The organism is Pseudomonas lopnurensis (assembly GCF_015070855.1).
Classification (GTDB): domain Bacteria; phylum Pseudomonadota; class Gammaproteobacteria; order Pseudomonadales; family Pseudomonadaceae; genus Stutzerimonas; species Stutzerimonas lopnurensis.
Genome location: NZ_JADDIX010000017.1, coordinates 1 through 40,838, shown reverse-complemented (window position 1 = coordinate 40,838; position 40,838 = coordinate 1). Strand labels below are relative to the sequence as shown.

Below are 40,838 nucleotides of genomic sequence, written 5' to 3'. Positions count from 1 at the left end.
GGTGATCAAGCGCATGGCCTACGGCTTCCGGGACTCGGACTATTTCTTCCTGAAAATCAAGGCCGCCTTCCCCCGGAAAGGCGCGATGAACCTTTTATATGCCTGGACAAGGACGAGGCCGAGAAGGAACTGGTGCGCCTGCGCCGGCAGTGGTTCGCCAAGCGCAAGGGCGTCCTGGCGCTGCTGCGCGAAGCGATCTTCCAGCAGGAAAGCCCATTGCTCGACGGCGACGCCGCGAACAAGGCCAGCGACGCCGACGCGGCGCTGCAGGAACTAGGTGCCGACCAGGTCGCCGACGAGAAGCTGCGCCGGATCGAGCGGGTGATCCAGGGCCGCGGCTTCGTCACCATCGCCGAGAGCCTCAACGCGGTGGAGGCCTGGCTGTCGTCGATCCCCGGCAACGCCTACGCCAATGTCCGCCAGCCGCTGATCTCCACGCTCAATCTGGCGCACCTGATGCCGATCTCGGCAGTCTGGGCCGGCCCGGCGCGGAACGAACATCTGGACGGCCCGCCGTTGGTGATCACCCGCACCGATGGCGCCACACCCTTTCGCCTGGTCACCCACGTCGGTGACGTCGGCCATACCCTGGTGGCCGGCCCCACGGGCATGGGCAAATCGGTGTTGCTGGCGACCCTGGCTCTGCAGTTTCGACGCTACCCGGGCTCACGCCTGTTTCTGTTCGATATGGGGCGCTCGCTGCGCGCAACGGTGCTGGGCCTGGGTGGCGAGCACTACAACCTCGGAGGCGACAGCGACCTGGCCTTCCAGCCTCTCGCGCGCATCGATCAACCGGGATACCGAACATGGGCCGCCGAGTGGCTGGAGGCGCGCCTGCTGCAGGAAGGCGTGGGCGTCGGCCCCGAGCAGAAGGCCGCACTGTGGACGGCACTCGACAGCCTGGCCGGCGCGCCCGAGGCGCAGCGCACACTGACCGGTTTGTCCGTGCTGCTGCAGGACAACGCCCTGCGCCAGGCGCTGCAACCCTACGTACTGGGCGGTGCCCATGGCCCGTTGCTGGATGCCGATCAGGATCGGCTGGGCAGTGCCGACGTGCAGTGCTTCGAGATGGAGGAACTGATGCACAGCAAGGCGGCGGTAGCTGCGGTGCTGAGCTACCTGTTCGCCCGCTTCGAGGAACGTTTCGACGGCGCGCCGACCCTACTGATCCTCGACGAGGCCTGGCTGTTTCTCGACGACCCGCTGTTCGCCGCGCGCATCCGTCAGTGGCTCAAGACCCTGCGCAAGAAGAACGTCAGTGTCATCTTCGCCACCCAGTCACTGGCCGACATCAAGGACTCCAGCATCGCTGCGGCAATCATCGAGAGCTGCGCCAGTCGCATCTTCCTACCCAACCCGCAGGCGGGCGAGCCGCAGATCCGCGGCATCTACCAAGGCTTCGGCCTCAACGACCGACAGATCGAGATCGTCGCCCAGGCCACACCCAAGCGTGATTACTACTACCAGTCGCGCCTGGGCAACCGCCTGTTCGACCTCGACCTGGGGCCGGTAGCGCTGGCCTTCGCCGCCTCGGCCAGCCCGGCCGAGCAGCGCGAGATCGACCGCATTCTGCAGGCTTACGGCACCGCCGGTTTCGCCCCTGCCTGGTTGCGTCACCGCGGCCTGGACTGGGCCAACGCCTTCACCGTAATCGATCCAACCAACCTGGTGCAGAACACCCTGACTGCGGTGCGCACCCTGGAGATGGCGAACAACCAGGTTCGCCAGTTACAGAACGAGACCCAGATGCTGCTGAACCAGGCCCGTCACCTGCAGCGCCTGGACTACAACGTGGTCAACCAGTTGCGCGCGAGACTGGCCAATACCGAGCGGCTGCTCGCCGAAGCACGAGGGCTGGCCTACGAAGTGCAGCGCATGGATCAGGAGTTCAGCCGCCTCTACCCGAACGAGTACACCGGCGACGTCAGCAGCCAACGCCTGGCAGAAGAAGCACGCGAACGCTGGCAGCAGGGCCTCGACGGGCTGCATACGGCGCTGCGTGTACAGGCTCAGGTGACGCAGAACCTGGCCGAGGATGAGAGCGCCTTGGCCGCTCTGGTGCAGCAGAGCCAGTCGGCGGGTGGCGCCTTGCAGGCTGCCCAGGCCACCAACCAGTTGCTGGCCCTGCAGGCCAAGCAGTCGATCCAGGCGCAGCAGCTGCAGATCACCCAGAACCGTGCCGTCGCCCTGGAGCTTGCCCGTCAGTCTGCAGCGGCCGAGGAGGCACGCGAACGGCGGCGTCGCTTTATGGGCAACGGCACGCCCTATACCCCCTACCCCGTGCAGTTCTATCGGTAGGGAGGCGCCCTCATGAGATTCCTGGCACTGCTGCCGCTGCTGGTGCTGGTCGCCTGCGGGCAGGACGACAACGGGGTCATGGCTCGGCAAGACGATGCGACTGAGCGCTTCTACTCCGGCTGTGCTCGGCCCGGCGAGTTTCTGCGGCTTACCGACTTGCCCGCGATCCCGCCCAGCTTCGACGAGGACGTGCAATGAACGACGTCAGCGTAATTGACCGTTTCCTCGAGGTGTTCGGGCTGTATATCGACACCGGCTTCGGCCTGCTCGGCGGTGAGGTGGCCTTTCTCACCATGACCCTGGTGGTGATCGACATGACCCTGGCCGGGCTGTTCTGGGCCATGGGTGGCGAGGACGTCAGCGCCAAGCTGATCCGCAAGATCCTCTATGTCGGTGCCTTCGCGTTCATCATCGGCAACTTCAACATGCTGGCCAAGATCGTCTTCAACTCCTTCGCCGGGTTGGGTCTGCTGGCCTCAGGCTCCGGGTTGAGTCATGCGGAGTTCCTGCAGCCAGGGCGGTTGGCCGCGATTGGGGTTGATGCCGGAGGGCCACTGCTTGAGCAGATCAGCAAACTCAGCGGTTTTCCCGAAGTATTCAGTAACCTGCACAGCATCCTAGTGCTGTTTCTCGCCTGGCTGGTGGTGATCGTCAGTTTCTTCTTCCTGGCCATCCAATTGTTCGTCACCTTGGTCGAGTTCAAGCTGACCACCCTCGCCGGCTTCGTGCTGGTGCCCTTTGCGCTGTGGAACAAGACGGCCTTTCTCGCCGAGAAGGTGCTGGGCAACGTGGTTGCGTCCGGCATCAAGGTGCTGGTGCTGGCAGTGATCGTCGGCATTGGCAGCGGGTTGTTCGCCGAGTTCCAGCACATGCCGGACGAGCCCTCCATCGACCATGCGCTGGTGGTCATGCTCGCCTCGCTGGCCCTGCTCGGCCTGGGCATCGTCGGGCCGGGCATTGCCACCGGGTTGGTCTCCGGCGCACCGCAACTGGGTGCTGGTGCAGCAGCCGGTACTGCACTCGGCGCGGCGGGCATGGCTGCTGGTGCTGCTGCAATCGCCGCAGGTGTCGGGGGCGCGGTATTGGCCGGCGCACGTATGGCACCAGGTGCAGCACGCTTGGCAATGGGCGGCGCTCGCTCTCTGGCAGGAGCTTCTTCCAGCGCTGCAGCAAATGGCGCCGCAGCAGCTTCCGATCCTGCAACCGCCCCAGCCAAACAGCCCGACTGGGCTAAGCGCCTGCAGCGCAGGCAACAACTCTCACAGGCCACCAGCACGGTCACCCACACCCTGCGCGGTGGCGATGGCGGTGGCTCATCTCCCGGGCCGCAGGTCCGCGACCCATCGAATTCGTAAAGGAGGACGAGGATGCGATTCAGACGTCCACGGGTGCGCTACAGCGACACCCCTCAACCTGTCACCCCTTACCAGGCAGCGGCACAGGCCTGGGATCTGCGCATGGGCAGCAGCCTGGCGCAGGCGCACAACTGGCGGCTGATGGCCTTCGGCTGTCTGGGCCTGGCGCTGCTGATGGCCGGCGGGCTGGTCTGGCGTTCGGTGCAGTCGACGGTGACGCCCTATGTGGTGGAGGTCGACAACCTCGGCCAGGTGCGCGCCGTCGGCGAAGCCGCCAGTCCCTATCAGCCCCAGGATGCACAAATCGCCCATCACCTGGCGCGCTTTATCGAGCAGGTGCGCTCGCTGTCGATCGATCCGGTGGTGGTGCGACAGAACTGGCTGGAGGCCTATCACTCCACAACCGACCGCGGCGCAGCCACCCTCAACGACTATGCCCGCGCTAACGATCCCTTCACCCGGGTCGGCAAGGAGTCGGTATCGGTGGAAGTCACCAGCGTGGTGCGTGCTAGCGACAGCTCGTTCCAGGTGCGCTGGACCGAACGCCGTTTCGTGAATGGTGCGGCCGCCGGCCTGGAGCGCTGGACCGCGGTGATCTCGCTGGTGCTGCAGCCTCCACGCACCGAGGAAAAGCTGCGCCGCAACCCGCTCGGCATCTACGTCAACGGCCTGTCCTGGAGCCGTGAGCTAGACACTACGGAAGGAGCCAAGAAACCATGAGAACTACCCAGAGCATTTACATCTGCCCTCTGCTGCTGAGCGTGCTGGCCGGCTGTGCCAGCCAGCAGCCGCCAGTGATCGAGCTGGATGAACCGGTAGAAGCGCAGCGCCTGCCGGAGCCGCCCAAGCCCATCGAGGTAGTGGAAGTACCCAAGCCCCTGGCCCTGCCCGCACAGCTCAAGCCACTGCCGGAAACTCAGCGCAGCAAATCGGCCAAGGAACCGGCCGACGAGCGCGTCCGGGTCTCGCGCGCCAATCGTGACGCTCGGGTGGCACCGAGCCGGGAGGGCTATATCAACGCCATCCAGGTCTGGCCTTACTCCGATGGCGCGTTGTATCAGGTGTACGCCAGCCCGGGTCGGGTGACGGCGATTAACCTGCAGCCCGGCGAAGAGTTGATCACCGTGGCCGCCGGCGACACCGTGCGCTGGATCGTCGGCGACACCACCAGTGGTAGCGGCGACGAGTTGCGCACCAGCGTGCTGATCAAGCCGACGCGGGTCGACCTCAAGACCAACCTGGTGATCACCACCACGCGCCGCACCTACCTGATCGAGCTGAGTTCCACCGAAAACGCCTGGATGGCTTCGGTGTCCTGGGACTATCCGAAGGATCGAATGCTCGCCCTGCGCCGCCACGCTAGTGCCGCCCAAGCCGCAGCTCCGGTGGACGCCGGCCTGGCGCTGGAGCAGCTGCGCTTTCGTTATGCAATCAGCGGCGGCAACCCGCCCTGGAAGCCGCAGCGCGCCTTCGATGACGGCCGCAAGGTGTATATCCAGTTCCCCGCAGGCATCGCCCAGGGCGAGCTGCCGCCGCTGTTCGTGATAGGCCCCGAAGGTGACGGACAGCTGGTCAACTATCGCTTCCGCTCGCCTTATTACATCGTCGACCGCCTGTTCGGCGCGGCCGAGCTGCGCCTGGGTGCCGACAAGGGTGACGTGGTGCGTATCGAACGCACCGACGGCGTGACACGGAGGCCTTGAGCATGACGGCCAAGGACGACAAACAAACCGCGGCAACCTCGCTACCGCCCAAGGAGGCGCCGGAGTCGCTGGAGCTGCGCGCCAAACCTCGCCCTGTCACCCGCCTCAACCCACGCATGCTGGCGGTAGTGGTGGGCGGCCTATCGGCTGCGGTACTAGGAGCCATGCTGTGGTCGCTGCAACCGCAGCAGCGCCGCCAGGGCACCGAGCCGAACGAGCTGTACAACGTCGACCGCGTTGCGCGCTCCGAAGGGCTGGATCAGCTGCCGGCAGACTATTCGCAGTTGCCGACTCCACCTGCGCCGGAAGTGCCGCAACTGGGCCCACCGCTGCCCGGCGATCTGGGCGGGCCAATCCTCAGGGCGGAGCAGCAGGCGCAAGGTTATGGGCATGGGCCAGATGCCGCCGAAGCAGAGCGCCTGGCCCTGCTCAAGGAAGCCGAGGAAGCAGCGCAGTCCTCGGTGTTTTTCCAGACCAGCAACGCGCGGAAATCGAGTATCGCATCTGGTGGTGGCGCTCAACTCGATTCCCCAGCTCTGGGTATGGCTTCGTCAGGCGCAGTAGCCGCCGCAGGAACACCAACGCAGCAGGGGCGGAACGAGGCGTTTCTCAGTAAATCCGTAAACGCACAAATCCGTAATTCCGGATTGCTGCAGATGCCTGAGTCGCCTTACCAGGTGATGGCCGGCACCGTCATCCCGGCAGCACTGGTAACCGGCATCAAGTCGGATCTACCCGGCGATGTGATCGCTACGGTGACTGAACCGGTCTACGACAGCGCCACCGGCCAGCACGTGCTGATTCCGCAGGACTCGCGCCTGCTGGGCCGCTACAACAGCCATGTGAGCTACGGACAAAGCCGCGTGCAGGTGGTGTGGCAGCGAGTGATCCTGCCGGACACCTCATCCTTCCAGCTCGACAACTTGGTCGGTACCGATGCCGCCGGCTATGCCGGTCTCGAGGATGGCGTCGACTGGCATTGGGATCGGATCGTCGCCGGCGCGGCCATGACCAGCCTGCTGGGCATCGGTGCCGAGCTGGCGGCACCGACCAGTCGCACCGATGGCAACCGCATCATCATCGCCGGACGCGACAGCCTGCAGGACACGGTGAATCAGGTCGGCCAGGAGGTCACCCGCCGTAACCTCGATATCCAGCCCACGTTGACCCAGCGCCCTGGCCTACCCCTACGCGTGATCGTAAACCGCGATCTGGTGCTGCGTCCCTATCAGCCTTTCTCCACTCAACAGAGGAACCTGCAATGAGCACGACCAAGCTGCGTCTCGGCCCACTGCCGAAAACCGAAAACATAAAGCTGACCTTCACCTGCCCCGCCAGCCTGAAGGCCGACCTCGAGCGCTACGCGGCACTGCATTCGCATACCTATGGCGAAGAGGTCGACGCCCTGACGCTCATCCCGCACATGCTGGAAGCTTTTATGGCGAGGGATCGGGTGTTCAGGAGAACAAATACACAATCTTGCACCGGCAATTGATAAGCCTGCATCCCCTCCCAGCTGCCGTGGTGACAACGGCAGAAAACCCACACACGGTTGAAAACCGTGACCTAATACATCACACTTATCACCATGATCGTAAGCTTCCGGCACAAAGGTCTACGCATTTTCTTTGAATCTGGCTCAACCAAAGGCATCCGGGCCGACCACGCAAAGCGCCTGGGCCGAATGCTGAGTTTTATGGATAGAGCCAATGAACCCGCCGACCTCGACATCCCCGGTTGGCGGCTACATCCCCTCAAAGGGGAACTGGAAGAGTTCTGGTCACTCACCGTCAATGGAAACTGGCGAGTGATCTTTCGATTCGTGGGTAGCGACATCGAGCTCGTCGACTACCTTGACTATCACTAAACAGGAGGGGGTTATCCATGACCATGTTCAACCCACCGCATCCTGGTGAAACCCTGCTTGAGGACGTGCTCCCCGAACTGGGCATCAGCATTGCCGAACTTGCTCGCCGCCTTGGTTTTGCGCGGGAATCCCTGTCTCGCATCTTGCACGGCCATGCGCCGGTCAGTCCGGATTTGGCCGTTCGCCTAGAGTTGGCCGGCATCGGCAAAGCTCGCACCTGGCTCGGAGTGCAAGCCGACTACGACCTTTGGCAAGCTAGGCATCGCGAACAGCCGCACATCGAGCGCTTTGCTGCGATTGCTTAGTTCCGTATGGAAGAACGAGGGAAGCGACTTCGATGAAAGGAAAAGCTCTTGTGCGCAATTCAAGCCCGCTGTCGACTTTCTTCAGGAGCAGCTCTGATACAGCCAAGCGCACTGCTTACGGTGCAGCAGTTGAACGCGCCATCGAAAGTCAGCGCAAGGTACTCGAAGAAGCGAAACGCATAAGAGAGCTGACTCTATCAGCTCAACCGGCTTGAGGCCGACCTAGAGCGGTATGCGATATTGAGCTCAAAACCCTTTGTCAAAAACCAGCCATATATCGGGGCCTGAACTGCCGTTCTAGCCAAAGGTTTTTAAGAACGGCTCAGCGCAATGTCTGATTGCCGCGACCACGTGCGGTGCTTGCTCGCTCAGTTCAGTTGAGCGCGCCAGTACGCGCTCAAGCGCGCTCAACTGCCCGCGGATTACTTCTTCTGGCCGCACTACATCACAGACTTGGGCGAAGTCCAGCAGCCCTTGGCGCGACGCAAAGAGCGATTTGTTGCCCACAAGATCCAGCGCTAATACGTCCTCAGGAATATAGGCAGTGGTGTTGACGATATCGTAGGCTGGGGCGAGCCGTGCGTCGCGCCGGGTAGGGTCGGAATACAGCAGGCCGAAGTTTTTCAGATGGGCGTCACCGTTACCAACGATGCAGCTCAAGGTCACGATGGCGAAAAGTTGTGCCAGCGATTCTTGCACCTGCTCAGGCGCGCAAAATAGGCGGATTGCTTTGGCAATAGCCGAATAGCTCTTGCTGTATTTTTGCTCCGCAGCTAACCCCATCAATGCTGCCATGTCCTCGAAACCGATAGGGTTGAGCTGCTTATCCCGGTCGAAGCGACGCATGACGAAGAGCTTGGTATTGTCGGAGAGGTAGAATTCCGGCACGGCAATGCCAACCTCCTTTGCCACGGACATGCAAAGGAACTCGTTGATCGCCAGCCCGGGAAACTCATCCCGACCGCTCTTGATGATCAGATCGGAGGTTTTTGAGGTGAAGCGTTGTGGCACCGAGTCCTGATGTTCTGGCACCAGCACCTTTGGCTGAACGCCCGATATACCGGCACGCAGGATGTAACGATCCACTAAGCCGGCAAAAATATCTTCTGCTCCGTCCCAGGCGAGGATTTCTTCCAATTTTTCTCCGGGGAACTGCTGCCTGCGTAACAGCGCATCGACCTCAGGCGAACTGACCGCCACCCGCCCGATAGGCGAACTGCTCCCAGACAGTGCCAACAGCAACATCGGGTCAACGTTGGCCACCTTGGCCAGACGGTTGCGCAGTTGCTCCAAGACGTAGCCTTCCGGCAGGTTCATCTGGAAAATGGGGTGCAGCTCCCGATGGCGGTATTCGTCCAATCGCACCGGCATGAGCAAACTGATCGCTGCCTGCGCCTTGGCGTTCTCGTGGTAGCGGAACAGATAGTCTGTGCCGCTGGAAAGAATCCTCCCACTGCCACCCTCAGGCGTTGCAACCTGCAGCACGGCTGTCATCAGTCGAATACTCCATGGATTTCGTCCAGAGTGGGCATGGCTGCCGGCACCACATTGAATTCAGAGTCGAGGGCGGCCAGTACTCGCGCATAGGCACTCATCCCCACCGAGAGGTCGCCCTTCTCGATGGCGATAACCTTCTGCCGGGTGATGCCCGCGAGGGAAGCGAGCGCGGCCTGCGTCAACCCACGATTCAGACGGCGCTGCCGAAGCTGCTCGCCAAGTCGCAGTGTGATGAGGGAATAGTCCATGTTCCGTATACGAGACAAATTGCGATAGATGTAACGTATACCGAACGAGCACAGAGATCAAATACAGCGGGCTAATAAATCCAAAAATCGATTCATTCACCGGATTGATGCCTAGCTCAGACTTATGACAACGCAATCCGCTTACGCATGAAGATCAGGGCATGCGATCTCCGCCCTAGAGCAATCCAGGCCAGCAAAATACAATAGGTCATATTTGAACCAATAAAGTACTTTATGGCGCATAATGGACCAGAAGTGAACCATTAAATAAGGTCTTCCCTTGGCCCTAACCCACTCTCTGCTCGCTCCAGACGAACTGGCCCAGAAGATCGGTGCCAACGCTCGAGAAGCGCGACTCGCACAGAACCTCTCCCGCAAATCCTTGGCGAAGATGGCGGGTATTTCCGAATCGACCATTAAGCGGTTCGAGTCCAATGGTCAGATCACCCTCGATGCTCTGGTGCTAATCGCTACAGCACTTGGTGCCACACGCCAAATCGCTGAGCTGTTCACGCATGAACGACCTGTCTCGCTTGAAGAAATCAAACAAACAGGACGTACCCGGGGGCGCCGATGAAATCCATCAATACTTGTAGGTATCGCTCGCAGCCACACCGGTCGGCGTCACGGACGTTGAACAGGGAGCCTGCAATGAGCACGACCAAACTGCGTCTCGGCCCACTGCCGAAAACCGAGAACCTGAAGCTGACCTTTACCTGCCCGGCTAGCCTGAAGGCCGACCTCGAGCGCTACGCGGCGCTGCACTCGCAAACCTATGGCGAAGAAGTTGACGCTCTGACGCTGATACCGCACATGCTGGAAGCCTTCATGGCGAGGGATCGGGTGTTCAGGAGACTTGGTAAAACGAGCTGACAACCGAATCGGTTTACCCTGGCTGGCCGCCCGTTAAGCCCTTGCCTCCGAAGAGACTAATAACAAACGTGAGCGCGAACCTTCGCCCCAAAGGCACTCGGACGAAATCGGCCTGAATAAATTAAGAAAAAATCAGTAGAATCGGAAAAAATGAAGATTTTCTTGTCTCACTCAAGAAAATCTGGGGGCCAGAGCCAAGCTAAAGGAATTTTTGACATGCACCTAGTCGGTTACGCTTGGCTACGCGAAGCCATGCAACTGTCCGCATTCCCCTTGCATCTGCCAGCAATTGTGCAGCCTGTCACTCGTTTGAAGAAGATAGGCCAGACCTTGGCTGTACCATCTGCCATCGCACCGGCTGCTGATGACTTGCTGGGCCATGTCCTCTTCGCGCTGAAGCATGAGGGGGTCAATCTTGCCATTCTGGCTCAGGCTCTCCCCAAGATACCAGTCGCAGCCCTGGAGAATGCCCTGCAGGAGGCGCCCAACGGCATCTACATTCGCAAGGCGTGCTATCTGAGAGAAGCGTTCACCGGCGAGGAGGTTCCTCAGCATGCTCCGGTTCGGGGGGCTTTCGTGCCGCTCTTCGATCCCAAGCGCTACGTGACCCGCCCGGGAACAAGAAACTCCCGGTGGCGGGTGGAATTCAACGGCCTTGGCGACGTGGGCTACTGCGCCACCGTGGAAAGAACCGCCAGGCTGATCGAACTTCAGGAACACGACATACTTGGCCGGGCGAAAGCCTTCATGGAGTCCCTGCCTCCGGTCATGATGGATCGGGCGATCAACTGGGCCTATTTGCATGAAACCAAGGATTCGTTCGCTATCGAACGCGAAGCGCCGAACGAGGACAAGTCGCGGCGATTCATTCACTTGCTACGCCAGGCACACGAACGCCAGCCGCTGACCGAGGAGTATCTGGTGGCGCTGCAGAACGCCACGGTATCGAACCCTTATGATCTAGCTGCGGCATTCAGGCATGAACAAAACCACCTCGCAGGAGCCCTTCAAGGGGCTGCCGGGGTGACTTACGTTCCCCCACCACCAGAGCTGTGCCGCGAGCTGATGGAGCACCTCATGCAGTTTGCGAATGAGGCCCCCACCCAGATCGACCCGCTGGTAGCAGCTGGAATCATTTCCTTTGGTTTCGTATTCCTCCACCCCTTTATGGATGGAAACGGACGCCTATCCCGATTCCTGATCCACCAGGCACTTTGCCGCGCAGGCGCCTTGGAGAACGGCCTGCTACTGCCAGTGTCGGTGGCAATGAAACGTGAGGAGCGCCTGTATCTGGAGGCCCTGCAGGGATTCTCCCGCCCAGCCCGGGATTTCTGGGATGTGCAGTGGATCGACTTTGGCAAGTTGGCTTTCGACTTCCGGGGGGATGCGGCGATCTACCGCTACTGGGACGCAACTGCCTGCGTCATCTTCATCATGGAAATGGCTCAGCACGCCCTGGAGGTCGAACTCCGGGAAGAAGCCGCTTTTCTGGAGTGCTACGACGCCGTCTACAGGGCTGTGGATGAGCGATTCGACATCCGCGGCAGCGACTTGGCGAATCTGGTGATGATGTGCCTAACCAATGATGGCTTTGTTTCGAAGCACCGTCGTAAACAATACCAGTACAGGGTACCCACTGAAGCCTTCGACTACATAGAACAGATTGGCCAGCAGGTTCTTAGCGAGCAACACGCGGCTCAAGAAAAACGTCAATAGCCGCATCTTTTTATCGTGTAGGCAAGCTAGACAAACGAATGCATTCAGAGCAAGCAACAGGTTTAAGAAATATAAAAAATGCTCACCATCAGTGAGCATTTTTTATATTTCTTAAACCCAGACAGCATCAGTCTCAGCGCTCTTGAGGCCCCTTCCATTCCAGCAACGCCTGTAGCGGATCCAGCTCGCCAACAAGCTCACGCGCTTGGGCGAGCTTATCCATAACAATGCATCGCGCGGCTTCGGGCAGATCGAAAGGGAGCTCTCCGCATCACTGAAAAAGGCCTGGATCCGCTTTATGTCATCCCACTGCTTGATGGCACTCAACAAATCAGCCCTCGCCTGCTCTCTTGCCTCATTCTGCCGTCGAACTTGCTGCCTCTCCTCGAGGCGGCACATCTGCTCCTTCCACTCCTGCTGCCGAATTCTGGCCTGTTCCTCGGCCTCCTCTACCAATCCGGCAATTACAGGCGCGGCGTCTGTGAGCTGCTGCACGATCTCATCAAGCTGGCCACGTAGCGAGCCTTGCTTAGCCTCCTTCCAGCTCTGAGACCAATCAGTCCACGGATATGGCGAGAACGCCCTTATACATAGGCGGCCGGTCGCAAAGTCCATGCGCGTCGACCAGTTCCAGGTTGAGCTCAAGCGGCGCATCTGCTGCGACGGTATCTTGGAGGTGGGGATGTACTTGCCATCGATGTAGCGGGCCTCCAGTTCCTCAGTCATCTCAAATAACGTCAATCCAATGGCAACCGTCCCGACGAAAACCACTGTGGGCTTAGATGGTGACCACAACGCCGGATGCCGGTGCCTTGGCTTCTTGGGTGGGTGCTCATGCTCATCAAACGAGGCCCGGGCATAGGTTCGGTCACTCGGTGCAAACATCACGCTATGGCCAGCAGCCTCCAGCTTGAGAAACAGCTGATTCGCCAGTTTCAGGGCAGGCTCAAGCTGAGGCTTGGTCACCACGACATCCACCAGACGCTGTCTCCCGGGCTTGAGGAACCCCTGGTCGATGACGCGTCCCTGCTCAAAGACCTCATACGCCCCCGCGACAACAGGGTGCTGCCTTGATCGCGATATGCGGAGCTGTTCGGGTTTGATTTTGCGCGGTGCAGGTGCCTTCGGTACCGGTCGAGGAACAGCACCAAGAGCATCTCCCCTGCGCCAGACCTGAAGATCACCAGGCCCAGCCTCAGGCAGCGGTGGCTGAGGACTCGGTATTCCATTCTCCAGCTTTACCCAGTGCCCACGCGGCGGCCGCGGGACATTCATGCGGGTACACACGCGCGCCAAGAAGCTGGAAGAAACACGATGGTGATCCGCGATCTTGGTCATGGGACGCCGCCACACCTCTGCGTACATCTCCTCACGACTGACTGGGCCACCAGGGCTGGAACCAGGTTGCTGGGCTACCTCTTCGGAAGACACGTATCAATCCTCAAGCCTGATATCGCCGACCAGCCAACGGCTGGCCATACGCCACGATCTATCAGGTCAAACCGAACCAAAAAGGTTGTTGTACCAAACCCTCCGTAGCTCCCTCCACCACGTTGTTCGCCCGGCGAGCAGGGGACAGCATCTGCAGAACGGATCAGGGTCGATAAGGAGGCGATATTCATGCCCGCATCATCTGAGCAGATAGCCGCACGCTTGATCACCTGCCCATCCCGAATCCTGCGAGCCAGTGCGGCCCCCGCCTACCTCGGCATGTGCCGCACAGAGTTCAACAAAACCGTCCGGCCTTACGTGCGGGAATTTCGCGTTGGCGTGCAAGGCATCGGCTTTGATCGCGAAGAGCTGGATGCCTGGGCAGACGCCTACATCGACCGGGCCATCATTGAAAAGGAAGGTGCCAAGGGACATGATCACTCCCGCAGCGAGCGCCAAGGAGAAAAACCATGGCGCGAAAAACCATTAGCGGCCTCTACAAAAGGAACGGGACCTGGCACATCGACAAGGTCTTCAGAGGTCAGCGAATTCAGGAAAGCACTGGATCAAGCGATAGGAAGGAGGCAGAGCAGTACCTGATACACAAGCTGGAAAAGCTCCGGGAACAGAAGATCTACGGCGTCCGCACGATCAGAACCTGGCGGGAAGCCGCTACGCGTTACCTGATCAGCCGTCGATAGGCCTCACAGCCATCTATCTGGAGCAGTTGGACCCGTATATTGGCGACCAGCCTCTGACTCATGTCGACGACGAGACCCTGGCTCCCTACATAAGGGATCGACTCAAGAGCACCAGAACCCGCGATGGCAAGTTGAAACCTGGCGTCTCACACCGCACGGTGAACATCGCCCTAGAGCGCGTCATACGCATCCTGAACCTGTGCGCCCGAAAATGGCGTGATGAGCAGAAGCGTCCCTGGCTCGACGTAGTGCCAATGATCACCAAGCTGGAAGAGAAGAAAACCAGACGCATGCCCTATCCGATGTCCTGGGAAGAGCAGTCGATTCTCTTCGCGGAATTGCCGGATCATTTGCGCCGCATGGCCCTGTACAAGGTCAACAGCGGCTCACGCGAGCAGGAGGTCGTGAAGCTTCGCTGGGATTGGGAGATACCGATTCCTGAGCTCAACACCAGCGTCTTTCTCATACCGGCGGATTTTGGTGGCCGACATGAGAGCTCCGGGGTCAAGAACGGCGACGAGCGCCTCGTTGTGCTCAACAACGTAGCCAAGTCGGTCATCGAGGGACAGCGTGGGCTTGATCCGGTTTGGGTATTTCCTTACGGACAACCCGATCGAAACGGCAAGGCCACTCCAGTTCACCGGATGAACGATTCGGCATGGAAGAAAGCCAGAGTCAGAGCAGCGAAGAAGTTCCAGGAGCGCTTCATGCGCCCTGCTCCACCTGGGTTTGCTTCGATCCGTGTTCACGATCTGAAGCACACCTTCGGTCGAAGACTTCGGGCATCTGGTGTGACAGAGGAAGACAGGAAGGCTCTGCTGGGCCACAAGAACGGCAGCATCACCAGTCACTATTCAGCCGCCGAGCTGGGCAAACTGATAGATGAAGCCAACAGGATTTCGGCTACCGACTCGCGTGGGCCGGCCCTGACAATTTTGAGGAGGATGGCAGGATGAAAAAAGTCCCGCAAAAGTCCCTGACACAAAAAAGCCTGGTCATCACTGACCAGGCTCTAATGTAGGGATTTTTTGGTCGGGACGGAGTGATTCGAACACTCGACCCCTTGCACCCCATGCAAGTGCGCTACCAGGCTGCGCTACGCCCCGACTAGTGTTGTCAGCACTGCTGAAAACGGATCGAACTATACCTTAAGCAACTGAAAATGTGAAAGTTTTTTAGCACCTTATCGGATTATTTCCGCAGGACTTGCAGCACTTCCTCCAGCTCCGAAATCATTTGCCGGATCAGTTGCCTGTACTGGGTGGTGTCGTCGCGCGCTTCTTCGCCGGAGAGGCGCTGCCTCGCGCCGCCGATCGTGAAGCCCTGGTCGTACAGCAGCGCACGGATCTGACGGATCATCAGTACGTCTTGCCGCTGGTAATAACGCCTGTTGCCGCGTCGCTTCACCGGGTTGAGCTGGGGAAATTCCTGTTCCCAATAGCGCAGCACGTGAGGCTTCACCGCGCAGAGTTCGCTGACCTCACCGATGGTGAAATAGCGCTTGCCCGGAATCGACGGGAGTTCGTCATTATGACTTGGTTCCAGCATAGGCCTCGACCCTGGCTTTGAGTTTCTGCCCCGGACGGAACGTCACGACACGTCGCGCCGTGATCGGGATTTCCTCGCCGGTCTTGGGATTGCGCCCTGGGCGCTGGCGCTTGTCGCGCAGGTCGAAGTTGCCGAACCCGGACAGCTTGACCTGCTCGTTATGCTCCAGCGCCTGGCGAATCTCCTCGAAAAACAGCTCGACCAGTTCCTTGGCTTCGCGCTTATTCAAGCCTAGCTCTTCGTATAGACGTTCGGCCATTTCAGCTTTCGTCAGAGCCCCCATACGCTATTTCCTTAACGTGGCGTTGAACCTTTCTTCCAGGGAGGTGAGGATTTGCTGCATCGTACCGTTCACCTCGTCGTCGTTTAGAGTGCGCGAAGGGTGCTGCCAGGTCAAGCCGACTGCCACACTTTTGCTAAGCGGATCAATACCTTTTCCCTGATAGACATCAAATAGCTTGAGGTCCGTCAGATGCTCGCCCGCCGCGTCACGAATGCATTGCAGGACGGCTTGCGCCGACACTTCCCGCTCGACCAGCACGGCAAGGTCACGACGGACTTCGGGGAAACGCGACAGTTCGCTGAATGCCGGCAGGCGTCCTTCGGCGATCTCGCCAAGCGCCAACTCGAACAGGTAGACCGGCTGGTCGATGCCCAGGCTGGCCGCCAGCTCGGGGTGCAGGCTGCCGACGAAGCCGACCAGGCGCCCCTCGCGCTCGATGCGCGCCGTCTGCCCCGGGTGCAACGCAGGATGCTCGCCCGCCACGAAACGGTATGCCGCGCCATTTCCGGCAAAAGCCAGCAGCGCCTCGACATCCGCCTTGACGTCATAGAAGTCCACCGCCTCGCGAGCGTTCGCCCAGCTCTCGGGCAGACGGCTGCCGGTCACGACGCCGGCCAGCATGCTCTCCTGCTTCAGCTCGTCCAGCTGGCCGACGAAACGCAGCCCCGCCTCGAACAGACGCACGCGCGACTGCTGGCGATTGAGGTTGTACTGCAGCGCCTTGACCAGCCCCGGCCAGAGCGACGCCCGCATGGCGGCCATGTCCGCGGAAATAGGGTTGGCCAGCTGCAGCGGCTTGATGCCGGGAGTGAACTGCTCGAACAGCTTGGGATCGATGAAGCTGTAGGTGATCGCTTCCTGATAGCCGCGGGCGACCAGCAGGCGCCGCAGCAACGGCAGCTCCGCGCGGGCTTCCGGCTTCGCTTCGGGCGCCAGGCGCGCCTGCGGGTAGCGCACCGGCAGGCGGTCATAGCCATACAGGCGGCCAAGTTCTTCGATCAGGTCGACTTCCAGGCTGATATCGAAACGATGACTCGGCACACCGACCTGCCAGCGCCCCGCGGACTCTTCGCTCACGCTGAGGCCCAGCGACGTCAGCAGGCGCACCACCTCGGCGGCGTCCATTTCCAGGCCCAGCATCTGCTCGATGCGCTCGGCACGCAGCGTCACCGGCGCAACCTTCGGCAAGTCCTCTTCGCTGACTGCCTCGACGATCGGCCCAGCTTCTCCTCCGACGATTGCCAGCAGCAGACCGGTCGCCCGCTCCATTGCCTGGCGCGCCAGTTGCGAGTCGACGCCGCGCTCGTAGCGATGCGATGCGTCCGTATGCAGGCCATAGGAGCGGGCCTTGCCGGCCAGTGCGATGGTGTCGAAGAACGCGCTCTCCAGGAAGATGTCCCGGGTCGCGGCACTCACGCCGCTATGCTCGCCACCCATGACGCCAGCGATCGCCAGCGCCCGCTGGTGATCGGCGATGACCAGGGTATCGGCGCGCAGGCTGATCTCCTGGCCGTCGAGCAGAACCAGCTTCTCGCCCTCCTCCGCCATCCGCACGCGGATACCCGCGTTGATCTCGGCCAGATCGAAGGCATGCAGCGGCTGCCCCTGTTCGAGCATCACATAGTTGGTGATGTCCACGACCGCATCGATGCTGCGGATATCCGAGCGACGCAGGCGCTCCACCATCCACAACGGCGTCGGCCGCGACAGGTCGACGTTGCGGATCACCCGCCCGAGGTAGCGCGGGCAGGCCTTCGGCGCCAAAACTTCAACCGGACGCACCTCATCATGAGTTGTGTCCACCGGTGCGATTTCGACCGAATTGACCGCCGCGCCGTAGATAGCACCAACCTCACGCGCCAGCCCCGCCAGGGAGAGGCAGTCACCGCGATTCGGCGTCAGGCCGATCTCGATGCTTGCATCATCGAGTTCGAGATATGCGCGGAAATCGGCGCCAATCGGCGCATCGGCCGCCAGTTCCATGAGACCGCTATCGTCAGTACCCACCTGCAGCTCGGTTTCCGAACAGAGCATGCCGTTGGACTCGACGCCACGCAGCTTGGCCTTCTTGATCTTGAAGTCGCCGGGCAATTGGGCGCCGATCATGGCGAACGGAATCTTCAGGCCCGGGCGCACATTGGGCGCGCCGCAGACCACCTGGAAGGTCTCGCTACCGTTGCTGACCTGGCAGACCCGCAGCTTGTCGGCATCGGGATGCTGTTCGGTCGCCAGCACCTCGCCCACGACCACGCCACTGAACGCGCCGGCGACCGGGGTGACCGCATCGACTTCTAGGCCGACCATCGACAGTCGGGCGACCAGTTCTTCGCGGGAAACCTGCGGATTCACCCAACTCCGCAGCCATTGTTCACTGAATTTCATCCTGTTCTCCTAAATAGTCATGGACGGGCAACGGCACTAGCGAAATTGCGCGAGGAACCGCAGGTCGTTGTCGAAGAACAGGCGCAAGTCATTGACGCCGTAGCGCAGCATGGCCAGGCGCTCGGCGCCCATGCCGAAGGCGAAACCGGAAAACTTCTCGGGATCGATACCGGACATCCGCAGCACGTTCGGATGCACCATGCCGCAGCCCATCACTTCCAGCCAACCGGTCTGCTTGCAGACGCGGCAACCCTTGCCGCTGCACATCACGCATTGCATGTCGACTTCGGCGGACGGCTCGGTGAACGGGAAGAAAGACGGGCGAAAACGCACACCGAGCGGCTTCTCGAAGAACACCCGCAGGAATTCCTCGATGGTGCCCTTGAGGTCGGCGAAACTGATCCCCTCGTCCACCAGCAGGCCTTCCACCTGATGGAACATCGGCGAGTGGGTGATATCCGAATCGCAGCGATAGACTCGCCCCGGGCAGACGATACGGATCGGCGGCTGGCGCGACTCCATGGTGCGCACCTGCACCGGCGAGGTATGGGTGCGCAGCAGCATGTTGGCGTTGAAATAGAAGGTGTCGTGCATCGCCCGCGCCGGGTGGTGGCCGGGGATATTGAGCGCTTCGAAGTTGTGGTAGTCGTCCTCGACCTCGGGGCCTTCCGCCACGCTGTAGCCGATATGGCTGAAGAACTGCTCGATGCGCTCCAGGGTGCGGGTCACCGGATGCAGGCCGCCGGACGCCTCGCCACGCCCCGGCAGGGTCACATCGATACGCTCGGCGGCCAGCCTGGCGCTCAGTGCGGCCTGTTCGAGCACCGCCTTGCGCGCATTCAGGACGTCCTGCACCTGCGTCTTGGCGGCATTGATCAGCGCACCGGCCTTCGGCCGCTCCTCGGCGGACAGTTTGCCCAGGGTCTGCATCACCTGGGTCAGTTCGCCCTTCTTGCCGAGATACTGGACCCGGATCTGCTCCAGGGCAGCGATGTCTTCACTTCGTTGCACGGCCTCGAGCGCTTGCGCGACCAGTGCATCCAGATTTTCCATGTACAACCTCCAGAGGTTCTTGCAGAACCGCACTGGCTCGCCGACCGTCTAAGCGGCCCACCGCCACGCGCACTTTTGCAAAAGCCCCTCTCAGATACGAAATAGGGGAAGAGCACAAGGCTCTTCCCCTATCGATGACGTTGCAACGAATCCGAAGATCCGTGATTGCCGGGGCTTAAGCCAGGGAAGCCTTGGCTTTCTCGACAATCGCAGCAAACGCCGCTTTCTCGTTCACTGCCAGATCGGCCAGAACCTTGCGGTCGATCTCGATGGCCGCCTTCTTCAGACCGGCGATCAGACGGCTGTAGGACAGACCGTTGACACGAGCACCAGCATTGATACGGGCGATCCACAGAGCGCGGAACTGACGCTTGCGCTGACGGCGGTCGCGGTAGGCATATTGGCCAGCCTTGATTACCGCCTGCTTGGCAACGCGGAATACGCGCGAACGCGCACCGTAGTAGCCTTTGGCGAGTTTCAGAATTTTCTTGTGACGGCGACGGGCAACGACGCCACGCTTAACACGAGCCATGAGTTATTCCTCTGAGTCTTGACCGGATCAACGAACGCGCAGCATGCGCTCCACCTTTGCAACGTCGGACGGGTGCACTTGCGAGCAACCGCGCAGCTGACGCTTACGCTTGGTGGTCATTTTGGTCAGGATGTGGCTCTTGAAAGCGTGCTTGTGCTTGAAGCCGTTCGCAGTCTTCTTGAAGCGCTTCGCAGCACCACTTTTAGTCTTCATCTTTGGCATGTTCGTTCTCCACAGTGTGGGTGATTACAAATAACCGCAAGGCCTGCCAGTGCCCTGGAGGTTACTTTTTCTTCTTGGGAGCGATGACCATGATCAGCTGGCGTCCTTCCATCTTCGGATGCTGCTCGACGGAACCGTACTCGGCGAGGTCGGTTTCGACCCGCTTCAGCAGTTCCATCCCCAGCTCCTGATGGGCCATCTCACGGCCGCGGAATCGCAAGGATACCTTGGCCCTGTCCCCGTCACTCAGGAAACGCACCAGGTTGCGCAGCTTGACCTGGTAGTCCCCTTCTTCCGTCCCTGGACGAAACTTCACTTCTTTGACCTGAACCTGTTTCTGGTTCTTCTTCGCCGCGGCGACCTGCTTCTTCTTCTCGAACAGATGCTTGCCGTAATCCATGATCCGGCATACCGGGGGATTCGCGTCGGCGGAAATTTCAACCAGATCCAGCTTGGCCTCTTCTGCTACCTGCAGCGCTTCATCAATCGAGACGATGCCAATCTGCTCGCCGTCAGCGCCAATCAAACGGACCTCACGAGCCGAGATATTCTCGTTGATCGGGGCCTTGGGTGCAGTTCGTTTATCCTGTCTCATTTCACGCTTAATAGTCATTACTCCAATTCTTGGCGACCACGCCGGGAAACCGCCTGTGCCAACAGCTGCGCGAATTGCTCGAGGGGCATGGAGCCCAGATCGACGCCTTCACGGGTGCGCACAGCAACGGATCGTGTCTCAACCTCCCTATCTCCGATAACCAAGAGATAAGGAGTCTTGAGCAAAGTATGCTCGCGGATTTTAAAGCCGATCTTTTCGTTTCTCAAGTCGCACTTGGCACGGAATCCGCTTTGAACAAGGGTTTTCTCGACTTCCGAGGCAAAAGCGGCCTGCTTGTCGGTAATATTCATGATCACCGCCTGCGTGGGCGCCAGCCATGCCGGGAAAGCCCCCTCGTAGTGCTCGATCAGGATGCCGATGAAGCGCTCGAACGAACCGAGGATGGCGCGGTGCAGCATCACCGGGTGCTGGCGGTCGTTGTTCTCGCTGACGTACTCGGCACCGAGCCGCACCGGCAGGTTGAAATCCAGCTGCAGCGTGCCGCACTGCCACACGCGCCCCAGGCAATCGCGCAGGGAGAATTCGATCTTCGGACCGTAGAAGGCGCCCTCGCCCGGCTGCAGATCGTAAGGCAGGCCCGCGCTATCCAGCGCCGCCGCCAGCGCCGCCTCGGCCCGATCCCAGAGGTCGTCGGAACCGACGCGCTTTTCCGGACGAGTGGACAGCTTCAACTCGATGCCCGAGAAGCCGAAATCGGCATAGACCGCCTGGGTCAGCTTGATGAATGCCGCGGATTCCGCCTGCATCTGCTCTTCGGTGCAGAAGATGTGCGCGTCGTCCTGGGTGAAGCCACGCACGCGCATGATGCCGTGCAGCGCGCCGGACGGCTCGTTGCGATGGCAGGCGCCGAACTCGGCGAGGCGCAGGGGCAGCTCGCGATAGCTCTTCAGACCCTGGTTGTACACCTGGACGTGGCACGGGCAGTTCATCGGCTTGATCGCGTAGTCGCGACTTTCCGATTCGGTGGTGAACATGTTCTCGGCGTAGTTCGCCCAGTGCCCGGACTTTTCCCAGAGCACCCGGTCGACCACCTGCGGCGTCCTGATTTCCAGGTAGCCGTTTTCGCGCTGCACCTGGCGCATGTACTGCTCCAGCACCTGGTAGAGCGTCCAGCCATTCGGATGCCAGAAGACCATACCCGGCGCTTCTTCCTGGGTATGGAACAGGTCCAGGCGCTTGCCGATCTTGCGATGGTCGCGCTTCTCGGCCTCCTCGATACGCTGGATGTAGGCGGCGAGCTGCTTCTTGTCGGCCCAGGCGGTACCGTAGATGCGCTGCAGCTGCTCGTTCTTCGCATCGCCGCGCCAGTAGGCGCCCGACAGCTTGGTCAGCTTGAAGGACTTCAGGAAACGCGTGTTCGGCACGTGCGGCCCGCGGCACATGTCGACGTATTCTTCGTGGTAGTACAGCCCCATCGCCTGCTCGTCGGGCATGTCCTCGATCAGGCGCAGCTTGTAGTCCTCGCCGCGCGACTTGAACACCTCGATCACCTCGGCGCGCGGCGTCATCTTCTTGATGACGTCGTAGTCGCGGTCGATCAGCTCCTTCATGCGCTGCTCGATGGCCGCCACGTCTTCAGGCGTGAAGGGACGCTCGTAGGCGACATCGTAGTAGAAGCCTTCATCGATGACCGGCCCGATGACCATGCGCGCGGTCGGATAGAGCTGCTTGACCGCATGCCCCACCAGGTGGGCGCAGGAGTGACGGATGATCTCCAGCCCTGCTTCATCCTTCGGCGTAATGATCTGCAGCGAGGCATCCCGCTCGATCAGATCGCACGCATCGACCAGTTTCCCATCGATCTTGCCGGCAACGGTCGCCTTGGCAAGCCCCGCACCGATGGATTGAGCCACCTCGGCCACGGTGACCGGATGATCGAACGAACGCTGACTGCCGTCGGGAAGAGTAATGGTGGGCATGGCGCCTCCTCTCCTAGTGGTGACCCGTACCAAAGGCCACATGGGTTGGGATGAGCCAGTAAAGCGGTTCGGCGAGCATGCCTGCCGCACAGTGGCAGGCGCTTGATGAGCTCGACCCGGCGAACCGAAGTCACTGGAGAAAAACAAGTTGGCGATGCCTTCGGCAGCCGGCGCACTGGCAACAGGCCAAAACAGCCGCTTCGCGCCCTCTCCTCACATGAGAGGCACAACCGGATTCGAGCCCCGCCCCGTAATCACGGAGACGGCGAGTCGAGCCAACCGGTTGAAACCAAGGAAAAGGAGCGTTTTTTTGCGGCACCGCAGAGCCGCGCACTCTAACATAAAGAATCAACAAGTTAGCGCTGTATTTTAATCGGGGCATTCGGCGTGGCCGCCGGTCACGCACCAGGGCCGTGAGCCGCCAAGCCTTCGAACTCTTGAGCGGGCACAAGCAATGCCGCCAGCGGCAACCGATGCCGGCCCACCCATGACGCACGCGAAAAACGAAGGGGCACAGCCCTAACGAAACAGCCCCGCGGCTGGCGGGGCTCGGATTCGTTACTCGGTCGGAATGTTCGGATCGTTTTCGAACATGTCGATATCTTCGTCGGTGAGTTCCGTCTCTTCCGGGTCGGACATCGGCGCATCGTTAATGCTCGCACCGTCCGGATCCCCGGGCAGCGCATCATCCGGATCATTCGCCGCGGCTTGCCGCATATCTTCGTCTCGCATAGCTCACCTCTCAGCGAGGCACCCAATGGCCTCCAGGATTCGAACCACGAGGAGCCGGTTGGTGCTAGCCGATGGTCAGGACAGGCCCCACCCGAGCCACCGCTCACGGGCTTGCACCCTGAACGAAAAGCCCGGCGGTCAGGCCGGGCTCGCTCAGAGCCAGACTCAGGGTAGCGGGTTCCCCGGGCCAACCTCATCGGGATCGCCATCGGTGCCTGGCAGGCCAGGATCCAAGACATCCGGCCCAGTGACCGGTCGATCGACCGGGCCATCACCATCGCCAGGGCCGGGCCCGACATCTGGATTGTCCGTTATGAAATCAGGATCAGGGAGCTGGCCCGGATTCTGGTCTTGCCCCGGCACGGGCTGCTGATCATGAGGCCTGTCGAGCGGATCGATACTCATGGGTCACCTCCAGCTGGAGCCAACGATGGCTCTCTTACGTTTGAGATGACGAAGGGTGATTGGTGCCAGCCCGCATGTCGACCCGAGATCGAGTCGGAGTCGCGCGCAGCCATGCTGCAAATGACGGCCGCCACCAAGGCGGCCACACCAAGCATGAAAACCTGCTACATGGGTGCAGGCCGGGTTTAACCTTTAGCCGATGGACGCTTTGCCCAAAACAAAAAAGGCGACCCTTTCGGATCGCCTTCTAAGCCCCGCTTGGCGCGGGATCGAATTGGTAGGCACAATTGGATTCGAACCAACGACCCCCACCATGTCAAGGTGGTGCTCTAACCAACTGAGCTATGTGCCTTCGATGGGGGCGCATTCTAAAGCCACGGCGCCGAGAGTCAAGCGATTTTTTTCGCTAACTCACTGATATTTGGAATTTTTGAAAATTCCACCCAAGCCTCGGGCGAACCCTGGCGGCCAGGAGGGATAGGCGCTAGCATGCCGTCAAATATTCGCAACAGAGCATCCAATATGCCGCACACGGATTACCCCGCCTCCTACTATGCCGCATCCGCCAATCCCGCCCGCGAGCGCTCCGAGCTGCAGGAAGAAAAGCGCACCGATGTCTGCGTCATCGGCGCGGGTTACACCGGCTTGTCCACCGCCCTCTTCCTGCTCGAAAACGGCTTCAAGGTTATCGTGCTGGAAGCGGCAAGGGTCGGCTTCGGCGCCTCCGGGCGTAACGGCGGGCAGATCGTGAACAGCTACAGTCGCGACCTGGACAGCATCGAGCGGAGCGTCGACACCAGCGCAGCGAAGCTGATCGGTGCAATGGCCTTCGAAGGTGGGCGGATCATTCGCGAGCGGGTGGCCCGCTACGGCATCCAGTGCGACCTGAAGGACGGTGGCGTATTCGCGGCCTTCACCGACAAGCAGATGCATCATCTCGAAGCCCAGAAGGCGCTGTGGGAGCGCTACGGCTACGGTCAGCTCGAACTGCTCGATGAGCGCGGCATCGGCCAGGTCGTGGCATGCGATCGCTACATCGGCGGGATGCTCGACAAACAGGGCGGGCATATCCACCCGCTCAATCTGGCGCTGGGCGAGGCCGCGGCGATTGAGTCCCTGGGCGGCGTGATCCATGAACAGACGCCGGCCATCCGTATCGAGCGAGGCCCCACGCCGGTGGTCCACACCCCCAAGGGAAGCGTGCGTGCCAATTTCGTCGTGGTGGCCGGCAACGCCTATCTTGGTGACCTGATCCCCGAGCTCGCGGCGAAATCCATGCCCTGCGGCACCCAGGTAATCGCCACCGAACCGCTCGGCGAAGAGCTCGCACGCAGCCTGCTGCCACAAGACTATTGCGTCGAGGACTGCAACTACCTGCTCGATTACTACCGGCTCTCCGCCGACAAGCGCCTCATCTATGGTGGCGGGGTCGTCTACGGCGCGCGCGATCCGGCGGACATCGCGTCGATCATTCGCCCGAAGATGCTCAAGACCTTTCCCCAACTCCAGCAGGTGAAGGTCGATTACGCCTGGACCGGCAATTTCCTGCTGACCCTGTCCCGCCTGCCACAGGTGGGGCGCCTGGGCGACAACATCTATTACTCGCAGGGCTGCAGCGGCCATGGCGTGACCTATACCCACGTCGCCGGCAAAGTGATCGCCGAAGCGTTACGCGGTCAGGCCGAGCGCTTCGACGCCTTTGCCAGCTTGCCGCATTACCCGTTCCCTGGAGGCCACAGCCTGAGGGTCCCCTTGAGTGCGCTTGGCGCCATGTATTACACCCTGCGCGACAAGCTCGGCATCTGACGCAGCCTCAATTCACGGGGCAGCGCGGGACCGGCTCGCAGCGTCGGGTCGCCTCTACGGCCGGTGGCAGTGGCGCGGCGAGGCGGTCATCGTCCGGCGCAAGGCGCAAGGCGCAGGCTCGGGCCTGCTGCGCAACAGCCGCACAGCCCTGCTCCGCCATCACCTGGGACAGGTTGAACCAACCAATCGCGAAGGACCCGTCGCGCACGATACTGGTGCGCAGCGACTGCTGTGCGCCTGTCTTGTCACCCGCAGCATATTGACTGTTGGCCAGAGCGAACCACGGCAACCCGCTTGGCCAGCGCGCACCAGCGGTCTCGTACGCCGTACGCGCGGCCTGGCTCTGGCCGACCTGCTCGAGGTCGCTCGCACTGCGCAGCCAGACCGTTTCCTCCGCCGTTTCGGGCAAGCGATCGGGCTCGAGGGTCAACACGGCCCAGCGCCCGCCTTTCGCCCAGGATCGCTCGAACTGGCGGAAATTGCCCACCCAGCGCTTCGTGGTGCCGGAGCGCAGGACGATACTTTGCTCGGCGAGGTCGTACCCCACCACTACCGCGAAATGCCACTGTGGCCAGCGCTCGAACGCCAGGTTCTGCAGAACCAGCACCGGATTGCCGGCAGCAACCTCGGCAAGCACGGCCTCCAGGCGCGGGCGCAGAGGATAGACCAGCAACCCGCTGGAGCGGGCCGCGGCAACCATCTCTACCTGCAGGCTGCCTTTTCGCTGAGGAATGTAGACCTGCTCGACAAGCTGCTCCGGACTGGCGGCAATCCCCCGCTGCGACAGCATGGTCGCCAGCGCGGCCGGGCCGCACTGGTACTCCTCCTGCGGGAAAAACGGCACATCGACCAGTTCGGCCCGCGCGGGCAACTGCGCATCATCGATGGGCATCACCGAGGTGCGCGCGCAGCCCCCGAGCAGAACGATCGCCAGCAGTATCGATAACCGCCGACTCAACGGTTGATGCAATTGATGAAGTTGAAGATGTTGGTGGCGCAGAGCATGTCAGTGATGATGAAAACCACCAGGAACAGCACGATCACCCCAACCACACCTGCACCGGCCGGTGCCTGATCCAGCTGCTGGTTGAATTGCGCCAGCTCCGCCGGCGTCAGGCTGTTGATACGCTTTTCCACCTGCTCGCGCTCGACGCCCATCGACTCGAGCTTTTTCTGCACATCCTGGTCATCCAGCATGCTCAGCAATTGCTGGCGATCCACCTGCTGTTGTTGTTCGGCGATCACTTCCGGCGTACCGATCATGGCCGCCTGTGCCAAGGGAATCTGGGCCACCAAGAGCAGATGCAAGGCAGCCAGGACAGTCGCAACACGCTTGAGCAAGGGGGAGGTAAACATAGCGCAAACTCCTAGTTTGTCGTCAGCCCGGGGATTGCAAAGGGCCATCAAACAATATGACGAAACATATGCGGCTTCGGTTCCCGTAACGAAACACTCTTTTTGCGCTGAACATCGACACAAGCGCAGCGTCAACCGTACAGTCGAGTCGACTGCACTTTTGGTATTAACCATGCATCAAAGAAAGCATCGACCAAGCAAGGAAAACGACATGCGCCAGAACCATCAGTTGATCAGCCTGACAATGGCGGCAACCCTCCTGGTTGGTTGCCAGGCCAGCCCAACGGCGAGCCCCCCTGGCGCTGATGCTGGCACGAGCGGCTGCAATGCCGATGCGGTACAGCATTTCATCGGCAAAACCGCCACCACCGACCTGCTCGAAGAGGCACGCAGCCAAGCCGGCGCAAGTGTTGCCCGCATTCTTCGTCCTGACGATGTCGTGACCCTCGAATACGACTCGCAGAGGCTGAACATCAATACCGACGCATCCCTGGTGATAACACGCCTCAACTGCGGCTGATGCGCAAAGCACAGTATCGACACTCTGTGCCCCGTCCACGATCCACGACATAGCGGACGACCGCCGGACTTTACTCATGCCCTCACGACACAGGCGCAGCAGAACCACAAGCGAACCGATAGCTCCACGACCGGTGCCAGCTGATACGAGGAACGGGATGACATATCGGAAGCTCACATCCAGCGCGCCCTTCTGGATTGCACTGGTAACACTCGTTTTCATGGCTCTGAAGAGCTCATCCAACAACCAGTTGTTCCCAGGGGCCGACAAGTTCTATCACTGGCTCGGTTTCGCCACCCTCGTCTTCACCGCCCACATAGCCTTTGCGAAAGCACCCCTGCGCTCCCTGTTCATATGGACACTGATCGGCGCCGCCTCGATAGAAGTACTTCAGGCAACGATGCCTGGCAGAACGGCGTCGCTCGCCGACATGACGGTCAACATCATCGGCGTGCTCACCGGCCTGGCCGGCATCCATCTCTACCGGGATGGCAGTGGACAACCGGCGCAGTGGAGGAATGCACCACGCAGAAAAAAGCGCCGCCGCCATCGCAGTGCCGACAAAGGCGATTCGGCCGGCGGCCGCAGCGCTCAGTGAAGCCCCTGGCTCGCAACGAGCCAGGGCCAGGATCCGTTGCGGTTTCGATATGAACCCGTGGAGCCGGTGGACAACGCTTCGTGTTTTTCCACCCAGGCATACAGGAACCGGGGACGGCTGTAGGAGCGCGAACCCCGGCCAGACACGAGCATCGCGGGCATGGCCCGCCCCTACGAAAACCGTCTCGCGGAAACGCGGCCAAGCCCCTCCAAGACCTACTGAGCCACCGCTCTGCGCATCCGCAAATGCGAAGCCGACATCCACTTTGGCGGCATGAGCAGGAAGTACAGGTTGTAGCGGCTGATGACGACCTGCGCGACCAGCGGTGCGGCGATGCCGACCAGGGTTCCGAGAACCAGATGCGCGGCGATCGAATCGATGCCCAAGAACTTGCTCAGGATCACCCGGACCCCGCTACCCGCAAGAATGTGCATCAGGTAGATGGTCATCGAAGAAGCGCCGATGAACAGAAACCAGTTGGCCCGGAACTGCCCGAGCCACATCGACAAGGCGATCATGAAGAAGATGGAAAGGGTCGCCAGCGCCAGCACAGGCAGCCCAGCATCCTTGTAGTTCAGCCCGAAAGTGATATGGAACAGGTACTGTCCGATGACGAACAGCGCACCGAAGAACAATGTCAGTTGCGTATAGCGGGCCAGGAAGAATGCCTTGACCTCGTTGAACCAGACGCCCAAGGCAAAAAACACGGTATTGCCGAGAATGAAGCGCGTCATGTTGTTCACGGTGAGTTCCTGCTGAAAGACGAACAGGGCGCCGAACAACATCACCAACGGCAGGAAATACCGGCGATCGGCACGTGCATAGAGGAACGCACAGACCACGAATACCAGGAACAGCGCATAGAGGAACCAGAACTGTGCGCGCGGCATCCAGAACAACGACAGCACCTCGGTCAACGTCACCTGACCGTTGGTGTAGTTCGACAGAACGACCTCGAACGTCCCCTGCAGTAGCGACCAGACGATAAAGGGATAGATGATCGTATCGACCTTGTTGATGATCAGCCCGCCCCTGCCCCGTTTCTGCAACGAGTCGAAGAAGAACAATCCCGACAGGAAAAAGAATAGCGGCATGTGGAAGCTATAGATGATGCTGTCGACGAGCACGAACTCCGCCTCATCCATGGGCAGCCCCGCACTGAAGACGCCGCGCGCGACATGTCCATAGACAACGAGGATGATGCCGATCGCCTTGGCATAATCAACCCAAACGTTTCTCTCCTGCATGCTGTCGTTCTCCTTTTCCGTGGCCAATAGGCAGGCAGCATCCGGCCGGGAAAAGCGCCGGATGGAGGAGATAGACAACGGGTTTTCGGGTTGGTTTTGCCGGCCGAATCAGCCCGACGGGCTGTCAGCCGATCAACTCGCTGAACGGGATGAACCGCACAGGCTCGCCCTCTTCGAACCGGGCATGTTCGGGCACCACCACCAGGCCTTGCGCCCATGCCGCGCTGCGCAGCACCGACGAGCTCTGGTTGGCATAAAGCTGCGCCTTGCCCTGCTCGATTCTGGCCCGCAGATACTCGCGCCGCTTGCCGGGCTTCGGCCAGGCAAAGCCCGCGGCAACTGCGAAACCGAGCGGCTCGACCTCGACAACACCCATGCGGCGCAGCAGGTAAGGCCTGCCCAGGATGCCGAAAGTGACCAGGGTGGACGCGGGATTACCCGGCAACCCCAGCAACGGAATGCCACGATAGCGCCCGCAGGTAAGCGGCTTGCCGGGCTTGATCGCCAGTTTCCACAGCGTCGGCTCGCCCTCCTCGCGAAGGACCTGCCCGAGAAAGTCCGCCTCACCGACCGACACGCCTCCGCTCGAGAGAATCAGGTCGACGTCCGCTAGAGAATCCAGGCAATCGCGTATCTTCTGCAGGTCATCCGGCAGCACGCCGAGGTCGATCACCGTGCAGCCCAGACGCTCGAGCCAGTGACGCAACAGAACGCGGTTGCTGTTGTAGATCTGCCCTGGCGCCAGGGTCTGCCCCGCTTCGACAAGTTCGTCACCGGTGGAAAGCAGCGCCACCCTCACCCTTCGCACCACCTTGAGCTCCGTCAGGCCAAGCGACGCGACCAGCCCCAGCTCGATCGGACCAAGGCGCGTACCCGCCGCGAGCACAGGATCGCCACGGCGCACTTCGCCGCCTTGCGGGCGCACGTTCTGTCCGTGCCGCAGCGGCTCGGAGAAACGCACCCGCCCATCCTCCAGTACCGCGACATTCTCCTGCATCTCGACGGTATCCGCGCCATCCGGAAGCGGGGCGCCCGTGAAGATGCGCGCGCAGGTCCCAGGCTTCAGGCTATCCGGCTGCATTCCGGCGAAGATTTTCTGGCTGACCGGCAAAGGCCCACCAACCAGATCCGCATGGCGGAGCGCATATCCGTCCATGGCGCTATTGGGCCATGGCGGCAGATCCAGCCCGGCGGCCAATGTTTCGCCCAGGACACGCCCTTCCGCCTCGCTCGCCGCGACAATCTCGTGAGCATGGATGGGCTCTGCATCCGCCTGCGCCAGCAACAGCGCCAGCGCATCATCGACAGGCAACAGCTCGGCCTGGCCAGCACTCATGCGCGCGTCTCGCACGCCGGCGCGGACTTGAGATGGGCGACGAAGTTGCATGGCCGATGGCGTGCATCCAGCTGCTCGGCGAGGATGCCGTCCCAGGCGGTGCGGCAGGCATTGGTGGAGCCGGGCACGCAGCACACCAGCGTCGCATTGGAAAGGCCGGCCAAAGCACGGGACTGGACCGTGGAGGTGCCTATATCGGCAACCGAGATCTGCCGGAACAGCTCTCCGAACCCATCGACCTGCTTGTCCAGCAGGCAGGCGACGGCCTCAGGCGTGCTGTCCCGGCCGGTAAAACCCGTGCCGCCGGTTACCAGCACCACCTGCACCTCGTCGTCGGCGATCCAGGCAGCCACCTGGGCACGAATACGATAGAGATCATCCTTGAGCAGAACCCGTGCCGCCAGCCGATGCCCCGCCGCGGTCAGGCGATCGGCGAGCAGTTGGCCGGAGGTATCGGTTTCGTGGGTACGGGTATCGCTGACCGTAAGCACGGCGATGTTCAGAGGAACGAAAACTTGATCGGCAAGATGGCTCATGGCAGGCATCCGGTTGTTAGCGTACGGGCCGGGTGTTATATCACAGCCTTTTACCGGAGCACCTTCATGGCCGATTGCAGACTCCCCTCGTGCTCCATCCTGCTGCTCGCAGGTGGGCGCGGACAGCGCATGGGCGGCCAGGACAAGGGCCTGATCGAATGGCGGGGACGGCCCCTGATCGCATGGCTGCATGATCTTGCCCGCCCACTGACGGACGACCTGCTGCTGTCCTGCAATCGCAACCAGGCACGCTACGCCGCCTATGCCGATCGGCTGCTGGGTGACGAAGAAGCAGGTTATCCGGGACCCTTGGCGGGAATACGCGCAGGGCTCGCCGCGGCCCGCAACCCCTGGCTGCTGGTACTGCCCTGCGATACGCCCCTGCTCGATGGCCCCCTGCTGCAGGCCATGTACTCGGTCGCGATCTCCATTCCGGACAGGCCGCTGATGCTACGCCGCGGCGAACAATGGGAACCTTTGTTCAGCATGATTCCCGCCCATCTTTCAGAAGAAATCGATACCCGTTGGCTAGCGGGAGAGCGCAGCGTGCAGCGCCTGTTGCTGCAACTCGGGGCGCACGGCCTCGAACTGGAAGAAAGCGACCACCGCCTGGCCAACCTCAACACGCCGGAACTGCTCGAGCGTACCGAACGGCAGATGGGAACTTAGCCGCTGCCCGATTCGTCCCATGGGTATCGTCACCAGGAAAAAGGACAAGGTCATGCGTTCAGGCACCATCCCGGCATTGCTGCTCATCCTAGGCTTCAGCGTGCTCGCAGGTTGCGCCAACCCAAGCGTGATAACGCTCAACGATGGCCGGGAAATCCAGACCCTGGATCGGCCCGACTATGACGAAGAGTCGGGCTTTTATGAATACGAGCTGATCGATGGCAAACCAGGCCGGGTGAACAAGGATCAGGTTCGTACCCTAAGGGAACTTTGATTTCCTCCCCGTCGGGTAGCCCTTCGGATTGCGATCGCCGCGAGGGCGCGCCTCCCACAGGGGCAGCGTGCGCCTACTGTCAGCTTGCTGCGAGACTGGGTGTCGTGGACTGATCGCCAGCAAGCGGGCTCCTACAGCCCCGCCAACGATCCGGTTGCAGACCGCAGAACGCTTGTATCGCCCCCTTCGGAACCCCCTCGCTTCGCCCATTGAAAAAAATCCTGGCTAAGCCCTTGTGAAGCAAAACTTTTTCTGTAAAATGCGCGCCATCTTCGGAGCGTAGCGCAGCTTGGTAGCGCGTCTCGTTCGGGACGAGAAGGTCGCTGGTTCGAATCCAGTCGCTCCGACCATATCCCGCTGTTCAACCACTTGCTTACTCAAGCAATTGCTGGTTGAACAAGTAAAAAAACCGGCCAACGTGCCGGTTTTTTTCATTTACCGCCTGATAAAAACCCGTTATTCCTGCAGAAATCCCACCACTTGCTCCGCCTCAAAAGGCCAGTCCAACTCCGCGCCCGTATCGACTCGGCGCAATACCGGAATGCGTAGTCCGTAATCATCGACCCACTCCGCCCGATCCGAAATATCGAGAAGCTCCACCAGCAGTCCATATTCGACCAAGGGCAGCAGCACCTCCTCCGCCTGCTCGCAAAGGTGGCAACCCAGGGTCCCGAAGAGCTGGCATTCAGGCAACATTTGTTTTCTCTCGCTCCGATCGTGCCGACATTCTAGCAGTTTGCACAAGGCACCTTCATTGCCTTCCAGAACGCAATCGAGAACGGTGAAATCCCCTCGAGGTGTGAATTAGTACCCACTCGGCTATGGATTTCGATATCCCCATTCGACTCCGAGCAAGCAAAACGCTAGGATGCAGCGGCCCGAGGCAACAGAGATTGTCCGGCATTAGCGTCTTGATCTCTCGCCAGCAAGACACGACAGGAGTGCCGACGAGAGACAATCGAACAGGGATTAGCCCTGCGAAAGCGTCTAGCACGTTGACTATCGGCCCCTGACGACTAAAGTCTAAAGGTTGAAAAACCCATGTAATGTTTTATTGCATGGGCGCCGTAAAGAGCGACTTCAGAGCATCATCCAACGAGGAGAAATAAGAAATGCTCAAGACCCCCATCGCCCGGGGCGTGGCCCTCGCCACTCTGGGAGCAACACTGGCTATCCCCACCCTGGCTCAAGCCGCCTTCATCGAAGACACCAAGGCAAGCCTGGAACTGCGTAACTTCTATTTCAACCGTGATTACCGTAACGAAGGCGGCAATACCGCCGCTACCGCAGCCGGTCAATCTAAGTCGGAAGCATGGGCTCAAGGCTTTCTGCTTCGCATCGAATCTGGCTACACTGAAGGCACTGTTGGGTTTGGTGTTGATGCGCTCGGCCTTCTCGGCGTGAAACTGGACGGCGGCGCTGGACGCACCGGCAGCGGCCTGCTTCCTGACTCTTACGATGAGCAGACGCCAGACGATTATTCTTCACTTGGCCTTGCTGCCAAAGCCAAAGTGTCAGAAACCGTTCTGAAAGTTGGTACGCTGCAGTTCAAAAACCCAGCCATCGGCACCAGCGACAGCCGTTTGCTACCGCAAACAATGCAGGGCGCCCAAATCGTTTCGAAAGAAATTGCTGGCCTGACACTGGATGCTGGTTATGCAAATCGCATTAACCATCGCGACTCCAGCAATAATGAAGCGATGAGTTTGAACTCCGGCGGCCGTCGCGGGATCGCCGTTAGCGGTGTAAACGAATCCGATGATTTCCGCTTCCTAGGCGGTAGCTATCAGGTGACCAAAGACCTGACCGCTACTTACTACTACAGCAATCTGGAAGATCTGTACAAACAGCACTCGTACAACTTGGTGCATGTACTGCCGATCGGCGACGGCCAGTCGCTTAAGACAGACTTGCGCTATGCGCGCTCCAAGGACGATGGCAACAGCAACGTTGACAACAAGGCCCTCGGCGCCATGGTCACCTACTCGATCAGTGGCCATAGCTTTGGCCTGGGCTACCAGAAGATGAGCGGTGACACCGGCTTCGCCTATGTCGGCGGTGCTACCGATCCGTTCCTGGTCAACTATGTACAGATCAACGATTTTGCCAACGCCGATGAGAAATCCTGGCAGGCTCGTTACGACTTCAACTTCGCGTCGATCGGCATCCCCGGCCTAACCTTCATGACTCGCTACCTCTCTGGCGACAACTTCGACCGCGCTGACGGCACCGAAGGTAAGGAGTGGGAGCGCGACATGGATATCGGCTACACCTTCCAAGAAGGCGCACTGAAGAACCTGAACGTGAAATGGCGTAATGCCACTGCCCGTAACAACTATGGCAATGACATCGACGAAAACCGTCTGATCGTCAGCTACACCATTCCGCTGATGTAATAGCGGTACCAACTGCTGTAACAAGAAAACCCGCTTCGGCGGGTTTTCTTGTTTCTGCTCGAGTAGTTACGCCAGCAACAAAAAACAACTAGCGTTGGCACAAATGTCGGTGCGGCTTAGCGTAATTACGAATTGCGGCAACGAAACGGGAACCTTGCCCCACCAGCACGCTCGAAACTTGAGGTACCGGGACGTTCCGTCCCTGCGAGACTCAAGAGGAGCTGCAGATGTCTACCGATTCCACTTTCGGCACCAGCGATAACACCCCGATTCCTGAAGGGACCGCGGGGAGCACTCCGCCGTTGATCGACAAATCCGCTCACCGTCGCAACCTGCAGGCTGCGCAGAATGCGCTGATCGAGGAATTCCACACCCTGATCGGCGACACCGAGCGCCTGCTCAAACATACCCAGGAAACCGCAGGCGGCCAGACCGAAGAGCTGCGCAGCAAGATCAATGCGAACATCGCCAAGGCCCGCGAGATGCTCAAGGAAAGCGAAGGCTCGATGCGCGACCAGTGCCAGACGGCAGTCCAGTGCACCGAAGAATACGTGCATACCCACCCCTGGCAATCGATCGGTATCGCTGCCGGCGTCGGCTTTCTGTTCGGCCTTATCTCTTCACGCCGCTGATGGGAGAGCAGCCAATGGAAGCCAAGCCCGGCGAAGAGGCCCCGAAACCCTCACTGAAGAAGCTGGGCGGCGCGTTCGTCGGCCTGCTGCAGGGCCATCTGGAACTGCTCGGCGTCGAGGTTCAGGAAGAAAAGGTCCGGACCTTCCGGCTTTTTCTTCTCGCGGGGGTCAGCCTGATCCTGGGGCTGCTGATTCTGGTCGGACTGTCGGCTGCGATCGTCATCGCCTTCTGGGAAAGCCATCGAATCGCAGCAATCCTGGTGCTTTGCGCCATCTACGCCGTTGCGCTGATCATCTGTGTCGTTCGCGCCCTGAAACTCGCCAAGGAATGTGCCGCACCATTCAAGGCCACCCTTGAAGAGCTCGAGCGCAACCGGGAGCGTCTACTGCCATGAGCCGTCCTTTGAGCACTTCGAATGAGCCGAACATGCGCAAGGAGCTGATCCGACTGCGCATGGAAATGCACCGCCAGCAATTGCTCTATCACTCGCAGCCACTGTCGCATCCTCTGCGTCAGGTCCGGAACATGATGGTGGCCAGACGCGAATCATCCGAACGTTCGAGCGGCAAAGGCCCCGTCGTGATCGCCACGACTGTGATACTGGCCCTGTTCGGTCGTCGCCTCGGCAGGATCGGCAAGCTCGCCCGTGTCGCGTTGACCCTGTATCCGCTGATCAAGGGACAACAGAAGCTGAAGCAGAAGCTGCGCTAGGGTTTGTTCCAATTTCGATATAGCTGATTGATATTAAAGGTAAAGCCGTTTTCTGGCGGAGATTTGGATATTGTTGTAGGAGCGAGCCATGCTCGCGAACCCTGGCCCAGCAAGCCATCGCGGGCATGGCCCGCTCCTACAGGCAAGGCGGCTTACGATGAAACGGGAACAACCCCTCGCGGATGCGTACGCGAAAGGGTGCGATACTGCGGCTCGATACGGCAATGCTTGTGGTAGTTTCACCGTATCACGATACAGATGATTGCCACCTGGGCGGCGGATAGCGCTGTCGGTTGAGTTACTCGGGCCGGGTGCCGGGCGGAGCTGCTCGCTGCGCTCGGCTCCGGCCTGCATCTGTGCGCAATTCTAGAGACGATATGGAGATAGTCCTTGGACTGGCACACCCTGCTCACCCGTGAACGACTCGGCAAATCCGTCCATAGCAGCGACGAGCTCGGCCGCAGCCCGTTTCACAAGGACCACGACCGTATCATCTTCTCCGGGGCCTTTCGCCGGCTGGGACGCAAGACCCAGGTGCATCCGGTGTCCAGCAACGATCATATCCACACGCGCCTGACGCACTCGCTGGAAGTGAGCTGCGTCGGCCGTTCGCTGGGCATGCGCGTCGGCGAGGTGCTGCGTGACGAGTTGCCGGACTGGTGCAGCCCGGCCGACCTCGGCATGATCGTCCAATCGGCCTGCCTCGCCCATGACATTGGCAATCCACCCTTCGGCCATTCCGGCGAGGACGCCATACGCTACTGGTTCCAGCAGGCGGCCGGGCGCGGATGGCTCGACGACATGAGCGACGCGCAGCGTACCGATTTTCTCAACTTCGAAGGCAACGCCCAGGGCTTTCGCGTGCTCACGCAACTGGAATACCACCAGTTCGACGGCGGAACGCGGTTGACCTATGCCACGCTGGGCACCTACCTCAAGTACCCCTGGACGTCGCGTCACGCCGAGGCCCTCGGCTACAAGAAGCACAAGTTCGGCTGCTATCAGAACGAACAGCCACTGCTGGAACAGATCGCACAGAAGCTGAACCTGCCCCAGGTGGAAGAACAACGCTGGGCGCGCCATCCGCTCGTCTACCTGATGGAGGCGGCCGACGATATCTGTTATGGCCTGATCGATCTGGAAGACGGCCTGGAAATGGAGCTGCTCGACTATTCGGAAGTGGAGGCACTGCTGCTGGGGCTGGTCGGTGACGATCTGCCGGACACCTACCGCCAACTGGGCCCTGGGGATTCGCGGCGGCGCAAGCTGGCGATCTTGCGCGGCAAGGCCATCGAGCACCTGACCAATGCCGCTGCGCGCGCCTTCGTCGAACAGCAGCACAACCTGCTTGCCGGACAACTGCAGGGCGATCTGGTCGAGCACATGCACGGCCCCGCCAAGGAATGCGTGGTCCAGGCCAAAGCCATGGCCCGGCAGAAGATCTTTCAGGACAAGCGCAAGACGCTGCACGAGATCGGCGCCTACACCACGCTGGAAATACTGCTCAACGCCTTCTGCGGCGCGGCGCTGGAACAACATCGAGGCAGCACCCTCTCCTTCAAGAACCAGCGCATCCTCGACCTGCTCGGACGCGGCGCACCGGCCCCGGAGCTGACGCTCTACGACGCATTCCTGCGCATGATCGATTTCATCGCCGGCATGACCGACAGCTACGCCACGGAGATGGCCGGCGAGATGACCGGCCGCTCCAGCCCGGTATGAGTGCATGAAGCGCCTGCTGCGACAGAGCCTGTTCTGGCACCCCGGGCACCCCGCCTGGGGCGCAGCGATGGTCGCCGGCTTCGGTTGCGCCCTGCCATTGCTGCTGGGCCTGTTCAGTGGCCACCCGGGATTCCTCTGGGCCACCGTAGGCGCCTTCCAGGCGGCCAAGGCCAACCCTCTGCACCGTTTCGGCATGCTGCGCATGCTGTTGCTCATCGCACTGGGCGCCTGCAGCACGGGGCTGGGCTTCTGGTCGGCCACCCACCCCTTGATCAGCCTCGGCCTGTTTGCCTTTTACGGCCTGCTGCTGGCCTGGCTGCAGCGCTACGGCAGCGAAGCCGGAAAGCTGGGCATCGGTCTGGCGATCTGCCTGTGTCTCGGCCAGGGGCAGTACGGCATCGCCGATTTCAACAACCCTTATGCGATCGCCATGCTGTTCGCCCTCGGAGGCCTTTGGGTGACCTTGCTGGCGTTCGGCATGCGCGGCATGCACGGGCTGCGCATGTGGCCGTACATGCCGCGGCTGCTGAGCATTCTTCGAGTGCTTCGGCGGCACGCCCGGCGAACACCGATTCGCCAGTGGCGCGTGCATGCCGTGACCTACATGCTTGCCGCCGCACTGGGCGGGATAATCGTCAACCTGGCCGAACTGCCAAGAGGGTACTGGCTGACGCTGGCGGTTTTCACCACCCTGCAGATGGACCTGGAGAAGAGCCTGGTACGCGCGCTACAGGCAGGCATCGGCATCTTCATCGCCGCCGCCATCCTGATCTACCTGGGGCATGGCCTGGCCGACCCGCCGCTGATGGTGATGATCCTGCTGCCCCTGGTGGTGCTGGGCAGAGCATTCCAGGCGAATCACTACGGGCTTTTCGTTCTGCAGACGACGCTGCTGTTTCTGCTGCTGGCCGAAACCCTCGCGCAGGACTGGAACCTGCCGCAGATACGCCTGCTGAACGCGGCCATCGGGGTCAGCCTGGCGCTGCTGATCACATCGCTGATGCATCTGTTGCGAGTGCTGCTGGCCAGGCGTTCCCGCAGCAAAGCCCAGCCGATACCGACGCAGCGAGCGGACGATCAGACTACTTCTCGACCCTGATCGGGTTTTCCGGATACCACACATCCATCAGCGGGCTGACGGTGTATTCGGCAAGCTCGCTGCGGCCTTTCAGCCAGGCGTCGACCTTTTCACGCTGCTCTTCGCTGACCGAACCACGGCGGGCAAGACACACGAAGCCATAATCCTCGCCGCCGATGTAGCCGAGCTCGTTGGCTTCCATCGCTTCGCTGATGAAGGCTTCGAGGAAATCGTCCACGGCCTTGCCATCGATCCCTTCGCGATAGGTGAGATTGATCTCGAAGCCCAGCTCCTGGAATTCGTCGACACAGAGTTTCTTGCGCAGGCGACGCGAGCGATTGGTAGCCATTGGATCGATCCTTTTCTACATGATGACGGCGCGCACTCTAACAGCAACCTCCCGCTTAGGCGATGCCCGACCGCCGGTGCCGGCCATCGGATTGTCGAGTCCCGTTGCAACTCTCTTTGCAGGACCCCACCCGGCGCGGCTACGCTTATCGGATAGCGGCACAGCGCCTCTACAGCCCGGGCATAATGCCCATCCCTTTCCCTTAGAGCAGTGGGAAACCCGCATGCAAGACCGTATCGCCAGCAATGCTCCGTGCCCGATCCAGAGGCGCTCGCAATGAACAGAATCCTTCGCCGCATCGCCTTCGCCGCACTGACCTTGCCGATGGCGCTGCCCATCCATGCCGCCAGCGTCAACCAGAGCCTGCCGGCACGGGTCGAACAGGCCCTGAAGGCCAACAAGATCGACCGGGACGCGCTCTCGGTGGTCATGCTGCCTCTCAATGGCAATGGCGCACCGACGTTCGTCAATGCCGACGTCTCGGTCAATCCCGCATCGACCATGAAGCTGGTCACCACCTATGCGGCACTGGAGCTGCTGGGGCCCAACCATCAGTGGAAGACCGAGTTCCATACCGACGGCCCGCTGGTGGACGGCACGCTCGACGGCAATCTGTACCTCAAGGGCGGTGGCGACCCCAAGCTGAACATGGAAAAGCTCTGGTTGCTGCTGCGCGATCTGCGCGCCAACGGGGTGAAGAAGGTCACCGGCGACCTGGTGCTGGATCGTAGCCACTTCGTCCAGCCCAACCTGCCGGTGTTCGACGACGATGGCGGCGACCAGAACAAGCCCTTCCTGGTCGGCCCGGATTCGCTGCTGGTCAACCTCAAGGCACTGCGCTTCATCGTTCGCAACGACGGCGGCAGGGTGAACGTCGCGGTCGAGCCACCGATCGCCAGCGTACGCGTCGACAACCGCGTGCAGGCCCTGCCGGCCGCCAAGTGCCCGGGCTGGCCGGAGGTGCTCTACAACCCGGTCCAGGATGGCGACGGCGTCACCGTGGTGGTCACCGGCAAGCTCGCCGCCGGTTGCAGCGCCCAGACCTACCTCTCGCTGCTGGATCACGAGCACTATGCAGCGGGCGCCGTGCGAGCGATCTGGGCTGAACTGGGCGGCAGCATTCTCGGCCGTGACCGGGTCGCGCAGGTACCCGCCAATGCCCGCCTGCTGGCCAGGGCCCATTCGCCGGACCTGACCGAGATCATTCGCGACATCAACAAGTACAGCAACAACACCATGGCCAAGCAGCTGTTCCTGAGCCTGGGCGCGGAGTTTCGCAACGAAGCGGATGCCGACGATTCCAAGGCCGCGCAGCGGGTCATTCGCCAGTGGCTGGCCAAGAAAGGGTTGATCTCGCCCCACCTGGTGATCGAGAACGGCTCCGGCCTGTCACGTGCCGAACGGGTCAGCGCGCGCGAACTCGCCAGCCTGCTGCAAGCCGCCTGGCGCAGCCCCTACTCCGCCGAGTTCATCTCGTCGATGCCGCTGGCCGCGGTGGACGGCACCATGCGCAAGCGCCTGCGCAATACACCGGTGGCCGGCAAGGCGCACGTCAAGACCGGTACGTTGAACACCGTGCGAGCGATCGCCGGCTACAGCCGTGACGGCGACGGCAATACCTGGGCGGTCGTGGCCATTCTCAACCATCCCCGTCCCTGGGGCGCCGCGTCGATCCTCGATCAGGTGCTGGTCAGCCTGTACAGCCAGCGCAACGAGAGCACCGCGCAGCGCTGATACCGACGCGGATGAAAAGCGGTCGCCGATCGATGTAGGGAGCCGGCTTGCCGGCGATCAAAGGAACAGGATCGCCAGCAAGAACCAGGCGCCCCGGCTCTCATCAAACATAGAATAACGCTTTGTTTTTATTGGATAGATTTTAGAGATTTCGCCAGTTCGCAGGGTGGGCAACGGCGAAGCCTTG

At 60.9% G+C, this 40,838-nt stretch carries 46 protein-coding genes, 3 tRNA genes and 2 pseudogenes; 29 read left to right on the top strand and 22 right to left on the bottom strand.

Annotated elements, in window-relative coordinates; genetic code table 11:
- Positions 1–93: 93 nt before the first annotated feature.
- From IN820_RS22825 to IN820_RS03425, 11 genes and pseudogenes are all read left to right on the top strand, one after another.
- Positions 94–1,635: pseudogene (locus IN820_RS22825) on the top strand (TraG/VirB4 family ATPase); the annotation flags it as partial.
- A complete protein-coding gene (trbJ, locus tag IN820_RS22405) occupies positions 1,609–2,298 on the top strand; it encodes a P-type conjugative transfer protein TrbJ (protein WP_207793486.1) in 690 nt (229 codons plus the stop codon). The pseudogene IN820_RS22825 and the gene trbJ, both read left to right, overlap by 27 nt.
- Positions 2,299–2,310: 12 nt before the next feature.
- Positions 2,311–2,496 carry a hypothetical protein gene (locus tag IN820_RS03465; protein WP_193679636.1) on the top strand — a complete coding sequence of 62 codons (186 nt, stop codon included), beginning with the start codon at positions 2,311–2,313 and terminating at the stop codon, positions 2,494–2,496.
- Positions 2,493–3,653: a P-type conjugative transfer protein TrbL gene (gene trbL / locus IN820_RS03460; RefSeq protein WP_193679635.1), complete on the top strand. Its 1,161-nt coding sequence runs from the start codon at positions 2,493–2,495 to the stop codon at positions 3,651–3,653. Before IN820_RS03465 ends, trbL begins: the two co-directional genes overlap by 4 nt.
- Before the next feature lie 12 nt (positions 3,654–3,665).
- A complete protein-coding gene (gene trbF, locus IN820_RS03455) occupies positions 3,666–4,373 on the top strand; it encodes a conjugal transfer protein TrbF (protein WP_193679634.1) in 708 nt (235 codons plus the stop codon).
- Entirely contained in the window at positions 4,370–5,356 is a 987-nt protein-coding gene (gene trbG, locus IN820_RS03450) for a P-type conjugative transfer protein TrbG (protein WP_193679633.1), read from the top strand. The genes trbF and trbG overlap by 4 nt, the downstream gene beginning before the upstream one ends.
- 2 nt (positions 5,357–5,358) lie before the next feature.
- Entirely contained in the window at positions 5,359–6,621 is a 1,263-nt protein-coding gene (locus IN820_RS03445; RefSeq protein WP_193679632.1) for a TrbI/VirB10 family protein, read from the top strand.
- Positions 6,618–6,851 (top strand): DUF2274 domain-containing protein, encoded by a 234-nt coding sequence (locus IN820_RS03440; protein ID WP_193679631.1) that lies wholly within the window; start codon positions 6,618–6,620, stop codon positions 6,849–6,851. Before IN820_RS03445 ends, IN820_RS03440 begins: the two co-directional genes overlap by 4 nt.
- A 93-nt stretch (positions 6,852–6,944) precedes the next feature.
- Positions 6,945–7,223, top strand: coding sequence for a type II toxin-antitoxin system RelE/ParE family toxin (locus IN820_RS03435; protein ID WP_019339397.1), 279 nt, complete (start codon positions 6,945–6,947; stop codon positions 7,221–7,223).
- 17 nt (positions 7,224–7,240) lie between these two features.
- Positions 7,241–7,528: a HigA family addiction module antitoxin gene (locus tag IN820_RS03430; RefSeq protein WP_003108490.1), complete on the top strand. Its 288-nt coding sequence runs from the start codon at positions 7,241–7,243 to the stop codon at positions 7,526–7,528.
- A gap of 32 nt (positions 7,529–7,560) precedes the next feature.
- Positions 7,561–7,743, top strand: coding sequence for a hypothetical protein (locus tag IN820_RS03425; protein WP_193679630.1), 183 nt, complete (start codon positions 7,561–7,563; stop codon positions 7,741–7,743).
- Positions 7,744–7,825: 82 nt separating this feature from the next.
- Here the strand turns inward: IN820_RS03425 and IN820_RS03420 are convergent, their stop codons facing one another.
- Positions 7,826–9,022 carry a type II toxin-antitoxin system HipA family toxin gene (locus tag IN820_RS03420; protein WP_193679629.1) on the bottom strand — a complete coding sequence of 399 codons (1,197 nt, stop codon included), beginning with the start codon at positions 9,020–9,022 and terminating at the stop codon, positions 7,826–7,828.
- Positions 9,022–9,273 carry a helix-turn-helix transcriptional regulator gene (locus tag IN820_RS03415; RefSeq protein WP_193679628.1) on the bottom strand — a complete coding sequence of 84 codons (252 nt, stop codon included), beginning with the start codon at positions 9,271–9,273 and terminating at the stop codon, positions 9,022–9,024. Before IN820_RS03415 ends, IN820_RS03420 begins: the two co-directional genes overlap by 1 nt.
- 280 nt (positions 9,274–9,553) lie before the next feature.
- Between IN820_RS03415 and IN820_RS03410 the strand changes: the two genes are divergently transcribed.
- From IN820_RS03410 to IN820_RS03400, 3 genes are all read left to right on the top strand, one after another.
- Positions 9,554–9,850: a helix-turn-helix domain-containing protein gene (locus IN820_RS03410; RefSeq protein ID WP_193679627.1), complete on the top strand. Its 297-nt coding sequence runs from the start codon at positions 9,554–9,556 to the stop codon at positions 9,848–9,850.
- Between the two features lie 74 nt (positions 9,851–9,924).
- Entirely contained in the window at positions 9,925–10,146 is a 222-nt protein-coding gene (locus tag IN820_RS03405; RefSeq protein ID WP_193679626.1) for a DUF2274 domain-containing protein, read from the top strand.
- Positions 10,147–10,362: 216 nt separating this feature from the next.
- Positions 10,363–11,862 (top strand): Fic family protein, encoded by a 1,500-nt coding sequence (locus tag IN820_RS03400; protein ID WP_193679625.1) that lies wholly within the window; start codon positions 10,363–10,365, stop codon positions 11,860–11,862.
- Between the two features lie 111 nt (positions 11,863–11,973).
- Here IN820_RS03400 and IN820_RS22495 read toward each other — a convergent pair whose 3' ends face one another.
- The gene (locus IN820_RS22495) at positions 11,974–13,200 is read right to left on the bottom strand and encodes a hypothetical protein (protein WP_235989061.1); all 1,227 of its coding nucleotides are present in this window, start codon (positions 13,198–13,200) and stop codon (positions 11,974–11,976) included.
- 282 nt (positions 13,201–13,482) lie between these two features.
- On the opposite strand from IN820_RS22495, the gene IN820_RS22490 reads away from it, so the two are divergent.
- Together IN820_RS22490 and IN820_RS22820 are read left to right on the top strand one after the other, a co-directional pair.
- On the top strand, positions 13,483–13,893 hold the full coding sequence (locus IN820_RS22490) for a hypothetical protein (protein ID WP_235989060.1): 411 nt from the start codon (positions 13,483–13,485) through the stop codon (positions 13,891–13,893).
- A pseudogene (locus tag IN820_RS22820) lies at positions 13,779–14,950 on the top strand (tyrosine-type recombinase/integrase). Before IN820_RS22490 ends, IN820_RS22820 begins: the two are co-directional and overlap by 115 nt.
- Positions 14,951–15,023: 73 nt before the next feature.
- Here IN820_RS22820 and IN820_RS03385 read toward each other — a convergent pair.
- The 12 genes from IN820_RS03385 to IN820_RS03330 form a co-directional block, all read right to left on the bottom strand.
- Positions 15,024–15,100: transfer RNA gene (locus IN820_RS03385), tRNA-Pro, on the bottom strand.
- Positions 15,101–15,185: 85 nt separating this feature from the next.
- Positions 15,186–15,542, bottom strand: coding sequence for a MerR family transcriptional regulator (locus IN820_RS03380; RefSeq protein WP_193679624.1), 357 nt, complete (start codon positions 15,540–15,542; stop codon positions 15,186–15,188).
- A complete protein-coding gene (ihfA, locus tag IN820_RS03375) occupies positions 15,523–15,825 on the bottom strand; it encodes an integration host factor subunit alpha (protein WP_003282572.1) in 303 nt (100 codons plus the stop codon). The genes IN820_RS03380 and ihfA overlap by 20 nt, the downstream gene beginning before the upstream one ends.
- A 3-nt stretch (positions 15,826–15,828) precedes the next feature.
- The gene (gene pheT, locus IN820_RS03370) at positions 15,829–18,207 is read right to left on the bottom strand and encodes a phenylalanine--tRNA ligase subunit beta (protein ID WP_193679623.1); all 2,379 of its coding nucleotides are present in this window, start codon (positions 18,205–18,207) and stop codon (positions 15,829–15,831) included.
- 36 nt (positions 18,208–18,243) lie between these two features.
- Positions 18,244–19,260 carry a phenylalanine--tRNA ligase subunit alpha gene (gene pheS / locus IN820_RS03365; RefSeq protein ID WP_193679622.1) on the bottom strand — a complete coding sequence of 339 codons (1,017 nt, stop codon included), beginning with the start codon at positions 19,258–19,260 and terminating at the stop codon, positions 18,244–18,246.
- A gap of 175 nt (positions 19,261–19,435) precedes the next feature.
- Positions 19,436–19,792 carry a 50S ribosomal protein L20 gene (rplT, locus tag IN820_RS03360; protein WP_003282569.1) on the bottom strand — a complete coding sequence of 119 codons (357 nt, stop codon included), beginning with the start codon at positions 19,790–19,792 and terminating at the stop codon, positions 19,436–19,438.
- Between the two features lie 27 nt (positions 19,793–19,819).
- Positions 19,820–20,014, bottom strand: coding sequence for a 50S ribosomal protein L35 (gene rpmI / locus IN820_RS03355; protein ID WP_003298367.1), 195 nt, complete (start codon positions 20,012–20,014; stop codon positions 19,820–19,822).
- 61 nt (positions 20,015–20,075) lie between these two features.
- Entirely contained in the window at positions 20,076–20,627 is a 552-nt protein-coding gene (gene infC / locus IN820_RS03350; protein ID WP_172974169.1) for a translation initiation factor IF-3, read from the bottom strand.
- Positions 20,627–22,549 carry a threonine--tRNA ligase gene (gene thrS, locus IN820_RS03345; RefSeq protein ID WP_193679621.1) on the bottom strand — a complete coding sequence of 641 codons (1,923 nt, stop codon included), beginning with the start codon at positions 22,547–22,549 and terminating at the stop codon, positions 20,627–20,629. Before thrS ends, infC begins: the two co-directional genes overlap by 1 nt.
- A gap of 558 nt (positions 22,550–23,107) precedes the next feature.
- Positions 23,108–23,281, bottom strand: a complete 174-nt coding sequence (locus IN820_RS03340) for a hypothetical protein (RefSeq protein ID WP_193679620.1) — start codon at positions 23,279–23,281, stop codon at positions 23,108–23,110.
- Positions 23,282–23,446: 165 nt separating this feature from the next.
- Positions 23,447–23,686, bottom strand: coding sequence for a hypothetical protein (locus IN820_RS03335; RefSeq protein WP_193679619.1), 240 nt, complete (start codon positions 23,684–23,686; stop codon positions 23,447–23,449).
- 275 nt (positions 23,687–23,961) lie between these two features.
- Positions 23,962–24,038, bottom strand: a tRNA-Val gene (locus IN820_RS03330).
- A gap of 170 nt (positions 24,039–24,208) precedes the next feature.
- Between IN820_RS03330 and IN820_RS03325 the strand changes: the two genes are divergently transcribed.
- Positions 24,209–25,492: an NAD(P)/FAD-dependent oxidoreductase gene (locus IN820_RS03325; RefSeq protein WP_193679618.1), complete on the top strand. Its 1,284-nt coding sequence runs from the start codon at positions 24,209–24,211 to the stop codon at positions 25,490–25,492.
- 7 nt (positions 25,493–25,499) lie between these two features.
- Here the strand turns inward: IN820_RS03325 and IN820_RS03320 are convergent, their stop codons facing one another.
- Both IN820_RS03320 and IN820_RS03315 read right to left on the bottom strand, forming a co-directional pair.
- Entirely contained in the window at positions 25,500–26,450 is a 951-nt protein-coding gene (locus tag IN820_RS03320) for a PA2778 family cysteine peptidase (protein ID WP_193679640.1), read from the bottom strand.
- A complete protein-coding gene (locus tag IN820_RS03315; RefSeq protein ID WP_193679617.1) occupies positions 26,447–26,848 on the bottom strand; it encodes a PA2779 family protein in 402 nt (133 codons plus the stop codon). The genes IN820_RS03320 and IN820_RS03315 overlap by 4 nt, the downstream gene beginning before the upstream one ends.
- A 211-nt stretch (positions 26,849–27,059) precedes the next feature.
- On the opposite strand from IN820_RS03315, the gene IN820_RS03310 reads away from it, so the two are divergent.
- Positions 27,060–27,368: an I78 family peptidase inhibitor gene (locus IN820_RS03310; RefSeq protein WP_193679616.1), complete on the top strand. Its 309-nt coding sequence runs from the start codon at positions 27,060–27,062 to the stop codon at positions 27,366–27,368.
- A 157-nt stretch (positions 27,369–27,525) separates the two neighbouring features.
- A complete protein-coding gene (locus tag IN820_RS03305) occupies positions 27,526–27,966 on the top strand; it encodes a VanZ family protein (protein WP_193679615.1) in 441 nt (146 codons plus the stop codon).
- Between the two features lie 215 nt (positions 27,967–28,181).
- On the opposite strand, the gene IN820_RS03300 is transcribed toward IN820_RS03305, so the two are convergent.
- The 3 genes from IN820_RS03300 to moaB all read right to left on the bottom strand — a co-directional run bounded on the left by IN820_RS03300 (position 28,182) and on the right by moaB (position 31,085).
- Entirely contained in the window at positions 28,182–29,213 is a 1,032-nt protein-coding gene (locus IN820_RS03300; RefSeq protein ID WP_193679614.1) for an acyltransferase family protein, read from the bottom strand.
- 124 nt (positions 29,214–29,337) lie between these two features.
- Positions 29,338–30,549: a molybdopterin molybdotransferase MoeA gene (locus IN820_RS03295; protein ID WP_193679613.1), complete on the bottom strand. Its 1,212-nt coding sequence runs from the start codon at positions 30,547–30,549 to the stop codon at positions 29,338–29,340.
- Positions 30,546–31,085 (bottom strand): molybdenum cofactor biosynthesis protein B, encoded by a 540-nt coding sequence (gene moaB, locus IN820_RS03290; protein WP_193679612.1) that lies wholly within the window; start codon positions 31,083–31,085, stop codon positions 30,546–30,548. Before moaB ends, IN820_RS03295 begins: the two co-directional genes overlap by 4 nt.
- A gap of 66 nt (positions 31,086–31,151) precedes the next feature.
- Between moaB and mobA the strand changes: the two genes are divergently transcribed.
- The 3 genes from mobA (at position 31,152) to IN820_RS03275 (ending at position 32,378) form a co-directional block, all read left to right on the top strand.
- Positions 31,152–31,754: a molybdenum cofactor guanylyltransferase MobA gene (mobA, locus tag IN820_RS03285; RefSeq protein ID WP_193679639.1), complete on the top strand. Its 603-nt coding sequence runs from the start codon at positions 31,152–31,154 to the stop codon at positions 31,752–31,754.
- Between the two features lie 52 nt (positions 31,755–31,806).
- A complete protein-coding gene (locus tag IN820_RS03280; RefSeq protein WP_193679638.1) occupies positions 31,807–32,028 on the top strand; it encodes a YgdI/YgdR family lipoprotein in 222 nt (73 codons plus the stop codon).
- Between the two features lie 273 nt (positions 32,029–32,301).
- Positions 32,302–32,378, top strand: a tRNA-Pro gene (locus tag IN820_RS03275).
- A 106-nt stretch (positions 32,379–32,484) separates the two neighbouring features.
- Here the strand turns inward: IN820_RS03275 and IN820_RS03270 are convergent.
- A complete protein-coding gene (locus IN820_RS03270) occupies positions 32,485–32,724 on the bottom strand; it encodes a glutaredoxin family protein (protein WP_193679611.1) in 240 nt (79 codons plus the stop codon).
- Positions 32,725–33,140: 416 nt separating this feature from the next.
- Here IN820_RS03270 and IN820_RS03265 point away from each other — a divergent pair, with 416 nt between their 5' ends.
- The 6 genes from IN820_RS03265 (at position 33,141) to IN820_RS03240 (ending at position 38,589) form a co-directional block, all read left to right on the top strand.
- Entirely contained in the window at positions 33,141–34,424 is a 1,284-nt protein-coding gene (locus IN820_RS03265) for an OprD family porin (protein WP_193679610.1), read from the top strand.
- A 227-nt stretch (positions 34,425–34,651) separates the two neighbouring features.
- Positions 34,652–35,056 carry a DUF883 family protein gene (locus tag IN820_RS03260; RefSeq protein ID WP_037037036.1) on the top strand — a complete coding sequence of 135 codons (405 nt, stop codon included), beginning with the start codon at positions 34,652–34,654 and terminating at the stop codon, positions 35,054–35,056.
- Between the two features lie 14 nt (positions 35,057–35,070).
- Positions 35,071–35,451, top strand: a complete 381-nt coding sequence (locus IN820_RS03255; RefSeq protein WP_193679609.1) for a phage holin family protein — start codon at positions 35,071–35,073, stop codon at positions 35,449–35,451.
- Entirely contained in the window at positions 35,448–35,768 is a 321-nt protein-coding gene (locus IN820_RS03250; RefSeq protein WP_193679608.1) for a hypothetical protein, read from the top strand. The genes IN820_RS03255 and IN820_RS03250 overlap by 4 nt, the downstream gene beginning before the upstream one ends.
- Positions 35,769–36,158: 390 nt before the next feature.
- Positions 36,159–37,490, top strand: coding sequence for a deoxyguanosinetriphosphate triphosphohydrolase (locus tag IN820_RS03245; protein WP_193679607.1), 1,332 nt, complete (start codon positions 36,159–36,161; stop codon positions 37,488–37,490).
- 4 nt (positions 37,491–37,494) lie between these two features.
- On the top strand, positions 37,495–38,589 hold the full coding sequence (locus IN820_RS03240; RefSeq protein WP_193679606.1) for an FUSC family protein: 1,095 nt from the start codon (positions 37,495–37,497) through the stop codon (positions 38,587–38,589).
- Here IN820_RS03240 and IN820_RS03235 read toward each other — a convergent pair.
- Positions 38,573–38,917, bottom strand: coding sequence for a YggL 50S ribosome-binding family protein (locus IN820_RS03235; protein WP_193679605.1), 345 nt, complete (start codon positions 38,915–38,917; stop codon positions 38,573–38,575). The genes IN820_RS03240 and IN820_RS03235 overlap by 17 nt on opposite strands.
- Positions 38,918–39,193: 276 nt before the next feature.
- On the opposite strand from IN820_RS03235, the gene dacB reads away from it, so the two are divergent.
- Positions 39,194–40,651 (top strand): D-alanyl-D-alanine carboxypeptidase/D-alanyl-D-alanine endopeptidase, encoded by a 1,458-nt coding sequence (gene dacB / locus IN820_RS03230; RefSeq protein ID WP_193679604.1) that lies wholly within the window; start codon positions 39,194–39,196, stop codon positions 40,649–40,651.
- Positions 40,652–40,838: the final 187 nt, after the last annotated feature.

Excerpts from the sequence above, each read along its gene's own strand:
- IN820_RS03280 (WP_193679638.1), top strand. The coding sequence starts at position 31,807 with ATGCGTTCAGGCACCATCCCGGCATTGCTGCTCATCCTAGGCTTCAGC.
- trbL (WP_193679635.1), top strand. The coding sequence starts at position 2,493 with ATGAACGACGTCAGCGTAATTGACCGTTTCCTCGAGGTGTTCGGGCTG.
- IN820_RS03415 (WP_193679628.1), bottom strand. The coding sequence starts at position 9,273 with ATGGACTATTCCCTCATCACACTGCGACTTGGCGAGCAGCTTCGGCAG.
- pheS (WP_193679622.1), bottom strand. The coding sequence starts at position 19,260 with ATGGAAAATCTGGATGCACTGGTCGCGCAAGCGCTCGAGGCCGTGCAA.
- thrS (WP_193679621.1), bottom strand. The coding sequence starts at position 22,549 with ATGCCCACCATTACTCTTCCCGACGGCAGTCAGCGTTCGTTCGATCAT.
- IN820_RS03270 (WP_193679611.1), bottom strand. The coding sequence starts at position 32,724 with ATGTTGCCTGAATGCCAGCTCTTCGGGACCCTGGGTTGCCACCTTTGC.
- IN820_RS03235 (WP_193679605.1), bottom strand. The coding sequence starts at position 38,917 with ATGGCTACCAATCGCTCGCGTCGCCTGCGCAAGAAACTCTGTGTCGAC.
- infC (WP_172974169.1), bottom strand. The coding sequence starts at position 20,627 with ATGACTATTAAGCGTGAAATGAGACAGGATAAACGAACTGCACCCAAG.
- IN820_RS03260 (WP_037037036.1), top strand. The coding sequence starts at position 34,652 with ATGTCTACCGATTCCACTTTCGGCACCAGCGATAACACCCCGATTCCT.
- moaB (WP_193679612.1), bottom strand. The coding sequence starts at position 31,085 with ATGAGCCATCTTGCCGATCAAGTTTTCGTTCCTCTGAACATCGCCGTG.
- IN820_RS03295 (WP_193679613.1), bottom strand. The coding sequence starts at position 30,549 with ATGAGTGCTGGCCAGGCCGAGCTGTTGCCTGTCGATGATGCGCTGGCG.
- IN820_RS03420 (WP_193679629.1), bottom strand. The coding sequence starts at position 9,022 with ATGACAGCCGTGCTGCAGGTTGCAACGCCTGAGGGTGGCAGTGGGAGG.
- IN820_RS03240 (WP_193679606.1), top strand. The coding sequence starts at position 37,495 with ATGAAGCGCCTGCTGCGACAGAGCCTGTTCTGGCACCCCGGGCACCCC.
- rpmI (WP_003298367.1), bottom strand. The coding sequence starts at position 20,014 with ATGCCAAAGATGAAGACTAAAAGTGGTGCTGCGAAGCGCTTCAAGAAG.
- rplT (WP_003282569.1), bottom strand. The coding sequence starts at position 19,792 with ATGGCTCGTGTTAAGCGTGGCGTCGTTGCCCGTCGCCGTCACAAGAAA.
- IN820_RS03440 (WP_193679631.1), top strand. The coding sequence starts at position 6,618 with ATGAGCACGACCAAGCTGCGTCTCGGCCCACTGCCGAAAACCGAAAAC.
- IN820_RS22490 (WP_235989060.1), top strand. The coding sequence starts at position 13,483 with ATGCCCGCATCATCTGAGCAGATAGCCGCACGCTTGATCACCTGCCCA.
- mobA (WP_193679639.1), top strand. The coding sequence starts at position 31,152 with ATGGCCGATTGCAGACTCCCCTCGTGCTCCATCCTGCTGCTCGCAGGT.
- trbG (WP_193679633.1), top strand. The coding sequence starts at position 4,370 with ATGAGAACTACCCAGAGCATTTACATCTGCCCTCTGCTGCTGAGCGTG.
- IN820_RS03445 (WP_193679632.1), top strand. The coding sequence starts at position 5,359 with ATGACGGCCAAGGACGACAAACAAACCGCGGCAACCTCGCTACCGCCC.
- IN820_RS22495 (WP_235989061.1), bottom strand. The coding sequence starts at position 13,200 with ATGACCAAGATCGCGGATCACCATCGTGTTTCTTCCAGCTTCTTGGCG.
- IN820_RS03250 (WP_193679608.1), top strand. The coding sequence starts at position 35,448 with ATGAGCCGTCCTTTGAGCACTTCGAATGAGCCGAACATGCGCAAGGAG.
- IN820_RS03310 (WP_193679616.1), top strand. The coding sequence starts at position 27,060 with ATGCGCCAGAACCATCAGTTGATCAGCCTGACAATGGCGGCAACCCTC.
- trbF (WP_193679634.1), top strand. The coding sequence starts at position 3,666 with ATGCGATTCAGACGTCCACGGGTGCGCTACAGCGACACCCCTCAACCT.
- IN820_RS03315 (WP_193679617.1), bottom strand. The coding sequence starts at position 26,848 with ATGTTTACCTCCCCCTTGCTCAAGCGTGTTGCGACTGTCCTGGCTGCC.
- IN820_RS03325 (WP_193679618.1), top strand. The coding sequence starts at position 24,209 with ATGCCGCACACGGATTACCCCGCCTCCTACTATGCCGCATCCGCCAAT.
- IN820_RS03435 (WP_019339397.1), top strand. The coding sequence starts at position 6,945 with ATGATCGTAAGCTTCCGGCACAAAGGTCTACGCATTTTCTTTGAATCT.
- IN820_RS03405 (WP_193679626.1), top strand. The coding sequence starts at position 9,925 with ATGAGCACGACCAAACTGCGTCTCGGCCCACTGCCGAAAACCGAGAAC.
- IN820_RS03300 (WP_193679614.1), bottom strand. The coding sequence starts at position 29,213 with ATGCAGGAGAGAAACGTTTGGGTTGATTATGCCAAGGCGATCGGCATC.
- dacB (WP_193679604.1), top strand. The coding sequence starts at position 39,194 with ATGAACAGAATCCTTCGCCGCATCGCCTTCGCCGCACTGACCTTGCCG.
- IN820_RS03265 (WP_193679610.1), top strand. The coding sequence starts at position 33,141 with ATGCTCAAGACCCCCATCGCCCGGGGCGTGGCCCTCGCCACTCTGGGA.
- IN820_RS03335 (WP_193679619.1), bottom strand. The coding sequence starts at position 23,686 with ATGAGTATCGATCCGCTCGACAGGCCTCATGATCAGCAGCCCGTGCCG.
- IN820_RS03255 (WP_193679609.1), top strand. The coding sequence starts at position 35,071 with ATGGAAGCCAAGCCCGGCGAAGAGGCCCCGAAACCCTCACTGAAGAAG.
- IN820_RS03400 (WP_193679625.1), top strand. The coding sequence starts at position 10,363 with ATGCACCTAGTCGGTTACGCTTGGCTACGCGAAGCCATGCAACTGTCC.
- IN820_RS03425 (WP_193679630.1), top strand. The coding sequence starts at position 7,561 with ATGAAAGGAAAAGCTCTTGTGCGCAATTCAAGCCCGCTGTCGACTTTC.
- IN820_RS03380 (WP_193679624.1), bottom strand. The coding sequence starts at position 15,542 with ATGCTGGAACCAAGTCATAATGACGAACTCCCGTCGATTCCGGGCAAG.
- pheT (WP_193679623.1), bottom strand. The coding sequence starts at position 18,207 with ATGAAATTCAGTGAACAATGGCTGCGGAGTTGGGTGAATCCGCAGGTT.
- IN820_RS03465 (WP_193679636.1), top strand. The coding sequence starts at position 2,311 with ATGAGATTCCTGGCACTGCTGCCGCTGCTGGTGCTGGTCGCCTGCGGG.
- ihfA (WP_003282572.1), bottom strand. The coding sequence starts at position 15,825 with ATGGGGGCTCTGACGAAAGCTGAAATGGCCGAACGTCTATACGAAGAG.
- IN820_RS03430 (WP_003108490.1), top strand. The coding sequence starts at position 7,241 with ATGACCATGTTCAACCCACCGCATCCTGGTGAAACCCTGCTTGAGGAC.
- IN820_RS03340 (WP_193679620.1), bottom strand. The coding sequence starts at position 23,281 with ATGCGAGACGAAGATATGCGGCAAGCCGCGGCGAATGATCCGGATGAT.
- IN820_RS03305 (WP_193679615.1), top strand. The coding sequence starts at position 27,526 with ATGACATATCGGAAGCTCACATCCAGCGCGCCCTTCTGGATTGCACTG.